General features: G+C 46.3%; 49 protein-coding genes (2 of these 49 cut by a window edge). 18 read left to right on the top strand and 31 right to left on the bottom strand.

The features are described 5' to 3' along the window. Together C1N53_RS10325 and C1N53_RS10320 are read left to right on the top strand one after the other, a co-directional pair. Positions 1-340, top strand: the 3' portion of a protein-coding gene (locus C1N53_RS10325) for a DEAD/DEAH box helicase (RefSeq protein WP_137759235.1). Its footprint begins 803 nt before the window's first position; only the last 340 of its 1,143 coding nucleotides appear in the window; the start codon falls outside the window, past its left edge; it ends in the stop codon at positions 338-340. Positions 341-395: 55 nt separating this feature from the next. Further along, the gene (locus C1N53_RS10320) at positions 396-1,223 is read left to right on the top strand and encodes an MBL fold metallo-hydrolase (protein WP_137759234.1); all 828 of its coding nucleotides are present in this window, start codon (positions 396-398) and stop codon (positions 1,221-1,223) included. A gap of 115 nt (positions 1,224-1,338) precedes the next feature. Here the strand turns inward: C1N53_RS10320 and C1N53_RS10315 are convergent, their stop codons facing one another. After that, positions 1,339-1,803 carry a VOC family protein gene (locus C1N53_RS10315; RefSeq protein ID WP_137759233.1) on the bottom strand — a complete coding sequence of 155 codons (465 nt, stop codon included), beginning with the start codon at positions 1,801-1,803 and terminating at the stop codon, positions 1,339-1,341. A 176-nt stretch (positions 1,804-1,979) separates the two neighbouring features. Here C1N53_RS10315 and C1N53_RS10310 point away from each other — a divergent pair, with 176 nt between their 5' ends. After that, a complete protein-coding gene (locus C1N53_RS10310; RefSeq protein WP_137759232.1) occupies positions 1,980-3,125 on the top strand; it encodes a glycoside hydrolase family 26 protein in 1,146 nt (381 codons plus the stop codon). A gap of 79 nt (positions 3,126-3,204) precedes the next feature. On the opposite strand, the gene C1N53_RS10305 is transcribed toward C1N53_RS10310, so the two are convergent. Next, entirely contained in the window at positions 3,205-4,227 is a 1,023-nt protein-coding gene (locus C1N53_RS10305) for an LLM class flavin-dependent oxidoreductase (protein WP_137759231.1), read from the bottom strand. Positions 4,228-4,593: 366 nt separating this feature from the next. Here C1N53_RS10305 and C1N53_RS10300 point away from each other — a divergent pair, with 366 nt between their 5' ends. Further along, positions 4,594-5,457, top strand: a complete 864-nt coding sequence (locus C1N53_RS10300) for an aldo/keto reductase (protein WP_137759230.1) — start codon at positions 4,594-4,596, stop codon at positions 5,455-5,457. Positions 5,458-5,604: 147 nt separating this feature from the next. Here C1N53_RS10300 and C1N53_RS10295 read toward each other — a convergent pair whose 3' ends face one another. From C1N53_RS10295 to C1N53_RS10275, 5 genes are all read right to left on the bottom strand, one after another. Continuing rightward, positions 5,605-5,883, bottom strand: a complete 279-nt coding sequence (locus tag C1N53_RS10295; protein ID WP_137759229.1) for a hypothetical protein — start codon at positions 5,881-5,883, stop codon at positions 5,605-5,607. Positions 5,884-6,145: 262 nt separating this feature from the next. Beyond that, positions 6,146-9,319: an efflux RND transporter permease subunit gene (locus tag C1N53_RS10290; protein WP_137759228.1), complete on the bottom strand. Its 3,174-nt coding sequence runs from the start codon at positions 9,317-9,319 to the stop codon at positions 6,146-6,148. Positions 9,320-9,362: 43 nt separating this feature from the next. After that, positions 9,363-10,415, bottom strand: coding sequence for an efflux RND transporter periplasmic adaptor subunit (locus C1N53_RS10285; protein ID WP_137759227.1), 1,053 nt, complete (start codon positions 10,413-10,415; stop codon positions 9,363-9,365). A gap of 24 nt (positions 10,416-10,439) precedes the next feature. Continuing rightward, positions 10,440-11,795: a TolC family protein gene (locus tag C1N53_RS10280; RefSeq protein WP_137759226.1), complete on the bottom strand. Its 1,356-nt coding sequence runs from the start codon at positions 11,793-11,795 to the stop codon at positions 10,440-10,442. Between the two features lie 73 nt (positions 11,796-11,868). Then, entirely contained in the window at positions 11,869-12,330 is a 462-nt protein-coding gene (locus tag C1N53_RS10275; RefSeq protein ID WP_137759225.1) for a GbsR/MarR family transcriptional regulator, read from the bottom strand. A 347-nt stretch (positions 12,331-12,677) separates the two neighbouring features. Here C1N53_RS10275 and hrpB point away from each other — a divergent pair, with 347 nt between their 5' ends. Continuing rightward, positions 12,678-15,221, top strand: a complete 2,544-nt coding sequence (gene hrpB / locus C1N53_RS10270) for an ATP-dependent helicase HrpB (protein ID WP_137759224.1) — start codon at positions 12,678-12,680, stop codon at positions 15,219-15,221. A gap of 220 nt (positions 15,222-15,441) precedes the next feature. Here hrpB and C1N53_RS10265 read toward each other — a convergent pair whose 3' ends face one another. Beyond that, positions 15,442-16,425 carry a pyruvate dehydrogenase complex E1 component subunit beta gene (locus C1N53_RS10265; RefSeq protein ID WP_137759223.1) on the bottom strand — a complete coding sequence of 328 codons (984 nt, stop codon included), beginning with the start codon at positions 16,423-16,425 and terminating at the stop codon, positions 15,442-15,444. Between the two features lie 368 nt (positions 16,426-16,793). Between C1N53_RS10265 and C1N53_RS10260 the strand changes: the two genes are divergently transcribed. Further along, complete coding sequence (locus C1N53_RS10260; protein ID WP_137759222.1) at positions 16,794-17,012, top strand: PspC domain-containing protein; 219 nt, start codon at positions 16,794-16,796, stop codon at positions 17,010-17,012. On the opposite strand, the gene C1N53_RS10255 is transcribed toward C1N53_RS10260, so the two are convergent. The 5 genes from C1N53_RS10255 to hisS all read right to left on the bottom strand — a co-directional run bounded on the left by C1N53_RS10255 (position 17,007) and on the right by hisS (position 23,475). Then, entirely contained in the window at positions 17,007-18,029 is a 1,023-nt protein-coding gene (locus tag C1N53_RS10255; RefSeq protein WP_137759221.1) for a glycosyltransferase family 2 protein, read from the bottom strand. The two genes, C1N53_RS10260 and C1N53_RS10255, sit on opposite strands and share 6 nt — an antisense overlap. Continuing rightward, positions 18,019-18,354: a YbaB/EbfC family nucleoid-associated protein gene (locus tag C1N53_RS10250; RefSeq protein WP_137759220.1), complete on the bottom strand. Its 336-nt coding sequence runs from the start codon at positions 18,352-18,354 to the stop codon at positions 18,019-18,021. The genes C1N53_RS10255 and C1N53_RS10250 overlap by 11 nt, the downstream gene beginning before the upstream one ends. A gap of 150 nt (positions 18,355-18,504) precedes the next feature. Then, a complete protein-coding gene (locus tag C1N53_RS10245; RefSeq protein ID WP_137759219.1) occupies positions 18,505-20,427 on the bottom strand; it encodes a gliding motility-associated C-terminal domain-containing protein in 1,923 nt (640 codons plus the stop codon). Between the two features lie 147 nt (positions 20,428-20,574). Beyond that, positions 20,575-22,068, bottom strand: coding sequence for a histidine ammonia-lyase (gene hutH / locus C1N53_RS10240; protein ID WP_137759218.1), 1,494 nt, complete (start codon positions 22,066-22,068; stop codon positions 20,575-20,577). Positions 22,069-22,077: 9 nt separating this feature from the next. Beyond that, a complete protein-coding gene (gene hisS, locus C1N53_RS10235; protein WP_137759217.1) occupies positions 22,078-23,475 on the bottom strand; it encodes a histidine--tRNA ligase in 1,398 nt (465 codons plus the stop codon). A 371-nt stretch (positions 23,476-23,846) separates the two neighbouring features. On the opposite strand from hisS, the gene C1N53_RS10230 reads away from it, so the two are divergent. From C1N53_RS10230 to C1N53_RS10215, 4 genes are all read left to right on the top strand, one after another. After that, positions 23,847-24,278 carry a hypothetical protein gene (locus C1N53_RS10230; protein WP_137759216.1) on the top strand — a complete coding sequence of 144 codons (432 nt, stop codon included), beginning with the start codon at positions 23,847-23,849 and terminating at the stop codon, positions 24,276-24,278. Between the two features lie 333 nt (positions 24,279-24,611). Then, entirely contained in the window at positions 24,612-25,694 is a 1,083-nt protein-coding gene (locus C1N53_RS10225) for an efflux RND transporter periplasmic adaptor subunit (protein ID WP_137759215.1), read from the top strand. A gap of 25 nt (positions 25,695-25,719) precedes the next feature. Beyond that, entirely contained in the window at positions 25,720-28,887 is a 3,168-nt protein-coding gene (locus C1N53_RS10220) for an efflux RND transporter permease subunit (RefSeq protein WP_137759214.1), read from the top strand. Continuing rightward, a complete protein-coding gene (locus C1N53_RS10215; protein WP_137759213.1) occupies positions 28,880-30,313 on the top strand; it encodes a TolC family protein in 1,434 nt (477 codons plus the stop codon). The genes C1N53_RS10220 and C1N53_RS10215 overlap by 8 nt, the downstream gene beginning before the upstream one ends. Positions 30,314-30,586: 273 nt before the next feature. On the opposite strand, the gene map is transcribed toward C1N53_RS10215, so the two are convergent. From map to C1N53_RS22780, 4 genes are all read right to left on the bottom strand, one after another. After that, complete coding sequence (gene map / locus C1N53_RS10210; protein ID WP_137759212.1) at positions 30,587-31,351, bottom strand: type I methionyl aminopeptidase; 765 nt, start codon at positions 31,349-31,351, stop codon at positions 30,587-30,589. Positions 31,352-31,514: 163 nt separating this feature from the next. Further along, positions 31,515-31,877, bottom strand: a complete 363-nt coding sequence (locus C1N53_RS10205) for an ester cyclase (RefSeq protein WP_137759211.1) — start codon at positions 31,875-31,877, stop codon at positions 31,515-31,517. A gap of 119 nt (positions 31,878-31,996) precedes the next feature. Next, the gene (locus C1N53_RS10200) at positions 31,997-32,749 is read right to left on the bottom strand and encodes a hypothetical protein (RefSeq protein ID WP_137759210.1); all 753 of its coding nucleotides are present in this window, start codon (positions 32,747-32,749) and stop codon (positions 31,997-31,999) included. A 182-nt stretch (positions 32,750-32,931) separates the two neighbouring features. Beyond that, positions 32,932-33,129 (bottom strand): hypothetical protein, encoded by a 198-nt coding sequence (locus C1N53_RS22780; RefSeq protein WP_137759209.1) that lies wholly within the window; start codon positions 33,127-33,129, stop codon positions 32,932-32,934. Positions 33,130-34,303: 1,174 nt separating this feature from the next. Between C1N53_RS22780 and ltrA the strand changes: the two genes are divergently transcribed. Then, positions 34,304-35,542 (top strand): group II intron reverse transcriptase/maturase, encoded by a 1,239-nt coding sequence (ltrA, locus tag C1N53_RS10190; RefSeq protein ID WP_137757598.1) that lies wholly within the window; start codon positions 34,304-34,306, stop codon positions 35,540-35,542. 150 nt (positions 35,543-35,692) lie between these two features. Here ltrA and C1N53_RS10185 read toward each other — a convergent pair whose 3' ends face one another. From C1N53_RS10185 to C1N53_RS10160, 7 genes are all read right to left on the bottom strand, one after another. Further along, positions 35,693-36,241 carry a hypothetical protein gene (locus C1N53_RS10185; protein WP_137759208.1) on the bottom strand — a complete coding sequence of 183 codons (549 nt, stop codon included), beginning with the start codon at positions 36,239-36,241 and terminating at the stop codon, positions 35,693-35,695. 94 nt (positions 36,242-36,335) lie between these two features. Beyond that, positions 36,336-36,506 carry a hypothetical protein gene (locus C1N53_RS22530; protein WP_168194008.1) on the bottom strand — a complete coding sequence of 57 codons (171 nt, stop codon included), beginning with the start codon at positions 36,504-36,506 and terminating at the stop codon, positions 36,336-36,338. Beyond that, entirely contained in the window at positions 36,499-37,074 is a 576-nt protein-coding gene (locus C1N53_RS10180) for a zeta toxin family protein (RefSeq protein WP_137759207.1), read from the bottom strand. Before C1N53_RS10180 ends, C1N53_RS22530 begins: the two co-directional genes overlap by 8 nt. Positions 37,075-37,516: 442 nt before the next feature. Continuing rightward, complete coding sequence (locus tag C1N53_RS10175; RefSeq protein ID WP_137759206.1) at positions 37,517-37,900, bottom strand: DUF3037 domain-containing protein; 384 nt, start codon at positions 37,898-37,900, stop codon at positions 37,517-37,519. Further along, on the bottom strand, positions 37,878-38,678 hold the full coding sequence (locus C1N53_RS10170; RefSeq protein ID WP_137759205.1) for a HipA family kinase: 801 nt from the start codon (positions 38,676-38,678) through the stop codon (positions 37,878-37,880). Before C1N53_RS10170 ends, C1N53_RS10175 begins: the two co-directional genes overlap by 23 nt. A 194-nt stretch (positions 38,679-38,872) precedes the next feature. Next, positions 38,873-40,531 carry a carboxylesterase/lipase family protein gene (locus C1N53_RS10165; protein WP_137759204.1) on the bottom strand — a complete coding sequence of 553 codons (1,659 nt, stop codon included), beginning with the start codon at positions 40,529-40,531 and terminating at the stop codon, positions 38,873-38,875. Between the two features lie 156 nt (positions 40,532-40,687). Beyond that, a complete protein-coding gene (locus C1N53_RS10160) occupies positions 40,688-41,317 on the bottom strand; it encodes an HAD family phosphatase (RefSeq protein ID WP_137759203.1) in 630 nt (209 codons plus the stop codon). 237 nt (positions 41,318-41,554) lie between these two features. Here C1N53_RS10160 and C1N53_RS10155 point away from each other — a divergent pair, with 237 nt between their 5' ends. Continuing rightward, positions 41,555-41,815 (top strand): hypothetical protein, encoded by a 261-nt coding sequence (locus tag C1N53_RS10155; protein WP_137759202.1) that lies wholly within the window; start codon positions 41,555-41,557, stop codon positions 41,813-41,815. 42 nt (positions 41,816-41,857) lie between these two features. Continuing rightward, positions 41,858-42,964 (top strand): MBL fold metallo-hydrolase, encoded by a 1,107-nt coding sequence (locus tag C1N53_RS10150; RefSeq protein ID WP_137759201.1) that lies wholly within the window; start codon positions 41,858-41,860, stop codon positions 42,962-42,964. Positions 42,965-43,018: 54 nt separating this feature from the next. Here C1N53_RS10150 and C1N53_RS10145 read toward each other — a convergent pair whose 3' ends face one another. Continuing rightward, the gene (locus C1N53_RS10145; RefSeq protein ID WP_137759200.1) at positions 43,019-44,563 is read right to left on the bottom strand and encodes a serine/threonine-protein kinase; all 1,545 of its coding nucleotides are present in this window, start codon (positions 44,561-44,563) and stop codon (positions 43,019-43,021) included. A 350-nt stretch (positions 44,564-44,913) separates the two neighbouring features. Between C1N53_RS10145 and C1N53_RS10140 the strand changes: the two genes are divergently transcribed. From C1N53_RS10140 to C1N53_RS10120, 5 genes are all read left to right on the top strand, one after another. Continuing rightward, positions 44,914-46,290 carry a DUF4270 family protein gene (locus C1N53_RS10140; RefSeq protein ID WP_137759199.1) on the top strand — a complete coding sequence of 459 codons (1,377 nt, stop codon included), beginning with the start codon at positions 44,914-44,916 and terminating at the stop codon, positions 46,288-46,290. Positions 46,291-46,313: 23 nt separating this feature from the next. Further along, positions 46,314-47,333: a kelch repeat-containing protein gene (locus tag C1N53_RS10135; RefSeq protein ID WP_137759198.1), complete on the top strand. Its 1,020-nt coding sequence runs from the start codon at positions 46,314-46,316 to the stop codon at positions 47,331-47,333. A 296-nt stretch (positions 47,334-47,629) separates the two neighbouring features. Further along, positions 47,630-48,733, top strand: a complete 1,104-nt coding sequence (locus C1N53_RS10130) for a sensor histidine kinase (RefSeq protein WP_137759197.1) — start codon at positions 47,630-47,632, stop codon at positions 48,731-48,733. Beyond that, positions 48,730-49,491, top strand: a complete 762-nt coding sequence (locus tag C1N53_RS10125) for a LytTR family DNA-binding domain-containing protein (RefSeq protein WP_137759196.1) — start codon at positions 48,730-48,732, stop codon at positions 49,489-49,491. Before C1N53_RS10130 ends, C1N53_RS10125 begins: the two co-directional genes overlap by 4 nt. Positions 49,492-49,676: 185 nt before the next feature. Beyond that, positions 49,677-52,502: a TonB-dependent receptor gene (locus tag C1N53_RS10120; protein ID WP_137759195.1), complete on the top strand. Its 2,826-nt coding sequence runs from the start codon at positions 49,677-49,679 to the stop codon at positions 52,500-52,502. Positions 52,503-52,531: 29 nt separating this feature from the next. On the opposite strand, the gene C1N53_RS10115 is transcribed toward C1N53_RS10120, so the two are convergent. Further along, a complete protein-coding gene (locus C1N53_RS10115; protein ID WP_137759194.1) occupies positions 52,532-53,863 on the bottom strand; it encodes a DUF58 domain-containing protein in 1,332 nt (443 codons plus the stop codon). Further along, positions 53,863-54,849, bottom strand: a complete 987-nt coding sequence (locus C1N53_RS10110) for a MoxR family ATPase (protein ID WP_137759193.1) — start codon at positions 54,847-54,849, stop codon at positions 53,863-53,865. The genes C1N53_RS10115 and C1N53_RS10110 overlap by 1 nt, the downstream gene beginning before the upstream one ends. Before the next feature lie 2 nt (positions 54,850-54,851). Beyond that, positions 54,852-56,054 carry a DUF4350 domain-containing protein gene (locus C1N53_RS10105; RefSeq protein WP_137759192.1) on the bottom strand — a complete coding sequence of 401 codons (1,203 nt, stop codon included), beginning with the start codon at positions 56,052-56,054 and terminating at the stop codon, positions 54,852-54,854. Continuing rightward, positions 56,051-56,800, bottom strand: coding sequence for a DUF4129 domain-containing protein (locus C1N53_RS10100; RefSeq protein ID WP_137759191.1), 750 nt, complete (start codon positions 56,798-56,800; stop codon positions 56,051-56,053). The genes C1N53_RS10105 and C1N53_RS10100 overlap by 4 nt, the downstream gene beginning before the upstream one ends. Beyond that, positions 56,784-57,671 carry a hypothetical protein gene (locus tag C1N53_RS10095; RefSeq protein WP_137759190.1) on the bottom strand — a complete coding sequence of 296 codons (888 nt, stop codon included), beginning with the start codon at positions 57,669-57,671 and terminating at the stop codon, positions 56,784-56,786. The genes C1N53_RS10100 and C1N53_RS10095 overlap by 17 nt, the downstream gene beginning before the upstream one ends. Next, positions 57,652-57,671, bottom strand: partial view of a stage II sporulation protein M gene (locus C1N53_RS10090; protein WP_137759189.1) — the 3' end only. 943 nt of this gene lie beyond the right edge of the window; 20 of the gene's 963 nt are visible here — the last part of the coding sequence; its start codon lies beyond the right edge, outside the window; its stop codon occupies positions 57,652-57,654. Before C1N53_RS10090 ends, C1N53_RS10095 begins: the two co-directional genes overlap by 20 nt.

Below are 57,671 nucleotides of genomic sequence, written 5' to 3'. Positions count from 1 at the left end.
TGTAGCAGCGGCGGCCTTTCATGGCGAGAAAAGCCAGGGAGGCAGAACCGAAGCTCTCAAGCAGTTCAAAGCAGGTAAAATAAGGGTATTGGTCGCAACTGACCTGGCCTCACGCGGTATAGATATTAAATTTCTGCCCTTCGTGATTAATTACGAGCTGCCGCGTTCGCCGAAAGACTATGTGCACCGGATTGGCAGAACAGGCAGAGCAGAAGCATCCGGGAAAGCAATCTCTTTGGTAACGCCGGAAGATGAACACCACTTCCGTATCATACAAAAGAAAATGGGCAAGCGTGTTCCCATGCTGCCTACCGACGATATTAATTTACAGGGTTACTAAAGAGGGGCTGCAGTGGGTTGATTAACAGCTGAAAAAGCTGTTTCTTTGTGGAAGTATGTCAGTAGCCATCACATCTTTAAATTCGGGAAGCAATGGGAATTGTTATTATATCGGAAACCAGCAGGAGGCCGTGCTGGTGGATGTAGGTATTTCCTGTCTTGAAACCGAGAAGCGTATGCGCCGGCTGGGCCTTTCGATGCATAAAGTAAAGGCTATTTTTGTATCGCATGAGCATTCAGATCATATTAAAGGAGTACCTGTGCTGGCCAGGAAATATAAAATTCCTGTTTATATAACAGCGGATACCCTAAACTATGCCAGGCTGTCGTTTGATAAAGTAGAATTACTCTCTTTCTGTGCCTATGCTCCTGTTCAGGTTGGCAGTTTCACTGTTACAGCCTTTCCTAAATTTCATGATGCTGCCGATCCGCACAGCTTTATCGTTTCGTGTGGCGATGTGACTATTGGCGTATTTACTGATATTGGTGCTCCCTGTGATCATGTAATTCAGCATTTCCAGACCTGCCACGCTGTATTTCTGGAAGCGAATTACGATGAGAAAATGCTGGAACAGGGCCGTTACCCGTATCACCTGAAGAAGCGGATCAGAGGCGGGCACGGACATTTATCAAACCGCCAGGCGCTGAACCTCTTTACAGGCTACAAGCCTGCTTTCATGAGCCATGTACTGCTATCACACTTATCTAAAGACAACAATTCGACTGATCTGGTTTATGAGCTGTTCAATAAGTATGCAGAAGGTACAGAAGTGGTAGTTGCCTCCCGTTTCGAAGAAACCCCCGTATATCATATTACCTGTACCGGAACCGCCTTACCACCCAAACTACAGCAAAAGCCAACCCAACTCAGCCTTTGGGGATAGAAATTTAGAATGATAAAGTGTTAGCTTTAGTAGACTAATTTTTTACAATGCCAAGTGTATAGTCGGCTTTGTAGGTCAAACCACTTTCAAACATTTTAACCTTTTTACTTTCAAACTACCTAAAGTCGTTGTTTATTTCTATCCAGTGGCCGTCGGGGTCCTGGAAATAGATCTGTTTTACACCGTCTACACGCACAGTGGGTTTCTGAGCTGTGCCGGGCCAATCTGTAAATTTTACCTTATGGTTCTGAAGGTTAGCTATAAAATCGTCAATAGAAGCCACACTGAAGCATAAATGGTCATTCTTGTTCCGTTCAACAGTACCATTTGCCCCTTTTATCAAATGAAGCTGTCCGGCTGCACCCATGCTAAACCAGGTATGCAAACCATCGTGGAAGGGCTCCGGTATTTCTTCCAATTGAAGTACATTTTTATAAAAAGAAGTACTCTTTTCCAGGTTCTGTACATATATAGCAATGTGGTTCAGGCGTATAGCTGGTCTGGCCGCTGATTGTGCCTGCGCAAACGAGAAGGAAAAAAATAGCAGGATAAAGGCTGTAAGCAGGTACTTTGTCTTCATATAAGTAGTTGTTTGTTCTCACTAAAGATATAGATAAATCCACAATATGCTATAGTGGCTAGTTGTAAGATTCAAAGTCAGAAATGGCGCTTTCTCCCGGGGGCCTTATCATTTTGTTTATCCCGACGCAGGATATACCTTGCAACCTCTTGCTTAGAATAAAGTTAAATCCCTTCATGAAGAGAAACCTTTTACTCACGCTAATATTCCTTATACTTACTGCTGGCTGTCTACATGCTCAGAAAGCTAAGCCAATCGATGCGAAGGCAACGGCAGAAACCAAAGCCTTGTTTAAGAATCTCCGGAAGCTTTCTCAAAATCATACCCTGTTCGGGCATCAGCACGCTACGGAGTACGGGCACGGCTGGAGAAATGAGCCAGGCCGTTCCGATGTAAAGTCTGTAACAGGTTCGCATCCTGCAGTTATTGGTGTTGACTTTAGCGGTTTTTCAGGCCGGGCACCGGAGGCAATTCAAAAAGCGAAAGAAGACCTGCGCAACAATGTTGTGGACACCTATAACAGGGGAGGCCTGACTACGGTAGCCTGGCACTTTTCAAACCCTGTTTCCCAGGGTGGTTTTTACTGGGCCGATTCTGTATCGGTTGCAGCAGTGCCTATGCTTATACCCGGTGGTGAAGCCCATGAGCAGTATAAGGAAATATTGAATGGTATCGGGGAATGGGCGCATAGTATCAAAGGAGCAGATGGAAACTTAGTGCCCGTAATTTTCAGGCCATATCATGAGTTTGACGGTGGCTGGTTCTGGTGGGGTGCTCCCCATACATCCCGCGAAGACTTTATTACGCTCTGGCGCTTTACTGTTTCTTACCTGCGCGACAGCCTGGGGGTGCATAACTTTATCTATGCGTTTTCGCCTGATAATAAATTTGAGTCAGAGGCAGATTTTCTGGAGCGTTACCCTGGGGATGAATGGGTAGATATGGTGGGAATGGACAATTACGCAGATATGGGGCGCGACAGGTATGACCTGGAAACTGCCTTTAGAAAACTGAAAATTGTATCAGACTATGCGATAAAAGCAGGCAAACTGGCTGCCTTTACCGAAACCGGACTGGAGTCGATTCCTAACCCAACCTGGTGGACGGAAACACTGCTGAAGGTGATGAAACGGGATGACCTGCGATTGGCTTATGTGCTGGTGTGGCGAAACGATATGCGTAGCCCAACCCACTACTATGCTCCTTATCCTGGTCATGAAAGTGTGCCTGACTTTATCAAATTTTACAGCGACCCTTATACGCTATTCGAAAAAGACTTAGATAACATTTATAAGCGGAAGAAATTTTTAGGCATCTTTTAGAAGCAGAACAAACGTATACAAAGTAAAAGGGCCCCACCTGCTATAGCAGGTGGGGCCCTTTTACTTTAAAATTACATACTTATTTTGCTACTGCCTTGGTAATCTCAGAAAGCAGTTTATAAGAATGTACCCTGGCAGCATGATCGTAGATATGAGAAGTAACCATAAGCTCATCTACCTGTGTCTCATCCAGGAAGCTTTGCAGGCCCTGCTCGATAGTAGCCGGTCCGCCTATAAAAGAATAGCGGAGCATCTGCTGCACGGCATAACGTTCGTTGGCATCCCAGTGCTCGTCGAGGCTCTCGACAGGCGGCGACATTTTATTCGGTGTGCCCCTGATCACATTCAGAAAAGACAGGTATAGAGTGGTTGCGAGGTGCTGGGCTTCTTCGTCGGTATCGGCTGCCACAACATTAACACAAGCCATGGCATAGGGCTCCTGTAGCTGCTCCGATGGCTGAAAGCTATCGCGGTATACCTTCAGGGCCGCATGCAGGCTGGTAGGTGCAAAGTGGCTGGCAAACGCGTATGGTAAACCGAGTATGCCTGCCAGTTGTGCGCCGAATGTGCTGGAGCCAAGTATCCAGACAGGTATGTCAGAACCTTCACCAGGCACTGCTCTTACCCGTGCTGTAGGATCGTGCGGACCCAGGTAATTGCGGAGCTCCTGCACATTCTCCGGAAAATCTTCGCCGGCGCCTCTTAAATCGCGGCGTAAAGCCATGGCTGTTAGCTGATCAGATCCCGGAGCGCGTCCCAAACCTAAATCTATTCTTCCGGGATACAAGGCTTCGAGGGTTCCGAACTGCTCTGCCACAACAAGCGGCGCATGGTTCGGAAGCATAATGCCTCCCGAACCTACCCGGATAGTGGAAGTTCCGCCGGCTATAAAGCCAATCAGAACGGATGTGGCAGAACTGGCGATACCGGCCATATTGTGGTGCTCGGCAAGCCAGTAACGCTTATAGCCGAACTGTTCTGCCTGCTGTGCCAGGTTAAGGCTGTTCGTAAACGAATCATGTATTGTTTTACCTGCCAAAACAGGTACCAGGTCGAGTACAGATAAAGCTGTATCGGCCAGTTGTTTTTTATTGCTACTCATGATATTGCGAATAAACTATTTATTTGTTATAACACTGAAATAGGTTTGCATTTCCCCTCTCCTGTAAAAAAGAGCAAACAATCACCCGTTTCAAGTGCAAAGATAATCAACAGTAGGTTTTACTAACGCAGGTATGCCCTTCAATGATACCAACAGGGGACGTTAGCCCGGTCGCCTGCTCTCTCACGAAACAAGGAAATAATGCTTCGGAAGCTAATTGCTAAAGCATTTAGAGCACATGTAATAGGGCGTCTGCTGTAAACAGGTACAGTTTTAATCTATAATTTGTGGCAAGCGTACTATTATTTGTAGTTGCTGCTGTATGGGTGGCAAATGATTTTCAATATTTATAAAAAGAAAATTTAAATGGCAGATCAAAAAACTCCGTCTTTCGAAAAGACTTTTACCATTGGGGGTGACTTTACCGTGAACCGGATGGGATTTGGAGCTATGCGTATCACCGGAGAAGGTATCTGGGGACCTCCCAAAGATAGAGACGAGGCAATACGGGTGTTACAGCGGGCAGTGGAACTGGGCATAGACTTTATTGACACGGCTGACAGTTATGGTCCTCATGTTTCAGAGGAACTGATTGCCGAAGCCTTACAGCCTTATCCTGAAGGCTTGGTAATAGCTACCAAAGGAGGCTTAACCCGTACCGGCCCCAACGTATGGCCTATCAATGCAGACCCTGATTATTTGCAGGGCGCGCTGGAGGGCAGCCTGAAGCGGCTGAAAGTAGACCAGATTGATTTATACCAGCTGCACCGCGTAGATCCGGAAGTGCCTTACGAGAAGACCCTGGAGTTTCTGCAGCGGGTACAGGAAGAGGGGCTGGTGAAACATATCGGCCTTTCCGAGGTAACCGTGGAGCAGATTAAAAAGGCCCAGGAGTTTGTAAAGGTGGTATCGGTGCAAAATAAGTACAGCGTCGATTTCAGGAAATGGGAGGCGGAGCTGGAGTATTGCGAAGAGCAGGGGATGGCTTTTATACCCTGGAACCCATTGAACGCTAACAACAAGCAAAGTATGGAGAAGCTTACCGAAATGGCCGAAAAGCACAGTGCTACCCCACACCAGATTGCGCTGAGCTGGCTGCTGCACCGTTCGCCCAACATTCTACTGATACCGGGTACCTCTAAAGTAAAACACTTGGAGGATAACTATAATGCTGTAAATATCTCGCTTTCAGAAGAAGATATGCAGCAGTTGGAAGAGATTGAAAGTTGAATCAGAGGATTTTGCTCTCTAAATCTTATAATCAACTGACCGGCTAGTCAGGCAAAAACAAAGCGGCCCCTCTTCTAATAGAAGAGGGGCCGCTTTGTTTTTGCCTGAGATCATTTATCGCAGGCTATATTAATTAACTTCAGAAAACTATTTGTCGTTTTCGTAGCCTGCTTCTTTTACTATTTTGTTGTACACACCTAAAAGCAAAAACGGTGCAGGCCATTGGCCGACAAACAAAGCTTCTTCATCTTTCTTCATGATCTTTAATGTAGCAGACACAGCCATTGAGCCTAATGCTGCCCATAAGAATACATCAGAAGGTAGCTTAGAAGTATATTTTTCAATTGCCGATGCTACTGGTCCTTCTTTGTGATCCGGATTAACGTTGTCTGCTTTATTTTTTAATTCTTTTGCTGAGGTTTCCATAGTTTAAATTTTGGTTAATGATTTTTTATTGTTCCTAATGAAAACGTATAGAGTAATTCTATTGTTTAGCTTCTTCGAATAAAAAAATGAAAAAGTCCTCTGAAATAGCACCATTAAAGCTATTTTCGCACATATAAGATTTTAACAGCAACACTTTTTTGCATTAGAACAATATGGCAGACCTGTACCACCGTTAGATACTGCATAAAAAAAGCCTTTGCCGGACGTATCAGCAAAGGCTTTTTTTATGTATGCCAGTCGGTTAAATAGCGTGAGAAAGCTTCTTCTCTTCCAGTTCTGCAGTTTCTTTTTCAAGTTCTTCTGCAGTCTTGTCAATTAGAACGATCTCTGTTTTCTTATCCAGTCCGAACTTCGCCATAATGCGGTCGAAGCCATAGTAGATGATTGGCACCACGATCAGGGTCAGGAACATAGATGAGCTCAGACCACCAATCAGCGCCCAGGCCAGGCCATTTTTAGTGGCAGCCACAGAACCTCCGGCCAACGCGATAGGCAACATACCTATTACCATCGCCAGCGTTGTCATCAGGATAGGGCGGAAACGGATTCGAACAGCTTCTATCAAGGCTTCTTTCACTGCCACGCCCTCGGCTTTCAGGTTGTTGGTAAAGTCAACCACCATAATCGCGTTCTTGGCAACCAGACCGATCATCATGATAATACCCAGGATAGAGAAGATACTCAGAGACTGGGCAGCCAGCGCCAGGGCCAGCAAGGCACCGATAATCGCCAGAGGTATAGAGAACAATACTACCAGCGGATAAATATAAGAATCGTACAGCGCCACCATGATCAGGTAAACGAAGATGATGGAGGCCAGCAAGGCAATACCCAATGTGCCAAAACCTTCGCTCTGGTTTTTCAGGTTACCGCCAAACTCGATGCTTACACCGGCAGGCATTTTAATCTCGGCTATTTTGGCTTGGATATCAGCACCTACCGAACCGGAAGGACGACCAATTACCTGTGAATTGACGGTGACAGAAGTTACACGGTTGTAACGCTCCAGCTGCGACGGACCAGTTGCCTGTTTAATATCTGCAAACTGCGCCAGGCGTACCAGCCTTCCCTGGCTGTTCACGAAGGACAGGTTGCCAATGTCGGTTACGCTACGGCGGTCAAACTCATCCAGGCGGATGTTGATGTCATAATCTTCTGTACCGGAACGGAACGTCACATCGGAGTTACCGCTGAAAGCCAGCTGCATGCTTGCACCTACGTTTTCCAGCGACAGACCGACACTCGCCATCTTGTCACGATCTACCACTACTTCAATCTCAGGGTTACCACCTTCCACCGACGTTTCCACGTCTACTGTACCGTCTACACTTTCAGTAATTGCCATTACTTTCTGAGAGAAAGACATTACGGAGTCCAGGTTGGAGCCAGAGATAATAAGCTGGATCGGAGCCTGTGAGTTACCAACCAGACCTACAGGTACAGGTGTTACTTCCACATCAGGTATCTGGCTTTCAATGTCTGCCTTGGCCTGGCGGCTAAACTGGTCGGTGCTGAAGTTACGTTCCTTCACATCTACCAGCGTTACCGATACGTCTGCCTTATAGGCTGTATTCTGGCCTTCCTGTGCCGAAGAAGTAGTACCTACTGTAGTAAATATTCTGCTTACTTCAGGAATAGCCTGCAAATACTGTTCAACTTGCTTGGTAGCAAAGTTTGTTTGCTCTACTGTGGCATTCTTCGGTAATTCCAGCTGAAGACTTACTTCGCCACGGTCGCCGGCAGGTATAAACTCTGAACCGATAAAGCCGAACGGAACCAGCATAAACGAAGCAACCAGCAGCAGGATTGTTACACCCAGCGTGATGAACTTATGGTTGAAGGCCCACTTCAGGGTATCTGTAAAGCCATCGATGATGCGGTCCAGCAGGCGCTCGAATGCAAGTATAAACCGGCCAAACATATTCTTGTCCGATACGTGCTCCAGTTTAGAGAAACGGCTGGCAAGCAGCGGAATCAGTGTAAAGGCTACGAACAGGGAGATCATGGTTGCCACGGCTACCACCACCGCAAACTGACGCAGAATGTCTGACACCAGGCCGCTTGAAAGGGCAATCGGAATAAACACAACCACAATTACCAGGGTAATAGAGGTTACAGTTGCCATAATCTCACGGATACCGTCATAGGCAGCCTGAGCCGGATTCTTACCCATCTCCATGTGGCGGTGAATGTTCTCAATTACCACAATGGCATCGTCCACCAGGATACCAACCACCAGCGAGAGTGCCAGCAACGACATCAGGTTAAGAGAGAAGCCGAGCAGGTACATGGCTATAAAGGTAGCCACGAGCGAGGCCGGAATCGAAATCATTACAATTACCGCGTTGCGCAGCGAGTGCAGGAATAAGAGCATCACCACAGCTACCAGTATAACCGCAATTACTAAGTCGTGCATTACCGAATCGGCTGCCTCCAGCGTAAAGTCCGAAGAGTCGCTGGCAATATTGAATTTCAGTCCTTCGGCAGTATAGGTCTGCTCCAGTCTGGCAAGCGCCTCTTTTGTCAGGCGGCTTACTTCCACGGCGTTGGCATCCGACTGCTTCTGTATAGTGATACCTACCGAAGCGTTCTGGTTTACGCGGGTTAATACTTCCGTATCTTTCTGCGTATCCTGTACTTCTGCCAGGTCAGCAAGGCGTACTATCCCGTTCTGGTCTTCCCGGATGATCAGGCTGCGCAGTTGGTCCAGCGACTCAAATTTACCAGCCAGACGAATCTGTGTCTGCCCGCTTTCCTGCTTGATTTTACCAGTAGGGAAGTCCAGGTTAGAGTTGCGGATCTTCTGTTGAACCTGCAGAATAGAAAGGCCATAGGCTTCCAGTTTGTTTGCATCTATGTTTACCTTGATCTCACGCTCCTGGCCACCTAAGATTTTAATGGCAGCCATACCTGGTACGCGCGACAGTTCAGGTTTTACCTTCTTGTCGATCAGGTCGTAGAATTCTGTTGCTGTCAGGTTTGCGGTAGCACCCATCTTAATGATAGGCAGGTCGTCGAAGTCGAATTTGTTTAGCGTCGGCGCATCAGCATCGTCCGGCAATCTAGCCAGGATGGTGTTGATCTTACGTTGTGCGTCCTGTAAGCTAAGGTCTACATCGGTACCCTGGTTCAGCTGAATCGTGATAATGGAAAAGCTTTCCAGTGAAGTACTTTTCATTTCTTTCACGTTCTCCAGCGAAGACAGCGCATCTTCGATTTCTTTCGTTACCGAGTTCTCTACCTCATTTGGCGAAGCACCCGGATATATGGTACTGATGGTAAGTACAGGCGGGCTGAACTTAGGCAGCAGCTCATAGTTAAGCGATTGGTAGCTGACAACACCCAGGAGTGTGAGGACTGTGAAGACCACCACCACAATGGTTGACCGCTGTATGGATAATTTGGTTATATTCATTTCTAAATTCCCTGATTGTTAAATAAAGGAGTTAACTTTAGTATTAGAGGGCTTTTACCTGTATGCCTTCGCGCAGGTTAATCTGGCCGCTTTGTACTACTTTTTCACCTGTCTGTACACCGTCCAGAATCTCAACTCTGTCTTGTGTTACAGTACCTACTCTTACTTTGCGAAGTGCTGCTTTCTGGTTTACCACCACATACACACTCGGATCCTGTATACTACCTACAATAGCCTGGCGAGGCAACAGCAGGGCATCACGCTGATCGGATATTTCAAAGAAAGCTGTGCCATACATACCAGCCCTCAGATTGTTGTTTGAAGCGTTTTTCACTTCAACTTCTACATCGTATTTTAAGGTCGGGTCGGATTGGGCGGCTACTGCTGTTACAGTACCTTCGTATTCCTCTCCGCCTCCGGCATTTGCTCTTACAGTTACTTTGCTGCCTCTTTCTACCAGCAATACCTCCGCTTCAGAAACCTTTACATTCAGTTTCAGGCGATCCACATTTACAAGGTCATAGAGTTTTGCACCCGGGTTTAGGTAAGAACCAACTTCCACATGGATCTCATTTATCTCACCACTGAAAGGTGCTGTAATGTTGGTTTTAGTAAGGCGCTGACGTGCAGCTACTAACTGAGCCTGTGTCGCGTTCACCTGCAGGCGGGCCTCTTCTAACTGGCGTTTGGTGATAGCATCACCTTCTGCCAGGTTCTCAAAACGGGCTAAATCTCTTTTAGCTTTCTCATAATTGGCCTGAGCAGTAGCCAGGTCGGCGTTCATGGTATTGCTTTCTACCTGCACCAGCAGTTCACCGGCTTTTACCCTGTCACCTTTGCGTTTTAACACGCGCAGTACCTGTCCTTGTGTTTCAGAAGTTAATGTCAGGCTTTGGTATGGCCTGAAGTTACCCTGCGCTATAAAGGACTTATCCAGTTTTTCTACTTTTGGTTCTGTAATGGCAACCGGAATAGCTTCACTTCTGATCTCAGCTACGGCAGCTTTTTCTGTCATTTCCTGTTTGTTCTTGTTGAGAGTAAAGGCAACAGCGCCTATCAGGATCACAACAACGAGGATATAAATCAGTTTTTTCATTTTATTGTATGTACAGAATTGATGTTATTTAATTAGGTTATTCAGTTCACCTCTGGCTTTCATATAATCCAGCTGTGCGATTTTATATTTTAGTCTTTCGTTGTTCAGGTTAGTCTGTGCTTCTCTTAAGCTTACTTCTGCATCCAGTAAATCCGTAAGAGGAGAAAGACCTTCTTTGTACAGATCGTTGGTGGTATCATATACCTCCTGGGCCAGGCTTACATTTCGTTCCTGGTTTTGAATAGTCAACTGGCTGGTTGCAATTTGCTTCAAAGCATTATCCAGACTCAGTTGTGTGCCAAGTGTCAGGTTTGTAATATCCAGATCAGTTTTCTGCATTTCAATCTGGGCCTGCTTTAACTGGTTCTTTCTCTGAAAGCCATCAAAAACCGGTATATTTAATCTAACGCCTAACACAAAGGTGTTAAACCAAGGCTGATTAGTATCAAAGAAGTTAAATTCCTTGCGCTGCGCCTGGTATGAGTACTGGCCAAATCCTGCTAATGTAGGAAAAGCTTTTCCCCTGATGTTTTCAATGTTCAGGCCATACAGTTTTTTCTGGGCTTGCAGTAACTGGTAATCTACACGTTGTGTCAGCACATCAGCAGCATTGGTATTAACAGGTAATGCTACATTGTCCAGCGTGGCATTGTTTTCTATTTCAATTTGCTGATCCAGGGGCATGCCTATGAAAAACTTCAGCGCATTCTTCTGTTGCTCATAAGCTGTTGCCAATGCCTGGCGCTGATTTTCCAGGTTCGTTTTGTTAACGGTAATGCGGTTAACGTCTACTTTCTTGGCAAAATCATTCTTGTACTGCAGTGTAAGTATTTTCTCCAGTTGCACCAGGCGATTGAAGTTGGCTTCCACCGAGTTAAACTGCTCTTTCGTCTGAAGTGCTAGTAAATAGGCCGAGCTAACATTGTATATCACATCCTCCTGGCTCATTCTGGTGCGAAGCTCATACAGGTCACGCGTAGTTTGAGCAGCTTCTAAACCTACAAAGTATGATTTGCTAAAGATGAGTTGAGATAGCTCAAAACCCGCATTGGCATTATACTTTGTGCCAAATTGTACTGGAACATAAGTTCCTGGCTTTCCAACAATTTCACCTGGTAGCAACTGAGTAGGAATAGACGGATAAATACTTAATTGTCCTGTACCATTAATCTGTGGCAAACCAGAGCCTTTGGTTTCCTTTATCATGTATTCAGCACCTTTTTCATCCAGTAGTGCTTTCTGAATCCCTATGTTATTGCTGGTGGCGTACTGCAGTGCCTCCTGTAATGTCAGTACATTGCCTCCTGACTGGTTTTGTGCATAACTAAACCTCACGCCAAGCAAAAGGAGGAGACTTAGTAGTAAATGCTTCTTGATCACGGTTTATAAATTATTAGTTGGTTTATATAATTATGTTTGGTTCAGAAATAAAAGAACTAAAATGATAAAAAAATTAGCTGTTTTGTTCTTCCCACTTTTTAAGAAGGTTAGGCAGTTCCTGCTGAACAAACTCTAAAAAGCTGCTCAGCTCTTTTATATTCTGGTTATATGCTGTTGTTTCTTTGGTTCTTACTTCCAGCACCTGTGTTAACAGATCTTTGAATTTTGTTAAGCCCTGGATCTTATCAGCAAAGTTCTCACGCCAGTTTGAAACTTTCAACCTGAAGTATCTTTTTCTGTCACCGGTGAAGGTGATATATTCCAGCTGGCCTGTTTGCAAAAGCAGGTTAACAGCATTGCTGGTAGCGCTTTTGCTGATGCATAAGGCAGAGGTAATTTCATCAAATGTTAGTTCAGGACTATCAGAAAGCCAAAGCAGTCCCATCACACGTGCTGCAGCAGGCTGCAAACCTACGTTTTCGTAGAAGATACCAATCTTCTCTACAAGGGCCTTTTTATTTTCTGTTAATTCCATTAATTTCGTTGTTATCATACCTACTCAACAGCACAAAGGTAGTGTATTGTTCCGTTAGTTCATAATTTAAAGAACTAAATTTTTTATATTTTTATTTCCTTCTTTTTGGCACTCCATATAGCCTCTGAAAAGCTTTAAATGGGTGGCCGTTATAAAATTTCACTTCTTAGTCATCATTTAAGCCCCGTCTGCAGCCCGCACAAAAGATATTACTGCAGATCCTGATTAGAACAAACGGGCATCCTTGTTGAGTTTAGCTTTTACAAACTTTTTCTTTCCTGCTCCGGCTGGTTGCCTTGGTGGCAAAAGAAGCAGAATTAAAAAACATTCCCGAACTTTACGGGACTATGCCGACATCAGAATTTCTTTTTTCCCTGCCTGATCTTCCCGTTAAAGATGCCCTCCCGGACCTGCTGCACACCCTCGAAAAGCATACGCGGGTGGTGTTGGAAGCACCTCCCGGTGCCGGTAAAACGACACTGGTGCCTCTGGCGCTCTTAAATGCTGCCTGGAGAAATAAAGGAAAGATCCTGTTGCTGGAGCCTCGCCGCCTGGCAACACGTGCCGCCGCAGAGCGAATGTCTGCCCTGCTGGGAGAGCTTATCGGCCATACGGTGGGCTACTGGGTGCGGATGGAGCATGTGGTTTCCGGTGAAACAAAAATTGAGGTCGTGACAGAAGGCATTTTGACACGCCTGTTGCAGGAAGACCCGGCTCTGGAAGGTGTAGCAGCTATAATTTTTGATGAGTTTCATGAGCGGAACCTGCAGGCCGATCTCGGATTAGCCCTTGCGCTTGATGCACAGGCTGTCCTGCGCCCGGACCTGCGCTTGCTGGTAATGAGTGCTACACTGGATGCTGTTGCAGTTGGCGCGTGGCTGGAAGCCCCGGTGGTGCGCAGCGAAGGCCGCCAGTTTCCCGTGGAAACACATTATTTAGCACCTGTAGAGGTGGCTGCTGCAGGAACCCGCCCGGCAGAGCGGCTTTCTCATTTAGTACCTAAGCATATCCGGCTTGCCCTGGAAAAGCATGAGGAGGGAGATATACTGGTATTTTTGCCTGGCATGGGCGAAATGAAGCGTGTTGCCCGGCAGTTGGAGGAGCGACTGCCGGTTACTACAGACCTGCATATTCTGCACGGCGACCTGGCCCTTTCCAAACAACTAGCTGCTATTCAGCCTGCACCGAAAGGCCGCAGAAAAGTGGTGCTTGCCACCAGTATAGCCGAAACCAGCTTAACAATTGAAGGTGTAAAAATAGTGATTGACGGAGGCTTTGCACGGGTTCCCAAGTTTATCCCCCGCACTGGCTTAACAACGCTGGCTACCATACCTGTTTCGCAGGCAGCCGCCGATCAGCGAAGAGGCCGGGCAGGCCGTTTAGGGCCTGGCAGTTGTTATAGGTTATGGTCAACGGCCGATCAACTGCAGTTGCCACCCCGCCAGGAACCTGAAATAAGAGAGGCCGATCTGGCTGGTCTTGCTCTGGAACTGGCAATCTGGGGTACAAAAGATGTAACAGCTCTCAAATGGCTGGATGTTCCCCCGGCTGCGGCGCTTGCACTGGCCCGGGATCTTCTGCTAAGGCTTGAGGCAATTGATGTGGCTGGCAACCCGACCAGCCATGGAAAAGCGTTGGCATCTCTAGGGCTGCCCCCGAGACTGGGGCACCTAGTTATGCGGGGCTATGAACTGGGATTTGGAGCTACTGCCTGTGCATTGGCAGCATTACTTTCAGAAAAAGATATTCTGAAGCCCATGCAGGCAGGGCAGGGCGAGGTGCTGCCCGATTTGCACCTGCGGCTGGAGCTATTAGAAGGTAAAAGGCCGCAAATACCGGGTTTTGTGACAGACGAAAATGCTTTGAGAAGGGTGAAGGAGCAAGCCCGGAATCTGCGCCAGCGTCTGCGTATTACGGAGCATAGATTAAACCTGGATGCAACAGGTTTACTGACAGCACTGGCTTATCCTGATCGATTAGCTCAGTTGGAAAGTTCAGGCCGGGTGAGACTGGTAACAGGACAGAGAGCATCGCTGGCAACAGAGCTGTTTTCAGAAGCAGCTTTTTATGGTGTAGCACATTTGGAAACAGGAAAGGCAGCACGGGTTTTATTGGCTGCCCCCGTTTTAAAAGCTGAGATTCTGGCACATTTTGCTGAACAGGTAGAAGTGCTGCAGGAAGTAAAATGGGATGTAACGGCTGAAAAAGTGGTGGCCCGGGAGCTCAAGCGTTTAGGAGCCTTGGTGCTGGAAGAGGCTAACCTGGCAAAACCTGATCCTGATGTAGTGGCCAGTGCCTTGCTAGAAGCTCTGCAGGAGAGGGGAGTGGAGCGGCTGCCCTGGTCGGACGAAGCAAAAAAGACAAGGCAAAGACTTGCGTTTCTGCAAGAGCTGAACCCCGCAGGCTGGCCTGATGTATCAGATACTGCCCTGGCATCTACAATGGAGCGCTGGCTGTTGCCACACCTGGCAGGGCTGAGGTCGCTGGACCAGGTATCCAGGTTAGATTTTAATGAATTACTGCTGACTGAGCTAAGTTGGGAGCAACGGCAGGAAATGGACAGATTAGCACCTTCACATCTGCAGGTGCCGAGTGGCTCACGTATTGCCCTGGATTATACAGATGTTGCCAGTCCTGTACTGGCTGTGCGCTTACAGGAAGTATTCGGCATGCTCGATACACCAAGAATTGCTGGTGGTAAGGTGCCTGTATTAATGCATCTGCTCTCACCTGCATCCAGGCCCGTACAGGTTACCAAAGATCTGCGCAGTTTCTGGAATAGCGGTTATTTCGAGGTCAGGAAAGATTTGCGTGGACGTTATCCGAAGCACCATTGGCCTGAGGACCCGCTTTCGGCTGTCCCTACACGAGGCACTAAGAAAAGGCATTAATGCTTTGCCAAATTAAGAATTAATAATCGGCGACACCACATAATGAAGGTGACATATAAATTTGGTGAAAGGCGTGCACTGATTCGAAGTTAAGTGGTGCAGTAAATCAGCTTTTGCTCTTCATAAAAAAGCCACAGGCAAAACCTATAAGAAGCTTCGCCTGTGGCTTTTATCTAATTTCTGATATTTAAGTTTAATATCTAATCTCTAGCGTCTAAAACTAAGCTTTAGCATACATTACCTGCTTTACTGCTTCGATGGTGCGCTCTACATTTGGCAGAGAGGCTTCAATAAGCGTAGGAGCATAAGGAAGAGGTACATCGCGGCAAGTAACACGCTTCACCGGTGCATCCATATAATCGAATGCGTTGCTCTGGATATGATAAGCTAACTCAGCAGAAATAGAAGCCAAAGGCCATGCCTCTTCTACCACTACCATGCGGTTAGTCTTCTTCACAGATTCAATCAGTGTTTTATAGTCGATCGGGCGTACAGAACGAAGGTCAATTACTTCGGCATTCACACCGTCTTTTGCCAGTTCTTCAGCAGCAGCCAAGGCTACTTTCATCATCTTGCCGAAAGAAACGATGGTTACATCTGTACCTTCACGTTTGATATCAGCAACACCGATCGGAATCAGGTATTCTTCTTCCGGAACTTCGCCTTTATCACCGTACATCTGCTCAGACTCCATGAAAATAACAGGGTCGTTATCACGAATGGCAGACTTCAACAAACCTTTGGCATCGTATGGGTTAGAAGGAACCACCACTTTCAGGCCTGGGGTGTTAGCATACCAGTTTTCAAAGTTCTGGGAGTGCTGCGAAGACAACATACCAGCGCTACCAGTTGGTCCGCGGAAAACAATAGGGCAAGAATACTGGCCACCAGACATAGACATCATTTTGGCAGCAGAGTTGATAACCTGGTCGATGGCTACCAATGAGAAGTTGAAAGTCATGAACTCAATGATAGGGCGCAGGCCATTCATAGAGGCTCCAACACCTATACCAGCAAAACCAAGCTCAGCAATAGGAGTGTCTATTATACGCTCAGGTCCGAATTCGTCCAGCATACCCTGGCTCACTTTGTAAGCACCATTATATTCTGCTACTTCTTCACCCATCAGAAACACGCTTTGGTCGCGGCGCATTTCCTCTGACATAGCCTCGCGCAGGGCTTCTCTAAACTGTATAGTTCGCATATGATAAGTTAAATCTCGGTTCAGTTGGTAAAATTAAAAGAAGTCTTTCAAAATACAATGTAAACCTGACGCTTTTATGCAGGAGGATGGCCGGAGGTGTATGAGTTGTATATACATTGCCAACTCCGCAGATGGCTTTTACAGCTAATCCAAATAGGGCGGTACAATAGAGACAAACAGAAAAAGTTTAATAATCAGATCGGTAGATGAAATTAACTTGGCTGCCAAGGCTGCAGGAGATGATCGGAAAATTACATTTTACGTAAAAAGGAATTACTTAAATTATTGCCAGTTACAGAACAATTATCAGGATAAAATTTTGTAGGCAAACCAGAATATTATATTTTTATAGTTTAAAATTAAATAAAATGAAACGTCTCCAGTACTTTATCGAGAGTCAAGCCTTTGGCGTGTGCACGATGCTGGGTGAAAAACTCGGCATTGCCAGTAGCAGCATTCGCCTGTCTTTCATATATGTTTCTTTCTTAACCATGGGTTCGCCTGTGCTTATTTACCTGATGCTTGCGTTTTGGCTGAATGTTCAGAAAAGCCTTCGCCGTGAGCGCAGCACTGTCTGGGATCTATAGTTCCTGCACGGTTCTTTTCTGCCTGATAAAATACTCCCAGACAATACTTCCTCTGTATACTCCCGTCATCCGGGGAAATTTTGCTTTTGGCTGTTGTGCCTTTCGCTGCCTGCGCCAGTAACTGCTGTTGCGCAGCAGATCGGCATGGGCATCCAGCACGGCTTTAGCGTCGGCACCCTGGCCGGCAACTACCATTCTTACGGCTGCAACCCAATCCAATATAATCCGGAAACTTACGGTAGCGATTAGTTCTGATGCAGGCAGGTTTTTGTAAAGCAGCGCCAGTCCGTTTCTGAAGTTCAGAAATGTTTTTCTGGGGTTGGATTTGTGCAGCGTGCCGCCACCAACATGAAAAATCTGGCAATGGCCGTTATACATTACTTTATAGCCCGCACTTTTAGCCCGCCAGCAAAAGTCAATTTCCTCCATGTGCGCAAAAAAGGCAGGTTCCAGGCCGCCCAGCTCATGAAAAACCGATGCCCGTACAAACATACAGGCGCCTGTTGCCCAGAAAATTTCCTGTACATCGTTATACTGGCCCAGGTCCTCCTCCAGCGACTCAAACAGCCGGCCACGGCAGTAAGGGTAACCCAACGAGTCCAGCAGTCCTCCGCCTGCACCGGCATATTCAAAAAAATCGGGGTGCTTCTGCGAATTGATCTTGGGCTGGCATACAGCAATGGCAGCATCTGCATCCATCAGGGAAATAATCGGGTCTATCCATTGGGGAGGTACCGCTACATCGGAATTGAGCAACACATAGTAGTCTGCTTCAATTTGACGGAGAGCGTGGTTATACCCTTCGCAGAAGCCCAGATTACTATTATGTTCTATGATACCAACTTCAGGATAGCTTGCTCTTAAAAAAGCAATAGAACCATCGGTAGAGGCATTGTCTGCTACTATAACCCGGCAGCCTGTGCTGTTTGCTATAACCGATGGCAGGAACTCCTGCAGGTAATGCAGGCCGTTCCAGTTTAAAATAACAATTGCCGTTTGGCAGGTATTATAGTCCAAAATTTCCGAGGTCTAAACCAGGTATGTTTGGGAGGAGTCCTTCCGTTTGCTTCTTCATTTCTTCCTGTGCTCTTTCGCCTGCGGTTAGCATCGCGTTGTTTACAGCTGCTACCACCAGATCGTTTACCATTTCACGGTCGTTGGCATTCAGGATAGATTCGTCGATTTCAATTTTAAGCAGCTTGCGCTGCCCGTTTACAGTTGCTTTTACAAGTCCAGCCCCGGATTCCGCTGTAACCGTAATATGTTGTAAGTTATCTTGAGCTTCTTTCATTTTAGCCTGGACATCTTTCAGTTTGCCCATCATGCCGAACATATCAAACATAGTTTTCTTCTTTAGATAGTTAGATAAAGCCAGGCGCATCCTGGCTTGTAGGCTTACGCAAATATACAAGCTAAATATCAGAATTTAGAGTTGATATTCGTAAGCTTGCTGTTTATGAAGTTAATTTCCTTTCCTCTATCCCTTGCAATATCAGCGTAAAATAGTCACAGTGCCTCTCCTGTTTTTCTGCATTCCGTTTCTAAGCGTAACATTTACCTCATATACATAAGCACCGGCTGGCATTGGCTTGCCCTGGTGCGTTCCGTCCCAACTTTGCTGCTGGTCTGAAGAGCTAAAGAGCAGATTCCCGCTCCGGTGGTAGATCTGTATAGTAAATGCTGTAAATGTTTCTCCCTTTACTTCGAACAGATCATTTAAACCATCGCCGTTAGGTGTGAAGGCAGACGGTATATAGAGCCGCAGCTTTTGTTCTATCGCTATACTGTTCGAATAGGAAACTCTATCGTTGTTGGAGGTAACTCTGATGCGGTAGCGTAAGGTTTGTAATTCTTCGTTTAGATTGTTCTCGGTATAGGTATTACCTGTAACCGGAATGGTGGCTATTACCTGTAGATTATCATCCAGCAGCTCCAAAGTATATGATCTGATACCTTCTGCAAAACCTATAAATCCAGACCAGGCAAAAGAAGCAGAAACATCGTTTGGCTGTGCCGCACGCAGTATAACAGGGCAGGTGGTAGAGCTTTCGCTGGAGCTTTGTCCACAGGAGTTGGCATAGTATGCTTTGTAGCAAACCGGGTTCAGGTCGGCATTTGCATCGGTAAACTGTAGTTGCGGAACTGTTGCTATGGCTGCGTAAGGCGCACCTAGCCTGCTTTTATGGTAACTAACACGTGTTGCCTCCTGCCCCTGCGGCACCTCCAGCACCAGTTCTACCTGATTGGCTGTATTAAAAGTAGAATAAAGGGTGCCTGCCGGCGGAACGGAAGTGTTGGAAATAGTAAAGCATTTTTCAGCAGAAACGGATGATGTGCCATTGGTTTCTCTCAGCCGGATGGTATAGCAGTAAGTCTGGTTACAGCTAAAGTCGGAGTCGGTATAGCTGGTTACATCCGGTGCAAGTGTCTGCAGTAAAACGCCATTTCTGTATACCTCATATTGCTGGGGAAACTGTGAAATATCACTCCAGTTTAGCTGTACTTCGTTATTTACCTGTTCTGCCTCCAGAATAAGAGAACTTGTGGGCAGGGTAAAGTCTATCGGATTTTCACAGGCATCCACTGTAAGTACCCGGTATCTTTCAGGAGTGAGGGTATTCACATTTTCAATCCTGACGCTGTTGTTCCCCAGGGCATTTGGTACGATGGAGGCAAGTTCTTCAAAAGGAACAGGACCACCGGTGAAGCGCTCGATGGTATAACTGTAGCCGGCCTGGAGGTTGTTAAGCGCAAGTTCCAGTACCCCACTATTTGGATCTTCCTCAACTACCCTGATTTCAGTGATAGTAGGAGCGGGAGGATTTACAAATGGTGTATAGTTGAAGGTAGCAGTAGCGGAGCAGGAACTGTTTTCGTAGCTGCCCTCCACCGTAATTATATGAGCCTGGTTATCCAGGTAAAAGTGCGGTACCTGGTCTCCCTGATTAACCGTGTAAACAGTACCATCACCAAAATCTATCGTAAAAGTATCGTAGTTCTGATCCGTTATAAGTATCTGTACTTGGTTGTTGCCGCAAGTTATGGTTGTAAAGGCGGGAGGGAGAGCTTCTCTAACTTTATATTCTTTTTCAAATATTTCAGTTATTACCTCTCCATTTGCGTCAACTTTTCCAGTGTTTATGATCTGAGTTATTTTGTAAGTACCGGGATTCTGAAAAGTAACATTTTCTTGAGCTTTAATCAGCTCCTCTTGTTCAAATTGTTGAGGATTGAAGGCTTCAGGACCTGTATAATAGAAGATAGTAGCGCTTTGGTTTGAGCAGTTCGAGAAAGATACTGGGATGCCCGTACAGATATTTTCTACTATAATACCATTCTGCATAGCCTCAAAGCACCTTTGGGCAAAAGAGAAGTTGCATAAGAAGAGGAGCAGTATGGTAAATAGATATCTCAAGTGTAAAACCTGTTTATTCTAATGTACTACTTTTATCTGTTTAAAAGCAGCAATAAGCAAAAAGAAATACTTGTCAGCTAGCAGATAACGCAACAAATTTTCTTAGGTTTTGAATACTCGGCTATCTATTTACCACAGAACTGCATTTTACGTTTTCTGCCATCTGCTAACGAATGCAATGCTTTTTTCTATATAATCGTGCAACACCACATCGGAACCGACAAAAGGTACCTGCTCTCTGTATTGTGCCACTAATTGCTCCAGTGCAGGAGAGCTTTGCAAGGGCCGTCTGAACTCCAGGGCCTGGGCAGCGTTCAGCAGTTCTATTGCCAGTATCCGTTCCACGTTATGCACTACTGTATAAAGTTTGGTAGCAGCATTTGCTCCCATGCTTACGTGGTCTTCCTGTCCGTTGGATGAGGGGATAGAATCTATAGAGGCGGGAGTACAGTATTGCTTGTTCTGGCTAGCGATAGAAGCTGCAGTATACTGGCTGATCATAAAGCCGGAATTTAACCCGGGTTCTGCAACCAGGAATTCAGGTAATCCGCGCGAACCGGATATAAGCTGGTATGTTCTCCGCTCTGAAATATTTCCCAGTTCAGCCAAGGCAATGGCCAGAAAATCCAGCGCCAGCGCCAGAGGCTGTCCATGAAAATTCCCGCCTGATAAGATCACATCTTCGTCCGGGAAAATATTAGGGTTATCTGTTACAGCATTTATCTCTGTCAGGATAATCTCTTCGGCATAGCGCAGGGTGTCTTTAGAGGCTCCATGTACTTGTGGTATACAGCGGAAGGAATACGGGTCCTGCACGTGCAGCTTTTTCTGCTGGATCAGCTGGCTGCCATGGAGCAATTGCCTGAAGTTTGCGGCTGTTTCCTGCTGGCCCTTATGCGGGCGTATACGGTGAATGAGTTCGTGAAAGGGCTCCGGCCGACCATTAAACGCATCCAGCGATAGTGCTCCGATAGTATCGGCTGCATGAGAAAGGTTGCCGGCTTTTAATAATGAATAAACACCATAGGCACTCATAAACTGTGTTCCGTTCAGCAGGGCCAGCCCTTCCTTTGCTTTTAACGTGATGGGTTCCCAGCTGAACAGCTCCAGGACATGCTTCGTTTCGAGTCGGTAGCCCTGGTAGTAAACTTCACCTAAGCCGATCAGGGGCAGGCAAAGGTGGGCCAGGGGAGCCAGGTCGCCACTTGCGCCAAGCGAGCCTTGCTGATACACAATTGGGTAAATGTCTCGGTTGTAGAAATCGATCAGGCGCTTTACTGTTTGCAATTGCACACCGCTATGTCCGTAAGCCAGCGACTGCACTTTCAGGAGCAGCATGAGTTTAACTACCTGTGCGGGTACTTCAGGCCCGGTACCACAGGCGTGAGACATCATCAGGTTGCGTTGCAGTTGTTCCAGGTCTGCCGGGGAAACTTTGTTTTTGTACAAGGCCCCGAACCCTGTGTTGATGCCGTAGATACTCTGATCTGTTGCCTTGATTTTCTCCTGCAAATAAGCATGACATTTCAGAATGTTTGCTTCAGCCTCTTCTGATAAAGCAAGGCTGTAGTTCTGCTCCAGTATAAGGGCTAACTGCTCCAGTGTTAGTTGCTCACCAGAGATATAGTGTACTTTACTCATAGCAGGTATCTAGGCGTTCAGGTGGCTGATCACCTCTTTGATGGTAAGGCTTTGCTGCTGCCCTGTTTGCATGTTGCGAAGCTGTAACTGGCCCGACGCTATTTCTTCTGAACCGATCAGGAGCACATAAGGTATGTTTTTCTGGTCGGCATAGCTCATCTGCTTTTTCAGTTTTACCGCCTCCGGGTAAAGCTCAGATGCAATGCCTGCATCGCGGAGCTGCTGCAGCAAAGGCAGTGCATAGGCTTCCGATGCTTTATCGAACTGGATCAGCAGGACCTGAGTGCTCAGCTGCGCACTTTCCGGGAAGAGCTGCAGTTCTTCCAGTACATCATAAATCCGGTCTACGCCAAAAGAAAAACCTACACCCGATACACCTGGCAGCCCGAACATGCCTGTCAGGTTATCATAGCGGCCACCGCCGCTAATGCTGCCCATGCTCACGTTGTTTACTTTCACCTCGAAAATACAGCCGGTGTAGTAGGAGAGGCCCCTGGCTAAAGTAACATCGAGCATCAGGCGTGGATTGCTGGACGGATTTTGAGCAGAGAGCGCCTGGCTGCCTAATCCGGATAAGTATTGCCATACCTCTTTCAGGTCTGCCAGTCCTCTGCTTCCTTCAGCCGTATGGCCAATAATAGCATCTAACTGTTGCAGAACCTCTTCGTTGCTACCCGAAAGGCTGAAAAGAGGCTCCAGTTTATCCACAGCTGCTTCGGCTATACCACGTTCCAGCAGCTCTTTGCGTACTCCCTCCTGGCCGATCTTGTCCAGTTTATCAATGGCCACACATATTTCGCCTTCACGCCCTTTTTCACCGATTGCCTCTGCTATGCCAGCCAAAGCTCCCCGGTGGTTTATTTTAATGGTAAAGTCGGTAAGGCCCAAGGTGGTAAGTACCTCGTTGATCATCTGTACAATTTCAGCTTCACAAAGAAGAGAGTTTGTACCTACCACATCGGCATCGCATTGGTAAAACTCTCTGTAACGGCCTTTCTGAGGTCTGTCGGCACGCCATACAGGCTGTATCTGGTAGCGCTTAAACGGAAACGAGATGTCGTTTCTGTTCATGACCACATAGCGGGCAAAAGGCACTGTTAAATCGTAACGGAGTGCTTTCTCCGAAATTTTGCGGGTCAGGTGTCTGGCACCCTGTTCTATATCTGAGGCTGTTGTTTTAGATAAAAAGTCGCCCGAATTCAAAATCTTAAATATAAGCTGATCGCCCTCCTCGCCATACTTGCCGGTTAGGACCGACAGTTGTTCCATGGCCGGGGTTTCCAGGGGCAGATAGCCAAACTTTTCGAAAGTACGCCTGATAATGTTGAAAACATAATTGCGCTTTACAACAATATTAGGTCCGAAATCACGTGTTCCTTTTGGTATAGATGGTTTTTCTTTGCTCATGCCTTCGTATTTGAAGGCGAAGTTACTAAAAACTAAAATATGAGGCAGTTTTTACTGGCTTTTGCTCTTAAAGCCGTTGCCTCCAAGCAGGTGAAACAAACGTATCTATGCATCAAATTTTATTTTTCTGATGTTTTTGCTGGTAATAACGACTTGTAATACTATATTGACAGCTAATAAGATAGCGCCTGCATAATCTTTATGTTCTATGAAGTGCCCTGCATGTAGAGCTGCACATAACGAATTATAAGTTTTATTTCAGAGCTAGTAAGAAAAGCCGAAGAAGGTTAAAGTTTCCGCTAATTAATGTTACAACATTTAATAAATAAATCCTTGTCTTGATTATCAACTTTATGTAAGTTTGCGCCCGAATGAAGAAGTTGCTATTTAGTTTTTTTCTAACGCTAGGTATTCTCCTGTTGAGTGGGTACAGTCAACTGTATGCCCATGCGTTAGAATACTTTAGCCCGAAGGCTTCTTCTCAAAATCTGGCGGCATCCGGGTTTTCCAGCTTCGGCACAGACCACTATAGCCAGGCTTTAGTCCTCCTGAAGCACCTCTCTTCTGTTTCTGAAAAAGAAATTCACACTAAAATAGATGTTGCAGAGATTGAGGAGAAAGACGATGAACTTACTTTTTTCAAAGAGCTTTTAGAGAGCGGCAATTACTTTACGGCTCTCGTTTATACCCTCACACTCGCTTATTTCTTTTGCTTCATTAAAACGAGCTTACTGTTCTGTAAGCAATTTTCTTATACCTTATCTAAAAGACGGTATCTCATATTCCAGGTATTCAGAATATGATGTAATGCCCGGCAGTTTCACCTGCCTTCATCATCTTAGTGCCTTATAGCCTGGCCCAGGCATTGTTGCAACTGATTTGTTTTGTTTGCCTCCCATTCTTAAGAGGAAAGAAAACGGTAGTTCAGCGGAACATTACGATGATGCTTATCACCACCTGTTTGCATCGCCACAAGTGGCAATGCACCCTAATTAAATAAACCTGTTTCTATTACTAATAATTGCCAGTCATCCAAAGGCAATATACCAGATGTACTGAGCCCGTGTATCATGCATACACCATCCAAAATCATCAACCAAACCTTACCATTTTAAAAGCAAATCATCATGAATATCATGAAGAATTTTCTCATGCTTATGGCATTATGTGTCTTATTATGCCATACAGGCTGTGAATCAAAAAAAGAAGAAAAGGAACATGAAACCGAGTTTTTGGTCACAAGTCCGATTAAAATGGATACTACCATTACGGAGGATTATGTGTGCCAGATCAGTTCCATCAGCCACATCGAATTAAGAGCTCAGGAAAGAGGCTACCTGCAAAAGATCTATGTAGACGAAGGCCAGTTTGTAAAAAAAGGACAGCTGTTGTTTCAGATCATGCCGACGCTCTATGAGGCAGAACTTCAGAAAGCACAGGCCGAAGCCAACTTTGCTCAGATCGAGTATCAGAACACCAAAAGGCTGGCAGACAGCAATATAGTTGCTCCCAATGAACTGGCCATGGACAAAGCCAAATACGACAAGGCCAAAGCTGAGTTGGCACTGGCACGTGTTCACCTGCAGTTTACCGAAATCAGGGCACCCTTCGATGGCATCATCGACCGCTTTCGTGTAAGGCTGGGAAGCCTGGTGGATGAGGGAGAACTGCTTACTGAGCTATCTGACAACAGTAAAATGTGGGTTTACTATAATGTTCCGGAAGCAGAATACCTGGAGTATCAGGCTAAGGAACATACGGGCAGCAAAGCCAATGTAAACCTGTTAATGGCTAACAATAAGCAGTTTGAGTATCCGGGCGTGGTAGAAACTATAGAAGCCAACTTTAACAACGAAACCGGAAACATTGCTTTCAGGGCTACATTCCCGAATCCGAAAGGACTGTTAAGGCATGGCGAAACCGGTAACGTGCTTATGAGTGTGCCAATGAAAGATGCGCTGCTTATCCCGCAGAAAGCCACTTTTGAAGTACTGGACAAGAAATATGTATATGTAATTGATAAAGACGATGTGCTAAAGTCGAGGGAGATAACCATAGCCGCTGAAATGCCACACATTTATGTTGTGCAGAATGGCTTGGCCGAAGGAGATAAGTTCCTGCTGGAAGGCCTTCGTCTGGTACGTGAAAATGAAAAAATACACTACAAGTTTATGAAGCCTGATGCTGTTATCTCGCAGCTGGATTTATATGCAGAATAATCAGGTATCCTAAAAAGCAGAAATAATGTTTAGTAAATTTATAAAGCGACCTGTATTTGCGATTGTAATATCGGTCATGATTGTGTTTGTAGGCACCCTGGCTGTAAAGCAGATGCCTATTTCTCAATTCCCGGAAATTGCACCTACCACTGTAAATATTTTTATTGCCTATCCCGGAGCCAGTGCCGATGTGCTGGTGAAATCCACACTGATTACCTTAGAACAGGCCATTAACGGTGTTCAGGATATGCGCTATATAGCTACGGATGCAACCAGTGCCGGCGAGGCTACCCTGAGGGTAATTTTTGAACCAGGCACCGATCCCAATGATGCCGTTATACGGGTGAAAACGAGGGTAGACCAGGTAATGCCACTCTTGCCGGAACTCGTCCAGCGCGAAGGTGTGGTGATTACCCCTATCCAGCCGAGTATGTTGATGTACGTTAACCTCTACTCGAAGAGTGAGAGTATGGACGAGAAGTTCCTGTTCAACTATGCTACCGTTAAAATGATTCCTGAAATACAGCGGACCAAAGGGGTGGCGCGGGCACAAATTCTCGGTAGCCGCAGATATGCGATGCGCATCTGGCTGAACCCTGATCGTATGCGGGCTTACAATATTTCGGTAGATGAAGTAATGAAGGCACTGGGGGAGCAGAGCATTATTGGCCGCCCGGGCAGGTTAGGCCAAAGCTCCGGTATAGCAGCGCAGTCGCTGGAATATGTGCTCACCTACAAAGGCAGGTATAGCGAACCGGAAGAGTATGAGAATATCATTATCCGGGCCAATGCCCAAGGTGAAAGCATACACCTGAAAGACATCGCCACGGCTGAACTGGGTAGCGAATTCTTTGATATTTATTCTAACCTGGACGGCCACCCTTCAGCAGCCATCGTGCTAAAGCAGAACTACGGCAGTAATGCCAGCGAAGTAATTGAAGAGGTAAAAGCCAAGCTTGAGGAAATGAGACCTTATTTCCCTCCCGGGATGGATTACAAGATCAGCTATGACGTATCACAGTTCCTGGATGCTTCCATTGAGCAGGTAATTCATACCCTCCGGGATGCCTTTATACTGGTTGCCATTGTGGTATTCATCTTCCTGGGCGACTGGCGCTCTACCCTGATCCCGATCCTGGCGGTGCCGGTGTCGCTGGTAGGGGCATTCTTCGTGATTCAGTTTTTCGGGCTTTCCATTAACCTGGTAACACTATTTGCGCTTGTGCTGGCGATAGGTATTGTGGTGGATGATGCCATTGTGGTGGTAGAGGCCGTCCATGCAAAAATGGAGGAAAAGCCGTATCTATCGCCTTACAGAGCTGTGCAGGAAGTGCTTGGCGAAATTAGTGGGGCTATTATCGCCATTACCATGGTAATGGTATCGGTGTTCCTGCCTATTTCATTTATGTCGGGCCCGGTAGGTACTTTTTATCGCCAGTTCTCCATTACCATGGCCAGTTCCATCGTTATTTCGGCCCTGATCGCTCTGACGCTAACCCCGGTACTTTGCGCCATGCTGTTGAAGAACCATCATGGTAAGGCTAAGAAGAAAAACCTGCTTACCAGGTCGCTCGACAGTTTTAACAGGGGGTTTGAAAAACTTACCGGAAGATATGTAGGCCTGCTAAGGTCGATTGTGAGCAGAAGGTGGCTTACTTTCGGTATACTACTGGCATTTGGTGCGGGTATTTTCTACGAAAACCAAGTTCTGCCGGCAGGCTTTATACCGAACGAAGATCAGGGTACCATCTATGCTATTATCCAGACGCCTCCGGGCTCTACCCTGGAAAAAACAAACCAGGTATCTCAAAAGCTGCAGAAAATTTGTGAGGAGATAGAAGGAGTAGAATCTGTATCTTCTTTGGCTGGTTATGAGATTATGACTGAAGGACGCGGATCTAATGCGGGTACGTGTCTTATTAACCTGAAAGCCTGGTCGCAACGGGAGCATACCGTAAAAGAAATTATGGAAGAGTTAGAGGAGGAGACCAAAGGACTGGGCGCTGTGATTGAGTTCTTTGAACCACCGGCCATTCCGGGCTTTGGCTCTTCAGGCGGTTTTTCTATGCGTTTGCTGGATAAAAATACCGATACCGACTACCACGAGTTTGATAAAATAAACCAGGAGTTCCTTGAAAATTTACGCAAGCGCAAAGAGCTGACAGGTCTGTTTACCTTTTTCGCTGCCAATTATCCGCAGTACGAGCTGGAGATAGACAATAGCCTGGCAATGCAGAAAGGAGTTTCTATTGATAATGCGATGGAAAACCTGAATATTTTAATTGGTAGTACCTATGAGCAGGGCTTTATCAAGTTTGGCCAGTTCTTTAAAGTATACGTGCAGTCTGATCCTAAATTCAGAAGGCTTCCATCTGATCTTTTAAAGCTTTTCGTTAAAAACGATCAGGGTGAAATGGTGCCTTACTCATCGTTTATGAAGCTTAAAAAAGGGCAGGGACCCAATGAAATTACTCGTTTCAACATGTACAATTCAGCAGCCATTCAGGGGCTTCCGGCTAAGGGGTATACTACTGCAGATGCCATTCAGGCCATACAGGAAGTAGCCAGCCAAACCTTACCAAAAGGCTACGACATCGCCTGGGAAGGCTTGTCTTACGACGAAGCTAGCAGAGGAAACGAGGCGCTTTATGTGTTCCTGGTGGTGCTGATGTTCGTGTACTTTGTGCTGGCGGCACAGTATGAGAGCTTTATTATTCCGCTGGCGGTGGTGTTCTCTCTGCCTGTTGGGGTGTTCGGTTCCTTTATGTTGCTGAAACTAATGGGGCTGGAGAATAACATCTATGCGCAGATAGGTCTTATCATGCTGATTGGTCTGCTAGGTAAAAATGCCGTGCTGATTGTTGAGTTTGCCGTTCAGAAACGGCAGGAAGGGGCTTCTATATTCGAAGCTGCTATAGAAGGAGCCAGAGTTCGTTTCCGTCCGATCCTGATGACTTCATTTGCCTTTATTGCTGGGTTAATTCCGTTGATAATTGCAACTGGTGCAGGAGCCATTGGTAACCAGACCATCGGTGCTTCTGCCCTTGGAGGTATGTTGTTCGGAACAATTTTCGGCGTCATCATCGTGCCAGGCTTGTACTACATATTCGGCCACCTGGCAGATGGCCGTCACATGATTAAAGACGAAGAAGAAACTCCTTTAACCGAAGATTATGTTCACCACAATGTTTAAAAGAATCATATATAAATGTGTAGGAGTAGCTTGCCTGTCTTTAGCTTTTACGGCTTGCATAACTCCATCAGTAGTAGAAAGAACAGCGAATACGGCTGTACCTGCGAGTTTTAACAACTCGCAGGATACAACTAATATAGCAAAGATGCGGTGGAAAGATTATTTCACCGATCCTTATCTGACAGCCTTAATTGATACGGCGCTGCAGCACAACCAGGAACTGAACATCACGTTGCAGGAGATTGCTATTTCCAGAAACGAAGTAAGGGTTAGAAAAGGGGAGTACTTGCCCTTTGTAGGCCTGCAGGGTTCAGCCGGCGTTGACAAAGTGCCTAGATACACTAACATAGGGGCAATGGAGGCTACCACCGAAATTAAGCCGGAAAAAGAAATGCCAGAGCCTTTGCCAGACTTTTTAGTCGGAGCCTATGCTACCTGGGAAGTAGATATCTGGAATAAGCTGCACAATGCTAAAAAGGCGGCAGTGAGCAGGTATTTGTCTTCGGTTGAAGGTCGAAACTTTATGGTTACTAACCTTATTGCTGAAATAGCTGATTCTTATTTTGAATTGCTGGCCCTTGATAACCAGTTAGCCATTGTAAAGCAGAACATCGATATTCAAAGCAATGCCCTGCGAATTGTGAAGCTACAGAAAGAAGCTACCAGGGTAAACGAACTGGCTGTCCGCAGATTTGAGGCGCAGGTATTCAGTACCCAAAGCCTGCAGTACGACATTCAGCAGCGGATTACCGAAACGGAGAACAGGATAAATTTTCTGCTGGGCCGGTACCCGCAGACAATTCCTAGAAACGCCGAGTCTTTTAACACTTTAGTCCCAGCTACCATTCATGCCGGACTGCCGTCGCAGTTGTTAGCCAACCGCCCTGATATTAAGCAGGCGGAGCTGGAGTTGGCAGCATCCAAGCTGGATGTTAAGGTGGCCAAAGCACAGTTTTATCCTTCGCTGGGTATATCTGCAGCTATTGGTTACAGGGCCTTTAATCCGGCATACTTGTTAAAAACACCGGAGTCGTTGCTGTATACTTTGGCAGGAGATATAGTGGCACCCTTAATTAACAGGAATGCCATTAAGGCAACCTATAGTAGTGCCAGCGCCAAGCAGCTACAGGCAGTGTACAACTACGAGCGTACTATCCTGAATGCGTATCTGGAGGTGGCTAATCAGTTGGCTAAAATCGATAACCTGGAAAGAAGTTATGATCTGAAATCGAAGCAGGTACAGGCACTAACGCAGTCCATCGATATTTCTAACGATCTGTTCAGATCAGCAAGGGCAGATTACATGGAAGTACTCATGACGCAACGCGATGCCCTGGAGTCGAGGTTTGAACTGGTTGAAACCAAAAAGCAACAGATGAGCGCCCTGGTAAATATTTACCAGGCATTAGGTGGCGGATGGAATTAAAATCAATGCTGTAACAGCAATACCATTCAAAAAGCAGGAGCCCTCATTTTACAGATTTGTAAGATGAGGGCTCCTGCTTTTTGAATAGTATTCTTACTGGTTCAAGGTTTGCGGAGCGGTACTATGTTAATGCAGGCGCTGTCAAAGTGTTGTCTCTAAACACACAAAACAGCAATCAATTTGCAGAAGAAAATATTTTAACGATGGCAACAGGTTATAAAATTGATGCCTTCTTACTTCTTTTTACAGTTGACGGGTGTTTATACTTAGTGCCTAATTAAAAATTTCATTCTTTTCTGTTAGTATAATCGGGGCACCATCTGTCACCATAATTGTGTGCTCGTGTTGTGCCATGAAACCACCCTTATTTCCAACCAGGGTCCAGCCGTCCTTTAAAGTTTCAGCATAAGTAGATGTTGTTGTTATAAAAGTTTCAATGGCAACAACAGCGTTCTTCTTAAACCTGTTAAAGTTGGATTTGTCCTTGAAATTAGCTATTTCAGATGGTTCTTCATGAAGGCTTCTACCGATTCCGTGTCCTGTTAAATTCTTAATAACCTTAAAGCCACGTCTTTTTGCTTCAGTCTCAATTAAGTAACCAATTTCAGAAATACGAACACCCCCTTTAATATGATTTATTGTTTTTTGCAGGATTTGTTTGGAAGCGTCAACGAGTTTTTGGTGACCGTTTAAATCTTCTCCAAGAATAAATGAAGCGCCATTGTCTGACCAAAAACCATTAAGTTCTGCCGAAACATCTATATTTATTAAGTCGCCTTCTTTTAAAACTTTTTTGCTGGAGGGGATGCCGTGACAAAATTCATTGTTCACGCTTATGCAAGTCCACCCCGGAAATTTATAGGTCTGGTAAGGGGCAGATTTTGCTCCAAAGTCAGAAAGGATTTTACCGCCAAAATCGTCTAATTCTTTTGTGGTCATTCCTGGCTTGGCAAAATGAATCATTTCTTTTAAAGTATAAGCAACTACGTCGCTTACTGCTTTCATCCCTGTTAATTCTGATTCTTTTGTTATAGACATGTCTTTTTATGTTTTGTTGTCACTTATACCTGACTCCCCATGGTTCCGAGTATCAAACCTACGGCAGATCGGGTTTACCGAACTATAAAGGTAACACTAACGGCATTATAAGTTTATATTACGTGTGGTGGTAGCTTCTTTTATTTAACATACTTCATTCTTTCTAAAAAAGCCCATTTTCATTAGGAGAATCTTTTGCTATGGGTTGGCCTAAATCCCATAGTTCAATTATTTTATCACTTCTGAATCTGAAAATATGAACTACGGCTATTTCCATGTCTTGCTTAACAACAAGGGAATGGGTAATTACAGTATCTGCATCCTGATAACTGTGTTTAACTTCTATAGACTTATTTGGGCTTGTTTGGTGGTCGTCTTCCATTGCTTTTTGCAAAGCTTCCCGGCTGCCCTGAAAATACTGGTTGTGATGGATAAAGTCTGGGGTAGTGAATTTATCAAATGCTTCTTTAACCTGACCGGTACCTGCTAATTTTAGAAATGTTACTGCGGTTTCTTTTTTGCTCATAACTGTACGTGTTAAATTTTAGCTAATTTAGTTTTATGTTTTAACGCTGAGCTCTGGTTAAAGTAGAACAGGCTGCGAGGCGCTAGCTGAAACTCAGACTTATACTTTATCAGCCAAATTTATTTTATTTTTAGTCGGTGGTAGATAAAATCTTCCTGTTTGGGCTCACCTTTCAGCATCTCGTATTCCTTCATCGCGATTATTTTAATAATTATTGAGCGGGGTGATTCCCATTGCATTTCAAATGCTTCCCATTCCTGTTGGTTGATCTCAAAATATTTTTCAATTGCTGTTGTGGTACCGTTCTTTGTCACCTTCCATACCTGTATTCCATTTGGTGTTAGGTCCATGGTCGTGGCTAATGATACATTAGCCAGAAAACTCAAATCAGGTGATACAGCAGGCTCCGACCATGTTGTTGCGGCTATTTCACCTGTAATCTTGTCTATGAGATAATTTTCATGATGCTCGTAAAAGCGCCCTGCAACCAAGTATTTATTTAACTCCTTGTTTTGCCCCAGATATGTATAGGCTGCCATCTCCGTGTCATCGGTATTAAAAAGCGTATCTTTTAACGTTTCTATAAGTTTCCACTCACCATTGATTTTAAGGGAAATAGTACCGTTAACCTTGCGGGCATCATCTCTACCCATCATGAAACTGACAGTATAGTTAGTTGCTGCTTTATCAAATTCTGCTTCCGTTGCAGGCTCTAAAGAATAAAGGGCTGCTATATCTTTCTCCTTTCCGTTGTGCTCGGCTTCAGCCCTGCCTTCAATTGCTGGAGCATCACCAACTGAAGGTCTTTCTTCAACCGGACTACAGCAGCTTAGTGCAGTTAACATAAGCACCGGAAAACATATTCTTTTCATAAGCTGCTAATCCTGAGTAGCTCTTAAACTTTTTAATGTTCCTGACCTTTATAAATCCACATTGGCTCGGTATGGCCAGCACGTTCAAAGCCTTGTCTTTCATAAAAACCATTTGCTTCTCCGTCTGCTGTTAGCATTTACATATGAAAGCTTCCATATATCAATTGCATTGCCAAGACCTACTAATTTTTCGCTGTCCCAGGCTGTAATGAGTGAGAATTCTGAAATACTTTGTACAATTCATCAGGCTTGTCTGCCGAACTCCATTTATTAGCTTGGTACAGAGCAACAATATCATGAATATTTATCTCTCTTGTTTCAGAAAGTGTTAAGTTCATTTGTTTTTGCATTTGCATAACGTACTTGGCTAAAGCACGCATAATGTGTTTTAGCTCTTGTGTGCGCCCAGTATGGCGCGAGTATATTTTGTTATGAAATATACTCAGATTATCCAGAGGGTGCAAATCCCTTATCGGCATTTGGTGAAGCCGATTAGCAAGCCGCAAGCTGGCTGGCCGTGAGGCGTGCAGTGAAGAAAGCGGGACTGCAAAAACCTGAACTGACGAATACTCTTGAGCACGAGAGTGCGAAGAGAGCGCACGCAGTGCTGCATAAGAGGCAGGAAGTCGTGGGTAAGCAAGCACATCTTTGCAAAGCCCCTGGCCAACAAACGACTCTCGAGTAGATGCAGCAGGATTAGGTGGAAGGAGGGCAGCGCACGCGAGTGCGTTGAGCCGGTCATGTGTGGAGGCTTACCTGGGGAGGTCTCGTCCTGTCGTGTACAGGAGGAGAAGTCAGCAGCGGTCATCTGGAAACGAGCCGTAAGCGCTACGGAGGCCTCACAGGGTGATGAAGGACCAAACGTTAAGTTGCCCGAAATCCGATAAGGAGGTTCAAACATCATAGTTTGCTAGCCTTATCCCAAACTAGGGCAAGGGCACAGCTGGTGTAAAGAGCGGCTGTGTTATCCTTAACGAACCGCCCTGTACGAGAACCGTACGCAGGGTGGTGGTGTGTCACGAACGAAGGACGCTTTTAGTGTCCTTTGGTGCTGTGCAAATGATGAGGGCAGGCCCCTCGGAGCCGGTAGTCAGGTGCAGGCTCCAAACCGCCTTGTGCGGCTTTGCTTAAAAGGCATGGTCGTGAGCGACAAGGAAAAGTTACCGGAAAGGTAGCAGGTAGGTGTTAAGGAGACGAACGCAAGTGAACTGCTGAAGAAGTGTCGTTAGCGAATAAGTGATGTCAAAACCGGGAGTCACCACTGTCCCGGGATAAGCATGAGGGCAACCTGGCTACTGCTCATGCGGCATCCGGCATTAAGGCAGCGTGACCTTAACACAGGCATTTGCACGGAACGTGAGAACGTGTCGTCCTGATGAGAAGGGAGAAGCTCAAGTGGCAGACCCACAAGAGTAAGAGTACCGAGGCAGGGCACGCGGGCGGAACATCCCGTAGTAGCGTGGAAGTCCCTGTAATGGGGATGGAGCCAAGGGGATGTATTATCCGGTTTTTATCACAAAGAAAACTGCAGGTAAGCCTGCAGGAGGTACTGACATGATTAAGACAAAACCATTTACCATCTCAAAGCACATCGTGCACCAGGCTTACCTGCGTGTAAAACAAAACGGAGGTAGCGCAGGTGTGGATGGGCTAAACCTCGAGGAGTTCGACCAGGACAGCAGAAATCACCTTTACCGGTTATGGAACCGAATGAGCTCGGGAAGCTATATGCCCGCACCCGTCTTACTGGTGGAAATTCCCAAGAGCGGCGGGGGCACCCGTCCACTAGGAATACCCACTGTTACGGATCGTATTGCCCAGATGGTAGTCACCATGACATTGGCACCAGTACTGGAGCCTGTGTTCCATGACGACTCCTATGGGTACAGGCCGGGCAAAAGCGCACTGGAAGCGGTGGGCAAAGCCAGGCAGCGGTGCTGGCGGCAGGACTGGGTTCTGGACCTGGACATCAAAGGCTTCTTCGACAGCATCCCGCACGAGTTGCTCCTAAAAGCAGTGCGCAGGCACACAGACTGCAAATGGGTGCTGCTCTACATCGAGCGGTGGCTCAAAACACCTGTGCAGCAAAGAAACGGCATAACCACAGAAAGGACAAAGGGCACTCCGCAGGGAGCAGTCATCAGTCCGCTGCTGGCCAACCTGTTTCTGCACTACTGCATGGACGAGTGGCTGCGGATAAAGTATCCCGGTTGCCCGTTCGAGCGCTACGCAGACGACTGTGTGATACACTGCAGCACCGAGCAGCAGGCGATAGCGCTTAAAGAAGCACTGGCAGAAAGGCTAAAGGCATGTGGCTTGGAGATGCACCCGGAGAAGACCAAAATTGTTTACTGCAGGGACGAGGACCGACGCAAAAGTTACCCGAACATGTCTTTTGAATTTCTGGGCTATACATTCAGAAGCAGGAAGTCACGGAATAAGCAGGGTAAATATTTTATCGGATTCTTACCGGCAGTTGGCGATAAAGCCAGGAAGGCAATCCGGGAAAGGATAAGGGCATGGAAGTTGACCAGCAGAAGCGGCAGCAGCCTGACAAGGCTGGCCGAGGAAATCAACCCAGTTCTGAAAGGCTGGATTAACTACTACGGACACTTCTACAAATCGGAACTCTATGAGGTATTGAGATATTTGAACCTTGTACTCAAGAGCTGGGCCAGGCAGAAGTATAAGAAACTGCAGGGCCATAAAATCAGAGCAAGCGATTGGCTGGGGAAGGTGGCTAAGGCCATTCCGAACCTGTTTGCGCACTGGCAGCTGGGAGTAAGGCCGTGAAGGTTGGATAATAGGAGCCGTGTAAGGCGAGAGTCTTACGCACGGTTCTGTGAGGGCGTAAGGGGGAGGTTCCCTTGCGCTACTCGACTGAGAGCCTCACCGTGAGTAATTTTGCTCACGGCGGGCTACTCGATTGGCGGACGTTATTTTTTAGCAGCAATTGTGGTACATAACTACCTTCTTTGCCTTTTTTGAATAAGCAATCCAGCGCATATCTTCCTCGCCGATTTTGTAAAAGAATCCTACGGCTGTTCTATCAGCTTTTATATCTTTCCAGATACTTTTTTCTGCATAATCCTCTTCATATTTCTCATCGGTCGCTATGGCAGGAGAGCTGAAGTTATCCTCTATGAAAAATTCTCTTATTCTCCTCTTGACAACTTCCTCCTCCTGTTCCTTCGTCGGGCTTTCTTCAACTATTTCATACCCAATCAGGTCACGGGCGGGAAAGCTTTCCTTGTAGATTGTTTTTCCACTTGAAGTTTTAATGGAGAAGGTAACTACACCTTCTAAGATTTCTTCTCCTTTTAATATGATGGTAAAGTTGTCAAGGCTTTGGGTGGAAGAAAATCGTAAATCTTTTGAATTATTGAGCAGAATCCTCTCTTCTGGCTCTGTCCGTTTTTTATCTGTCCCGAATGCCTTCACAAGGCAAAATAGTAAGGCAAAGCATAAAGTAAATTTTGCTAATCCTTTCATTCAATATTTTATTAATGACCGCCAACGGTTTTGTGCAGCCGAAGCCTGAAGCGGAGCAAAGGTTAAAGCTGCACGGGGTTGTGGGAAGGGTTTTTTACTCCGCAGCTAAATCTTTCGCTTTCACTCTCACTACTTCTCCATTCCTTGAGAAAACAAGTTCTCCGTCTTCTTTTTGTTTCCTGCGGATAAGCTTCTCAACTGCAAGATCTAATCCCTTTAGAATCTTGTTCCTTAAATCAACTGTATCTATCTTATTCTTATTCATGGCTCAACGCTTCTAGCTTTTCCCAAACTGATTGATTCTGTACTTTTAACTCCTGATCTTCCTGCCCTTCTGCCACTATGTTGTATGGTGCCTGTGAATTATCAATGATAATCCAATAGTCGCAAATAGGGATGAATAACTGAAAAAGATTTTTAACTCCCTTTTTATATCTTCTACGAATTATTTCTTCTGTAATATGATGGCCACCTTCTGCAACTCTGTTCTTCACTCGTTGAATGGCTAACTCAGGAGATGCTAACCAGAAGTAAACGAGGGTAACATTATACCCAATTTCTCTGGCTCTCTTGATTGTCTGCGCGTAACTTCTTGTTGAAAGTGTGGTTTCAAGGGCAAAATCACCCTTCTTTTTTAGTAGCTCGTCAATTCTTTGAAGCATGATTCTTCCCGCTTCTACGGCTACCTTTTCTGGTTGGAAAGGAGAGAGTCCGCGGGCAATCTCGTCTGCGTTAACAAATTCACGGCAACCTAGCATTTCGGGGAGAACTGTGAAAGAAGCAGTTGTCTTTCCAGCACCGTTACAACCCGAAATAATGTATAAATTTGGCATTTGTTTTTCCTTTACCAAATATACACCACTTTGTCATATTTGTTGGCAATTCATCTTTTGCCTTACCCACAACTACTGTGTAGCAGGAGTACTACTCCTACTATCCGCACTATGTGTGGAGTAGTATTGGCTTGTTTTGGTTTTCAATTTTAAACATAGCGGGCTTATATCCACATTAAACATACCGAAGAACTAATATAACACTAATCTGCAGATTATCAAGCAGCGTCGAAATTTTATGCAAGTCATGGCAGGTTCAATAGCAGTACAACAGGGAAAGTGCATATCGCTAATCTGTAGCTGACAGAGTGCCAGCTGTGTATAAAGAATATACACAGCCGGAGAAACAAAATGCTGTTCTTGTAACAGAGGTATACTGATCGGACTATCGGACGCAGTAATTAAGCAGTAATTAATATAATAGGGGAGAGCTAACTTTTTCTTATAAGACCAGCTGCGTATAAAGCCTTTGAAGCATCTCCTGTGGATCGTGGCATAACCCGGGGTGCACAGGAGATGTTTGTACTATGGTACTACGGGTAGCCGTGAGCCAGCGAAAGCGGGAGGCAACAGGAAGCTGACCAATGGTTCCACCCTCTGAACGGCCTTTGCAGATGCGTTCAAAAGCACGTAACCGTTCCTGCAGTTCTTCCAGGTCCAGGTCAGCCGAAAAAGCTTTCAGCCTTTCTTCCCGCAACGTATAAAGGGTTTGTAAAAAGCCCTTGGAGGAACAGTAAAGTATAACCCCTACATTCAGAAATTCTTCACGTTCGACACGGGGTACAACCCGGATAACGGCATACTCAAATAAGTGCTTCTCTTGCATGCTGCGCTTGTTTGATGAATATTTCTGAATGGGAAACTCTGGTTTCCAGGAACTGGTAATAAGCCTGGCGGTGCTCTTCGGCAGTCTCAAATGGCGAATCTGCACTTAAAAGCCATTCGTCCGGAATCAGGGAAACAATTGCTCGTATACGTTCCGGTGTCAGGATAGCGCGAAAAGCAGTGTCGGTAGCCTCTAATGCTGTGGCACGAGGAAGCAACACATGGTCCTTTATCTGTGCAAAAGGCCGCTTTGCCTGTTCTTCCCAGTTTTGCCAGGAGTGGTGGAAATAGAGGGAGGCGCCGTGGTCTATCAGCCATAGTTCTTTGTGCCACATGAGCATATTAGTATTACGGGGCGTGCGATCAACATTTGTGATCAGGCAATCCAGCCACACCACCTGAGAGGCCAGTGTTGCATCCACAGTTGTAACCAGGGCATCAAATGTAATAGATCCGGAAAGGTAATGCAGCGCCAGGTTTAATCCTTCGCTGGCACGGAGCAGGTCCTGTATCTCCTCATCAGGCTCTGTCCGCCCAAAGGCTTCATCCAGCGTCATGAAAACAATTTCAGGAACCTTAAAGCCAAGAGCCCGGGCTATTTCACCGCCGATCAGCTCTGCAATCAGGGCTTTGACACCTTGTCCGGCTCCTCTGAATTTTATAACATACAGAAAGTCATCATCAGCCTCTACAAGTGCTGGCAAAGAGCCTCCTTCGCGCAGGGGCGTTACATAACGTACTACCTGCACCGTTCTGATCTCTGGTGGGCTATATTTCATTTTATTGGTTTTCACGATGGGAGTATACGCTACCTGCCGCTAAAGAACTGTAAACCGGCGAAACAGGCATCGTACGGGGCAAAAATAGAAAATTCAGGTGCGCTTAAAAAATAAAAGAGCCAACCACAGGCAACAGTACTGCTGCAGGGTTGGCTCCGGCTTTAAGGTGAGATAATAGGTGTTTGCGGGGAAGCTTATTTTGTATGCAATTTGTCGAGTACCTGGTAGCGTGACTTTGTTTTATCAGGCTGCGCTCCGGTTTTAACATCGATGTGCATTACCTGCGCATTGGTACCCTTGCCCAGTGCCGGCCATTCCGGTAGGCCTTTACTATTGGGGTTGCCTGTTTTTATAAAGTTGGCAAAGTAGTTTTGCATTACCTCCGATACCTTATGGTCGTCTGGTGTCCAGGCGTATACGTTGTTATACCTTAAGTTGCCCATAGCATACTCGATTTCTGCAGCATGTACGGCACCACGGGCAGGAGGCATTTTAAAGGCATTCGGATCTTCCTCTTTTACAACGCCACCGGCAAGTCCGGCTGTGGCATTGCCCATTTCAGGTGTCATAGGCGGGCGCGGGCGCGAAAACAAGTATCTGTATACCGGCTCACCCGAAGTTTTATGGTGCAGGTCTAACCACTTCCAGGTGCTGTAGGCAATAAAACGGTCGCCCGCCAGGTCGGTAGCTGCCTGTACCACATCTGCATCTGTAGCTGCAGGGTAAGCCTTTAAAATCTCTTCGGCATTGTTCGGGTACAATCTCCTGACGGCATTCTGAAAATTCTGTACGGTAGGTTGCTCTCTACCCAGCACAACCATATAATTCATCTCTTCGGAATTCCAGCCAGCCAGAAGCGGCACTTTAACCTGTTCTCCTGCAGCAAAAATATCTACGGGAGCTTTCGGGAAAAAATAACCATCTATCGTAGAGGTAAAATGACCTATCCCCAGTTTTCCGGCTGCCTCAAGCAGTTCCTGGGCCGGCATATCCCGCAGTTCTTTAAGTGAGTTTTTCTCTATACTGGTCGCAAATTTTACTCCGTTTTCTTCGGCCTTTGCAAGTGGTACAGGATCGAGGCTGGAATTAAGCAATGCACCACTTTCGCCGATAGCACCAGCTATCAGGCCTTTAGAAAGCGGGGTAGCCATCTGGGCGCTAACAGATATAGAGCCAGCCGATTCACCGACAATGGTTACTTTAGCCGGATCGCCCCCAAACGCGGCAATGTTTTTCTTTACCCACTGCAGCGCTGCATTCTGGTCCATGTACCCATAGTTGCCAGACGATTTATGAGGCGACTCCTGCGTTAGTTCCGGGTGAGCAAAAAAGCCGAAGGCACCCAGCCTGTAGTTTACTGTAATGGCAACTATACCCTTCTGTGCCATACTTTCGCCATCGTAACGGCCCTCTGAACCGTCACCGGCTACAAACCCGCCGCCATAAAAGTATACCAGCACCGGTAATTTTTCTTTATCAGATTTAGCCGGAGTCCATACATTCAGATACAGGCAATCTTCGTTCATGCCGTCGGAACGGAAACCCATGTCGCCGAACACCTGCAATTGCATGGCACGCGGACCAAACATTTTGGCGCTTCGCACGCCTTGCCAGTTCTGAACGGGCTGCGGCTCGCGCCAGCGAAGTTCGCCTACAGGAGGCGCAGCAAACGGAACACCTTTAAACAAACGGATGCCGCTTGCCTCTAAAGTACCTTCTACAATACCATTAACAGTTTTAGCCTGGTTAGCTGCTAAAGTACCCGATGCCTTGCTTTTGGTTTGGGCATCTGCCATTGGAGCCAAGAGCATGGCCAACAGCAACAGAAAACTAAATCTTTTTAAGTAGTGCATACATTGTGCTATTGAAAAGGTGAACGAACAGAACCAGTAAGAAAAGCAGTCTTTAACGATAGAGTAATGATAGAAATTATTTTCATTATGTCAAAATTACATAATGAAAATTTAAATTCATTTCAGATTATTTTGTTACCCTTCTAGCAGAAGTTTTTATGCCTGATCCTGCTGGTAAGGCTTAAGCTCTCCATTCTCTACCAGATAGGCTTTTTCTGCTTTGTCAAGAATAGATTCCCTGCTATCGGAATATGCTTCTACTATTGTGTAGGGTTTGCCTTCCAGAAACTTTTCGAGGCGCTCAAGTTTTTCCTCTGCTTTACAGGCTTTTCCCTGTACAAGATAAGTTTTGTTATGGTACGCTACTCTGGTGCCGGCATAGCCATCTACCTTATACATTTCGAAAAGAGGCTTTATGTAAAGTTCTAATCCGCCAGTGGCACAGTACGTTACAACTCCTTCCTGCTTCAGTGCATCCAGCCGGTTCTTTATTTTCTTGTTAAAATGAGCGGGATACTCCTGCTGCCAGAATTCAGTGGCATAGGCCTCTACCTGCTCCGGTGTCAGATCATCCAGATAATTAAAAAAGTTCTCTTTAAATTCTGTATGGTTCATCTGGTGCATCTGCTTCAGAAGCTTATAGTAAAGCATCTCGAAATAGTACTTTATTCGCTTTGGTCGTTTTTTACAGATGAAAGCATAAAACTCATCTTTCGAACTTTTGTTGTAAAAGGTGCCATTCAAATCGAAAGCTACTACACGTACATTTTCCTGCGCCTGCTCCATATGGTTGTTGTTTTAAACTTTCTTTCTGTGGCTTTTGATAACTGTAGCTACTGATACGGAAAAAATAAATCTAAGGCACGTTTATCAGTTGATACTCGTTTTAGCTTTACCTTGTATAGAACTTGTTCCTATACGAAAATTTACTGGCTGGCAGCAGGAGTATGGGCAGGCAACAACTAAATAATTGCCTAAAGAAATAGTGCTGTTGTTGGCTTTACAAAGTCAGAAGAAGTAGGTATGTTAGAGTTTTCTATGTTTAAGCGGCTTCCGTTGTGGAGCCAGGCAGAGGTTTTAATGAAGGAGGGCACCATGGTGGCCCAGCGACAACACCTGGAGTGGGAAATTACTTTGTATCAGCTCAACAATCATTTTGTAGAGTTATGGTCAGGTAAGGGGCTGCGAGTGGTGGGTTCTTTTCACCAGGAGGCACCGGCACTGCAGGTTCTCGATCCTTATACCGATGCCATTGATGTACAGCATTTATTAATTGATAACTAAACGTGAAGCAGCGGTTTTAGCTGCACAATAAAAGAGGCACACATGAAAAGACGAAGGTTTTTGAGCAGTATTACTGTAGGAGGACTTGCAGTAGCTGTTCCGAGCTTTCTTTTCGCTTATGATAAAGCAACCAGTTATACACCCGTGGCAAACAGCTATACGCACAACCCTCAACTAAAGAATCTGCTGAGTGACTACAACTGGCCGGGTACTCCACTCGATCAGAAAGGTCTTTTCATGAACCACGAGTTCCCATTCTGGCCACGTTTTGGCGATGTGCTGAAATGGCAGACAGAAAGGAATTTTTACAAAGCCACCAAGAAGACCGATAGCAGCCGGCTGGCTGTGGTAAAGCAGCAGTCGCTGCAAAAAATAGGCGATAACACCATAGTGTGGCTGGGGCACGCCTGTTTTCTGATACACCTGAACGGGTTGAAAATCCTGATTGATCCTGTGCTGGATTCGCCTTCGTTTACCATGAAGCGGTATTCAGAGCTGCCTTTGGAGAAGAGCCAGCTCATCGGGCTGGATTATATCCTGATCTCCCACGACCACCGCGACCATTGCGATGAAAGCAGCATTAAGCTACTGGCAAAGCAGAACCCGGAAGCAACCTGGCTGTGCGGCCTGCAGCTTGACACGCTGATCCGTAAATGGACCGCTTCTGAAAAGGTGCAGGCGGCAGGTTGGTACCAGCAGTATAAAACAGATGAAGAGAAGGTGAAAATCAGCTTTTTGCCTACCAGGCACTGGGCACGGAGAGGCCTTAGCGATACGAACACAACATTGTGGGGAGCCTTTATGCTCGAAGCCGGGGGGAAAAAGATATACTTTGGAGGCGACAGCGGTTACGGAAGCCATGTAAAACAGGTGCGCGAAGTATTTGGCCAGGTAGATTATTATATTGCCGGTATCGGAGCCTTTGCTCCCCGCTGGTTTATGGGGCCGTCGCACATGCACCCCGAAGAGGCAGCCCAGGCGTGTGAAGACCTGAAACCAGCTTACCTGCTGCCGATGCACTTTGGTACCTTCGACTTGTCAGACGAACCTTTGATGGAACCGGAAAGGCTGATCCGGCAATTGAAAGCTGATGGGGCGTTTGCAAGCGAACTGCTATTACCGGCAGTAGGAGAGGTGCTTCAGCTCTGATACATAATGGTCTATAAAGCAGAAGCGCCGCTTTAAAAAGCGGCGCTTCTGCTTTTACTGTACATGCATGCTAATTTCTTCTACCTTTCCCGATTCATCAGTTCGGGTGTTGCCTATCCGGTAGGTGCTGGTACTGTCAGAGCTTAGCAGGATGTCCACCAGTTCGGCAGGGCTGAGAATACCCGCCAGCCTGTTGTTTACCATATAGTTAACAGCTGCCTGAGGGGCAAAATACTGCAGGGCATTGGATTTCCATCGCTCTCTTACCTCAATTGGAATAGCACCGTTCTGCAGCTGTGCCAGGTAATTTTCCAGCGAAGTTGGTGTCGGGTACGATACTTTTGGCGACGGCCTTTCCTTTTTTCGGGCAGGCCGGGCAACAGGTGTTGAAGCCTTTTTTGCATTAGATTTTGGGCTTGCTCTTTTTTCCGGGGCAGGATTTGCCGCCGCGGAGGTGCCGGCTCTTTCAGTGCTGGCCGTACGACGAGTCGTTGCTTTGGCAACTGGCGCGGGGGCACTTGTTTCTTCGGGTACTTTATCCGTTACATGGCCGGTATTTACAGCCTCCAGGGAAGCATCGCCCGACATAGTGGTTGTATCGGCTAAGGAGTTATCTTCTATGGCTTTAAAATGGTTGTCATATACAAAGAAACCAATAGCCAGCAGCACCAGTACAGCAGCTGCTGCTACTATAGCCCTTTTTAGCGGATTGGCTTTTTTATATTCGACGGCTGTAACTTTTACTATACCAAAGCGCCCGTAGCTTTTCCAGCTGTTGTTCTGCAGAAAGTATTCTCCTTCTGCGGCTATCTCTGCCGCTGATGGTCTTTTGTCCCATTCCGGGTGCATACAGGATCTGATAATATTGGTCAGTGTAGCTGCATAGGTATCGGATGGGTAAGGTACCGAGGCACCTTGTTGCAGGGCAAGTCCTCCGCTGCCTGCCCATGGTGTTTCGCCGGAGCATAGCTCATACAGGGTTACTCCAAATGCAAACAGATCGCCTGCTTCGTTGGCCGTAGGTTTGGCTGTAAAAAGTTCGGGAGGTGTATAGGCATTGGTAAGTGAGCCTGTCTGGCCAATCGCTTTATAAAGCGAGCTGCGGGTTCGGTTTCGCAGGCCGTAATCAGCCAATACATAATCTCCGTTTTCTGTCAACAGTATGTTATCTGGGTGAATTTGACGGTGTAGCAGCGGAGGCTGCTGTTTGTGCAGGTAATCCAATGCACTTCCGATCTGCAAAATTACCCGGGCCATTTCCTGTTCCGGTAGCGTTCCCTCAGCCAGAAGCTTTTGGCTGAGAGAGCCGTTGGCCATATAAGGCATCACCAGGTAAGCTGTGTTATCATGCACCGCAAACTGGTGAAATCCGAGGAGGTGAGGGTGATGGATGTCCCGGATTTGCAGGTAATCTTCTCTTAGCTGTTCCAGGGTGTTATTGTCCATTCTTCCACGGGGAACAAAGATTTTAAGGGCTGCAACAGCGTTGTTTTCCTGTAAGTCTGCTGCTATCCAGACTTCAGAAATACCACGTGTTCCAATTAATTCCTTTAAGAGATAACGCTCTGCAAAAACGTCGTTTTTTTGTAATGTAAGCATAATTATTATTCCTAAAAGATCGTGTGAGCATCTGCCTGTGCAAGGCTAGCTGTACTCTTATACGGTAGAACTGGATTTTTAAAGTATTAAATTCCTTGTTATCTAAGTACACTTGCGGAAAGAATGAGGCAGGTTACTAACAAAACCCTGAATCAGCATTTACAGCCACCCTCTGCTGCCTGTATACCCTGTCTGCTTTACAGCGCATTTTGTCCGCTTCACCTCTCTTTTTATTTGAACCGGCTGCGCTTCAGGCAAAATTTGTGCAGTTGCAAAGGCAATACAGCCTTTGCAACTGCTGCAGTACATACACAATGGCTGCAGCTACATCATACGCTGATAAAAGTTAAATGAAAAGAATCCTTTGTTGTGGTTTTCCCCGGAGATCAGGCATAAGCCTGTTGCTCTGTTTAATCGTGCTGCTTTCGGCATGCGATAGTCCTGAAGAAATAGGATTGAATCTCTTGGAAGAAGATTTATCTTCTATGTATACAGATACGGTAACAGTAGAGGTTTCCACCGTTTTGCTGGATTCTGTTGTTTCCTCCGGTACGGGCAGTGTGCTGGTAGGAGGCTACCAGGATGCCTGGTTAGGAAAAGCAGAAGCCAATGCAGTTTTTAAGCTTGGTTTAGGGGGCGGTATTTCTCTGAGCAATACCGTAGCGTATAAGTCGCTGGAGCTGCTCTTGCCCTATAGTGGCTATTACTACGGCGATTCCACCGAATACATTACCCTGCAGGTACACAGGCTAAGTGAGAATATCACGGAAAGAAGCTTGTCGCCGGCCGTGGGAACCGAAACCTCCGACTCCTATTTTTATACCAGCTCCGGGCTTTACAATACCAGCAAGACAGGCTATACTGCACAGCCGCTTGCCACCTATATTTTCAAGCCGAGGCCGAATAGCAGCGATACCCTTCATATTCCATTGCCCGATGTGCTGGGGCAGGAATGGATGAACCTGATAATGGCCGGCAGCAGTACTTTCCTGGTAGAGGAGGAGTTTCAGAACTATTTCAAGGGCCTGCAACTCCGGACAAACGCAGGGGCCGCTGTTGTTGGTTTTAATGCTGCGAGTGCTGCCATCAGGATCAACTACTATGAGGAAGGAGAAGAAACCACCAGTGCCTACTACGATTTCCCGGTTACAACCGGAAGCTCCCAGTATAACCAAATGGTAAATGACTTCAGTTCGTCTTACCTGCGAAACATAGTGCGGGGCGGGGAACCGCTTTCCAGCGACCTTACAGGTAATATGGGCTTTACACAAGCCGGAACCGGTGTAATGGTAAAACTAACATTTCCTTACCTGGCTGATCTCAAAGCCATTCTGAACCCTTACCTGATTAATGGAGCCGTGCTGGAAATCCAGCCCGTGGCAGGCACATATGCTTCCCCATACATACTGCCAACGTCGCTAACCTTATACGAAGCTGACCAAAGCAATACACCTGTCTCACAACTGCTGGCTAATTACTCGTCATCGGAAGTGCAGCTGGCTACTGTAACAGAGGATAAAGAATATAATGTTAAATCGAAGTACCAGTTTAACATAACGCAGTACCTGGTTGGCAAGCTAACCGAAACCCAGTACTCCGGAAAAGGACTTTTACTGGCTGAGCCACCATCCAGCTTTACAAAAACGATGAGCCGCCTGGTAATCGGAGGCAAAGGGCACGAAAGCAATCGTGTAAAGCTGAAAATATACTATACTAAACTTCAATAATACTTCCAATTTTAATCTGACACATGAAAAGTAATTTAATTTTACGTAACAGGTCGCTTTACCTGCTCCTGCTTGTTTTATCTGTTTTTGTAACCACCTCCTGCTCCGATGATGAGGACGATAGTACCACGATTGGCTACTGGACAAAAGATTCTGATTTTGCCGGAGTAGCACGTAAAAGTGCTGTTTCCTTTACCATAGGTGACAAAGTATATGTAACCACCGGCTACGATGGAAAGTCCCGGTTAACCGACCTCTGGGAATTTGATCCGGCTAAAAGCTCCTGGACAAGAAAAGCAGATTTCCCGGGCAAAGCCAGAAGCGGAGCGGTTGGTTTCGCTGCAAATGGCAAAGGGTATGTGGGCACTGGTTATGATGCCAGCGAATCGTTTAAGGATTTCTGGGAATATAATCCTGAAACCAATACCTGGACACAGGTAGCAGATTTTCCGGGTACCGCCCGCTATGGAGCTGTAGCGCTGGCAATTGCCGACAAAGGGTATGTTGGAGCCGGGTACGATGGCAATCACCTGAAAGACTTCTGGATGTTTGACCCTGCTACCGGCCAGTGGCAGGAAAAGGTTGGCCTGATAGGAGCCAAAAGATTGTATGCCTTTGCCTTTACGCTAAACGGAAAAGGATACATTGGCGGAGGCAGGAACAATGGCATTTACGAGGCAGACTTCCTGGAGTATACTCCCGAAACAGATACCTGGAGAAAAATGAAAAGCCTGAACAGCACCGACAGAGATACCGATGTAGAGTCTTTCCCAAGCCCGAGAGCTTCTGCTGCTACATTCGAGATCGGAGGCAGAGGATACCTGGTGGGAGGAACAACCGGTTCGATCATGGGTGATGTGTGGGAGTATGAACCATCAACCGATATCTGGACACAGCGAACATCTTTGTCGGGTACCGCTAGAGAATCTGCCGTTGCTTTTGCCATTGGCAACTATGGCTATGTGGTAACAGGCGCTTACAGTACTTATAACTTCGACGATATGTGGAAGTACAATCCGAGCCTGAACAGCGACGGTGAGTAAATAAAATAAAGTAAAGGTTGACTGATAGCCTGGCCAGGGGATGATTCGTTCATGTTCTTGGTCAGGCTTCCTTTTTAAATTCGGGATTGGTTATTACAGAAGCATTTTTGCCTGCCTCACCCTGAGAATGCCGTTTATCGGCTTTGGAACATTTACTTTTGTATAAGGCGTATTTCCTCTATCTTCAGGCAGCTCTGCAAGGTTAATTGCTCCGCATTGCGGTAAAGGGCTGCTTTACCCTACACAGACTGCTTTATCTGGTGCAGGAAAATGGTTGTGATTACAAGTTCCGGAATATGACAAAACAACAAAATAACTACATTAAGGATTTACTTATTGTAGCCATTATCACTTCGCTGTTCTTCGGGGTGTTTAGTGTTATTCATTTGCTCATTACTTCGCAGTTCTCTTTTATGGAGCGGCCGCATCTTCCGCCGCCTGGTGATATGCCGCCCGGCTTCCGGCCACGCCTACCAGACCAGCGTGTTCATATGTCTTTGGGCTTTAATATACTGGTGAACACGCTTATGATGCTCACGTTCTGGGTAATGAACATCTGGCTTTATACACGTTTTCAAAAACTGAAGCTACAGGAAAAGACCCGGCACATCATTCGCTATGCCGTCAGTTATGTATGCATGTTTATCCTGATTATACTGTATTTCACCATACTGGGGCAGGTTTCGCTGGATCCGAGGTATGGGAGGGCCCTGTTTTTCCCTTTTATTGCAGGTATCACCAACAACACAATTGTCCTCATTATCCTGGACCTCGTAATTCTGAACCGCAACAAGTCGCAGATAGAACTGGAGAATACGCAACTAAAAATGAATAGTATACAGGCGCAGCACCAGCATTTAAAGCACCAGCTGCAGCCCCATTTCCTCTTCAATTCTCTGAACACGTTAAAATCGCTTATAAGAAGAGATGCCCGGGAAGCGGAAGATTACCTGCTGCGTTTATCAGAGTTCCTGAGAGCCTCTCTTACCAGCGACAGCCAAGATACTGTACCGCTGCGGGATGAACTGAAACTATGCATCGATTACCTGGAGATGCAGAAAGTCCGCTTTAAAGATGCTTTCAAGTACCGGATTGATGTTCCGAAAGAACAGATGGAATCAGCTTACCTGCCCGTGTTTGCGCTGCAGCTTTTAGTTGAAAATGCTATTAAACACAATGGTTTTACAGAAGAGGAGCCACTTACAATCTGCATCCGCTATGTAAAGGACGATTGCCTGGTAGTTACAAACAATAAAAAGACAAAGCCGGTGCATGAGCCCTTTTCAGGCATAGGACTTAGAAACCTGTCAGAGCGTTACAACGTGCTTTTTGGAAAGGGCATCAACATTTTAGAAACGGAAGAAAGTTTTATAGTTCAGTTACCCATTTTACACAAATGAAAGTAGTTATTATTGAGGATGAATCTTTGATGGCCGAAGACCTGGCGTATACGCTACAGCAGGTAGATAAGCATATAGAGGTGCAGGCCATTTTGCCTTCGGTAAAAAAAGCTATCGCCTATTTCAGCAAAAACAGTTTCCCGGATCTGATCTTCTCGGATATACAACTGGGTGACGGGCTGAGCTTCGAAATTTTTAATGCTGTACACACAACTACGCCTGTTGTTTTCTGTACGGCTTTTGATGCCTACGCACTGGATGCCTTTAAAGCCAATGGTATTGATTATGTGCTAAAGCCTTTCACGACAGAAACCATCCGGGCTACCATTCATAAGTATAAGCAGCTGCAGGAAAAATTCTCGGGCACGGGAGAGCCTTTCTCTAAACTCCTGCAGTTGTTCGAGCATACAAGCTCCAAAAAAAGAAACTCGATACTGGTATACCAGCGAGACAAGATCATACCGCTTTCTATTGGCGAAATTGCCCTGGCTTACCTCGATAACCAGTTAACCAGAGTGCTGTGCTTCGACCAGAAAAGCTTTGTTGTGAACTATACCATGGACGAACTGGAGCAGATGCTGGGAGAGCAGTTCTTCCGGGCTAACCGGCAGTTTCTGGTAAACCATCAGGCAGTAAGAGAAGCGTCGCAGTACTTTGGCAGAAAACTGCATGTAGCCCTGAAAGTGCCGCTCCAGGAAGACGTGATCGTCAGCAAAGCGAAAAGCCCTATGTTCCTGAACTGGCTCGCAGGCCAGTAATATGCCGGAGAGCCAGCAGCGGCTAAGGACGTTCAACCCTCTTGTTTGTCCGTTTCGGCTACCTTTCCATTGAAGAGCCTTCTTCTATCATCGATCTTTGTTTCGTTAGTTTTTGCTGAATACTTAATAATTGTAACCGGTAAGAACTACACTTTCAACAGGATTTACAGAAAGATTAAGAAGCAATGAAGAAGATAGCTGTTCTGATAATAGCCATGCTGGCTTTTTGGCAGGCGCAGGCGCAGGGCCTGTATATAGCCGGCACCGTAAAAAGCGCTATAGCAAAGGAAGCACTACCGGGTGCAAATGTTACACTCACACGCATAACCTTTGATCAGAAAACAGGTACCGCCACCGACCACCTCGGAAACTTCAGGTTTGCCAATGTAGCGCCCGGGGTATATGCCCTCGAAGTAAACTATCTTGGATTTAAACCTTTCACTAAAAACATCACCATCAAAGACGATGGTATACCGCTGGGCATTATTTACCTGGAAGAAGCTAGTACGGTAACCGAAGAAGTGGTGATAATGGGGCGCGTGCCACTGGGAGAGCAGAAAGGAGATACCACCCAGTTTAATGCAGGCGCCTTTAAAACAGCTCCGGATGGCAGTGCCGAAGACCTGGTGCAGAAGCTGCCTGGCATTACCATGCAGAATGGCAGCCTGCAGGCGCAGGGGCAGGACGTAAAGCAGGTGCTGGTAGACGGAAAGCGCTTCTTTGGTGATGACCCTGCCGCGGCACTGCGTAACCTGCCGGCCGATGTAATTGCTTCGATACAGATATTCGATAAAAAAAGCGACCAGGCGGAGCTGACAGGAGTAGATGATGGCAATGAGCAGAAAACCATCAATATTGTGACAAAAGCAGACCGGCGAAACGGTGTTTTCGGCAAAGCATCTGCCGGATACGGAACAGATGACCGCTACATGATCGGGGCCAGCATCAATACCTTTAAAGGCGACAGGCGATTGACATTTACTGGGCTGACAAACAACATGAACCTGCTCGATTTTTCGGTAGGGGAGACACCAGGAGGCGGTATGAGGGGCAGAAGACCACCTTCGGGAGGAGGCACTACAACAGGCTTGATATCGACAAATACTTTAGGCCTTAACTTTAGCGATAGCTGGGGAAGTAAGATAGAAGTGAGCGGCAATTATAACTATACAGAAAGAAGTATACAGAACAACCAGTTTCTTTCGCAGCTTTATACACTCCCCGCCGATTCAGGTCAGGTGTATACCGAAGACCAGCTGAATGCCACCACCACCCGGAACCAGCAATTGAATTTTAGGTTAGACTACAAGATAAATGACAATAACAGGCTGCTTATAACACCCTCGCTTACATGGCAGCACAATGCTGCTTCAGCCGAAACAACAGGTAAAACAACTAACATAAATGGTAATCTGAGCGAAACCGAAAACACCAGCGCTTCCGATAACACCAGCTATACGTTTAAAAACGATATCTACTTCAGCCACAAATTCGGCAAACCTGGTCGTACAATTTCATCTAACTTCACAACCAGCTTCAGCCAAAGCAATAGCGACAGATCGTTGCTGGCAAATTCCATTTTCTTCAGAGAAGCGGATGCCAGCCAATCCGTGCTGAACCAGTTGCGCAATTCCGAAGCAAGTAGTTTGAACTGGCAGGGAAACCTGACCTATACCGAACCCCAGGGGCAGTATGGGCAATGGCAATGGCAGTATAGCATCGGAAACCAACACAGAAATTCTGATACGAAAACCTACGACTATGCAGAGCAGGAGGCAGCTTACAGCGACTTAAACAATACACTGAGCAATGCCTTCACAAGCGACTACTTTACACAAAGGGCAGGAGCAGGTTACCAGTACAGTAACAACAAGCTTCGGCTACGGGCAGGACTGCAGTATCAGACGTCTGAACTGCAGAATAGGCGTCAGTTTCCGGTAGCAGGCGATGCGTTTACAAAGTCTTTTATTAATGTCTTGCCTGCCGCCGAAGTAGATTACAAAATCTCCCAGACCAAGAACTTTGATTTTAACTACTCCACCAGTACAGTGGCACCTGGGGTAGAACAGCTGCAGGACGTAGTTGATAACTCTAATCCTTTAATGCTTTCACAGGGCAACCCGGAACTGGTGCAGAGTTACCAGCATAACTTCAGAATGGGCCTGCGCAACTTCGACCTGGAAACAAACAGGGTCTTTTTTGTAGGTTTCTTTGGTTCTGTTGTGCAGGATTATATTACCAGCCGTATCACCAGGGCTACCACAGCGGATATTGTGCTTGAAAACGGGCAGATTTTGGAGAGAGGGCAGCAGCTAAGCCAGCCTGTAAACCTGTATGGCTACCTGAACCTGCGTAGCTTTTTCCACTACGGGCAGCCTCTGCCTCTTATCAGCTCTAACCTGGGGCTGCATGGTAGCATTGGTTATACCCGTACCCCTGGCTACACAACCGCTTTAAACTTCGCCAATACGCCCAATGTAGGAGTAGGCATTAACCTGAGCAGCAATATAAGCGAGAAAATAGATTTTACCGTATCTACCAACTCTACTTATAGTATGGTGCATAATACCCTGCAACCCGAACTGAATAACAATTACTTTAGCCAGAACACCAGCCTTAAGTATAACTGGAATTTCTGGAAAGGAATAGTATACAGAACAGAGCTTAATCATGTACTCAACACAGGCTTATCGGAAGGATATAACCAGAACTATCTGCTATGGAACATGAGTATCAGTAAAAAGATACTGCGCAACCAGCAGGCGGAAATCAGCCTGAGTGTAAACGACCTGCTGAAGCAGAATGTAAGCATACAGCGTACAGTTGCAGCTCAGTATATTTCGGATGTACAATCGAGTGTATTGCAGCGGTTCTTTATGCTCACCTTTACCTATAACCTGCGGAACTTTGGAGGAGCAGCAACTCCGACAGAAGACAACAACCGCTTTCCGGGACCACCACCGGGAGGGTTTCCGGGCGGCACACCTCCTCCGCCTCCGGGCAACGGGTAAAATGCCCGCAGGAGAACCAAGTAGTCTTTCTATGCCATTCCCCTGGATTTAAACTCGAGGTACTTGTTGATGGTATTTACAGTGAGGTGCCGGGGCGATGTGAGGATAGACTGAATGCCATGCTGCCGGAGCTCTTTCACGATCTGCTTTTTCTCATAATCAAATTTCTCGGCGATGGCTTTTACATAAACCTCTTCTGTGCTGTCTGTCGATTGCTGTAGCAGTGCCTGCAGCTCGGTGTTCTCAAAAAAGACCACGAGCAGCAGGTGGTGCTTGGCAATTTTGCGTAGGTAAGGCAGTTGCCTTTTAGCACCATTCAGCGTTTCGAAATTAGTAAAGAGCAGCAGCAGGCTTCGCTGCTTTACTTTGTTGCGAAGGGCTGCGTACAAAAGCTCATAATCAGATTCTAGAAATCTTGTTTTCTGGTTGTAAAGCACCTCCATAATGCGGTTTAGCTGTGTTGCCTTGCGCTCAGCCGGCACAATGTTGCTGATCATTTCGGAAAAAGTAAGTATACCGGCTTTATCTTGCTTGCGAAGGGCAATGTTGGAAAGCACCAGCGAGGCATTAATGGCATAATCAAGAAGCGTAAGCCCTTCGAAAGGCATCTGCATTACGCGGCCTTTATCGATCATGCAATAAACCTGCTGCGACTTTTCATCCTGAAAACTGTTAACCATCAGTTCCGATTTTCGTGCAGACGCTTTCCAGTTAATCGTGCGCTGGTCGTCGCCTGCTACATAAGGGCGTATCTGCTCAAATTCAGCACTATGGCCAATCCGGCGGATTTTCTTTACACCCATTTCATGCAGGCGGTTAGTAATCGCCAGCAGCTCATACTGCTGCATCTGTAAGAAGGACGGATATACCGGCACCTCCTGGTCCTGCGCAAAGCGGTAACGTTTCTTAACAAGCTTTAACGGCCCGTTTACAAACACATTGATAGCGCCAAACCGATAGCTGCCTCGCTTGGTGGGCCGGAGCGTATAATGTATAACCTGGGTATAACCTGATTCAACACGGGCTTTAAAGAGATTATCGCGCTTCTGAAACTGGAAAGGCAGCTCATCTATTATTTCTGCCTGTATCGGAAAGGCATATTTGTTTTCCAGGTAAATAAGTATATCGTTGTAACTGCCGTTCGAGAGCTTCTCTGCCATGCTGCGACGGGCAAACACGCCTTTGCTCTGGCTGAACAGAGCCAGCATGTCCAGTAAGGCCAATACTACAAATACACCGAAGGCTACTTTTACCAGTAAGAGCAATGCCGGAAAAACAAAGGCAAGCAAAAAAAGCCCTACCGCCGTTGTCAGGCCGTAGAACAGGTATTGGGTAAAGTATAAGCTGCGGATGAACTGCACTAGCGCGGTACTTCTGTTTTCTGAATAATTTGCTTGATCACCTCATCAGTCGTGATGCCTTCCATTTCCTTTTCCGGTGTGAGCAGGATCCGGTGGCGCAATACTGCCGGGGCAAGTTCCTGTATATCTTCCGGCGTTACAAATCCTCTGCCCCTTATGGCTGCCAGCGCTTTGGAGCTGTTCAGCAAAGCTATAGAGGCACGGGGCGATGCACCGAGGTACAACGACTTATTGGCCCGTGTTTGCCCGACCAATTGCACCATATACTCCAGCAGGTTGGCTTCTACGTGAACACCTTTTACCTGTACTCTGAGCGATGCAACCTGTTCTGCCGTTAAAACGGCTTTCACATTTTCGAGCTCTTCCTTCCTGTTTTTTTCGGTGTGATGAATTGTAAGGATGGCCAGTTCCTGCTCCAGCGTAGGGTATTCAACCAGTATCTTAAACATAAAGCGGTCGAGCTGTGCTTCCGGCAGCCGATAGGTGCCTTCCTGCTCAATGGGATTTTGTGTGGCCAGTACCATAAACGGAGAGCTCATCGGGTACAATACACCGTCGTGGGTGATGTGCTGCTCTTCCATAACCTCAAACAGCGAAGCCTGTGTTTTGGCAGGGGCACGGTTTATCTCGTCTATCAGCACCAGGTTCGAAAAGATCGGACCTTTTTTATACTCAAAGGAGGCGGAGCCTGGGTGGAAAACAGAAGTACCCAGTACATCGGAAGGCATCAGGTCGGGAGTGAACTGAATACGGTTAAAATCTACATCTACGGTGCGGGCCAGCATTTTAGCCGTAAGTGTTTTAGCAATGCCAGGCAGCCCCTCTATCAGCACGTGTCCGTCGGAGAGCAGGGCCACCAGGAGCAGGTCTATAAATTGCTGCTGCCCTACAATTACTTTCCTGAGTTCTGTTTGTATTCCTTCAACTGCTTCATGTAAAGCCGAAAAATCAGTTTGTGTTTCAAGTCCTTCTAGTGCTTCTTCCATATTTAATGTGAGCGGGTCGCCATTGGCTTCACGCTGGTTTGGTTGTAGAATTCTTCTAACTGCTTGTTCAGGTCCAGCAACCGGTGTTCTGTAATGGTATCGCTGGTTCTGATATGGTGTATTTTCTCAAAGATTGCCTGCACCAGGCTTATGTCAGCTCCGGATTTGGAAGCTATCCTTTCCTGTAACTCTTCATCTTGCTGATGAGCATTTTCATAGTAGTGGCTGCGGAGATGCTCCAGGAAGAAGTTAATCTTTTTTTCGGCAATGGTTTTATGGTTCTTATGGTTAAAATATAAATTTCCGATTACCTGCACAAATTCCAGCGTAGTGTTTTGGGGTGGCTCCTGCACCGGAATAATGCGTTGCGTGCGTTTGCTTTCGAAAAGAACATACAGTACTATCGCAAACAGGGCTATATAGTATGCCCAACCAAGCGCTTCGTGGCTTACCAGCACCCTGATAACAGAAGTATTGTCGAAACTGCCTATTTTCTGGTACTCATCCCAGAGCACAGGCTGAACAGGTAAATGAGAGAAGGCAATGGCGGCATAGGCGGTCTGGCTTTTGTCGAGCAAATATAAGTTCGTGAAGGCCAGAGGCACAGAGCTGAGGTAAAAAGCACCCCGGCCAAAAGGGATCTTGATAAAGTTAAGTTCGCCTGAAGACATTTTCCCGAGTGCGAGCTGGTTTTGGAGGCTGTCAATCACAAAATAGCTTTCCAGGGCATCGTTGGGAAATTTAAAAGCGGGAGCCTTTAAGCTGGCATTTGTAAACTGCACATGCAGTGTATCCGAAGCTTTGTTGTACTCCAGGTAGTCCGTTGAGAAGCCGAGGGTGTCTTCCAGGTTTTCGGAAAAGTACTCTGCTGCTATAAATACCTGATTTCCTTGCTGCACAAAATCCAGCATGGCATTCAGATTTAAACTATCAGCTTCGAACGAATGGTTAATAAAAATATAGCTGCCCTTAAAGTCAGGGTTTAACTCCAACTGGTTGAGGACAGGCAATCGGCTGGCTGAAACCGACTGGCCTTTAAATATGTCCTGCAGCAGGTGGTACGTAATGTATGTGCCGTACGGAATTTTATCTTTGCTGGCAAAGGTGTGGCTCCAGTCAACTGGTTTCGGCCTGAAATATTCTACAGCCACGAAAGCGGCAAACAACAGCCCCAGCATAAACAGGTATTTTTTATAGCCTTTCATGATGTGTGCTGCCGGATAAGGTGATGGAAATCTGCAAAAGTCTGGCGCGAATGCTCAAAGTGCTGGTTTGTGATGGCAGATCCGCCATACCACACATACTCGAAGAGGTTTGTTACTTTGCCAAACTCTTTCTGAACCTGTCTGTTCTCTATCTCCGCTAAATAGCTACGGTTTGTTTTGCCAGGTGTCCAGTGTATAAAAGTGCTGTCGGTAAGGGTTTTAAGGCTTTGCAGGTAGTATAACCGGATGGCCCTTCTATAGTCCTGCTGCTGGATAGCCTCAGCCAGCATTCCCTCAAAATCCATTTCGTGTATATTTTCCTGGTATGCTTCGTAAGGCACCTGCATCGGATTTCCGCTTTTGCCAAACAGCCCCGTAAAATCTACTTTTAACAGTTTCAGCACGACAAAAACCGTAATGCCAAGTGCAAAGGCATATCCCAGGTATTTCCAGTAAGGGCCCATTTTCTCATTTCCAAACAAGCGCCTCAAAAAATGGTTGATCCTGGCTTTAATCTTATCCCAGAACGAAACCGGGGGGGGCTGCAGCACTTTGTACTGAAAGTCGCTATCGTTCCTGAACGCTTGAAGCTTTTCTGCTGCGGGATAGCGAACTTCTATGGGAGAATTATCAGAGGGGATTTCTTTTGCCTGCACAGCGGCATACGCATGCCCGCATGCTCCGAACAGGAGATGCAGCATCAGTATCAGGGCAAAGAAACCGGGCCTGCTAATAATCGCCTTCATTCGCTTCGAATCTGGTTGTGCTCTGGCCTATCAGGGCTACCTGCTCCATCAGGCCAATACCGTCTCTTACTTCTACCAAATGGAAATACTGAAAGGCAGCTGCAATTATGGAAATGCTATAGATAAATATACCCAGTACTGAGCTGATGGAAACCAGTATAATAGAAATCAAAGTATTTGTGCTGCCGGGCAGTTCCAAGGCGCCCAAAAATGGCAGAATAAAAGCCGGGATCGCAGGCACTACATTGATGATGCCCTGAATTAAGCCTATCACAAAAAGCAGGAAAAAAGTAGACCACCAGTTGCCTTTGATCAGGTAAAGGCAACGTTCCAGCCCTTCTATAAACCCTATTTCTTCGCGCAGCAGCACCATCATAAAAACAGAAAGCGTAACGGCTGCATAAATACCCGGTATGACCAGGAGCAGTAGCCCGATCGTAGTTATAATAACGGCCCCGATGGTAGCGTACAAAAGCGGAATAGCATTGGCTTTAAACCGGGCCCATACACCTTCTGTTGTTGCTTCCCCCTCGTTATCCATGTACTCCAGCATGTAACAGTACACTGCCAGCCCCATCATCACAAAACTTACCACTGAGAAGAAAATTGATACCAGGTAATTAAGGGAAGTTACCTGGTTAAAGAAGGTATACTCGCCATAGGTGCTGTACGGCCGGTCATCGCCTAATACCTGGTATAGCCTTGACTGATACAAGCCGTTGAAAATACCGGAAAGCAAAGCAAAGGGAGCTGCAAAGAACAAAATGCATTTACACAGTAATTTGAAATTCTGCCTGATAAAGCTAAAAGTCGCGTTGATGTTCTGGCCAAGTTCTCTTTCTTCCCTGAAATTAATGATCTGTTTCCGCAT

Source organism: Pontibacter sp. SGAir0037 (assembly GCF_005491705.1).
Taxonomy (GTDB): Bacteria; Bacteroidota; Bacteroidia; order Cytophagales; family Hymenobacteraceae; genus Pontibacter.
The sequence above is the reverse complement of the archived record's forward strand: the minus strand, read 5'-3'. Positions and strand labels throughout refer to the sequence as shown.

Excerpts from the sequence above, each read along its gene's own strand:
- C1N53_RS10320 (WP_137759234.1), top strand. The coding sequence starts at position 396 with ATGTCAGTAGCCATCACATCTTTAAATTCGGGAAGCAATGGGAATTGT.
- C1N53_RS10315 (WP_137759233.1), bottom strand. The coding sequence starts at position 1,803 with ATGAAGACAAAGTACCTGCTTACAGCCTTTATCCTGCTATTTTTTTCC.
- C1N53_RS10310 (WP_137759232.1), top strand. The coding sequence starts at position 1,980 with ATGAAGAGAAACCTTTTACTCACGCTAATATTCCTTATACTTACTGCT.
- C1N53_RS10305 (WP_137759231.1), bottom strand. The coding sequence starts at position 4,227 with ATGAGTAGCAATAAAAAACAACTGGCCGATACAGCTTTATCTGTACTC.
- C1N53_RS10300 (WP_137759230.1), top strand. The coding sequence starts at position 4,594 with ATGGCAGATCAAAAAACTCCGTCTTTCGAAAAGACTTTTACCATTGGG.
- C1N53_RS10295 (WP_137759229.1), bottom strand. The coding sequence starts at position 5,883 with ATGGAAACCTCAGCAAAAGAATTAAAAAATAAAGCAGACAACGTTAAT.
- C1N53_RS10290 (WP_137759228.1), bottom strand. The coding sequence starts at position 9,319 with ATGAATATAACCAAATTATCCATACAGCGGTCAACCATTGTGGTGGTG.
- C1N53_RS10285 (WP_137759227.1), bottom strand. The coding sequence starts at position 10,415 with ATGAAAAAACTGATTTATATCCTCGTTGTTGTGATCCTGATAGGCGCT.
- C1N53_RS10275 (WP_137759225.1), bottom strand. The coding sequence starts at position 12,330 with ATGGAATTAACAGAAAATAAAAAGGCCCTTGTAGAGAAGATTGGTATC.
- hrpB (WP_137759224.1), top strand. The coding sequence starts at position 12,678 with ATGCCGACATCAGAATTTCTTTTTTCCCTGCCTGATCTTCCCGTTAAA.
- C1N53_RS10265 (WP_137759223.1), bottom strand. The coding sequence starts at position 16,425 with ATGCGAACTATACAGTTTAGAGAAGCCCTGCGCGAGGCTATGTCAGAG.
- C1N53_RS10260 (WP_137759222.1), top strand. The coding sequence starts at position 16,794 with ATGAAACGTCTCCAGTACTTTATCGAGAGTCAAGCCTTTGGCGTGTGC.
- C1N53_RS10250 (WP_137759220.1), bottom strand. The coding sequence starts at position 18,354 with ATGTTTGATATGTTCGGCATGATGGGCAAACTGAAAGATGTCCAGGCT.
- hutH (WP_137759218.1), bottom strand. The coding sequence starts at position 22,068 with ATGAGTAAAGTACACTATATCTCTGGTGAGCAACTAACACTGGAGCAG.
- hisS (WP_137759217.1), bottom strand. The coding sequence starts at position 23,475 with ATGAGCAAAGAAAAACCATCTATACCAAAAGGAACACGTGATTTCGGA.
- C1N53_RS10230 (WP_137759216.1), top strand. The coding sequence starts at position 23,847 with ATGAAGAAGTTGCTATTTAGTTTTTTTCTAACGCTAGGTATTCTCCTG.
- C1N53_RS10225 (WP_137759215.1), top strand. The coding sequence starts at position 24,612 with ATGAAGAATTTTCTCATGCTTATGGCATTATGTGTCTTATTATGCCAT.
- C1N53_RS10220 (WP_137759214.1), top strand. The coding sequence starts at position 25,720 with ATGTTTAGTAAATTTATAAAGCGACCTGTATTTGCGATTGTAATATCG.
- C1N53_RS10215 (WP_137759213.1), top strand. The coding sequence starts at position 28,880 with ATGTTTAAAAGAATCATATATAAATGTGTAGGAGTAGCTTGCCTGTCT.
- map (WP_137759212.1), bottom strand. The coding sequence starts at position 31,351 with ATGTCTATAACAAAAGAATCAGAATTAACAGGGATGAAAGCAGTAAGC.
- C1N53_RS10205 (WP_137759211.1), bottom strand. The coding sequence starts at position 31,877 with ATGAGCAAAAAAGAAACCGCAGTAACATTTCTAAAATTAGCAGGTACC.
- C1N53_RS10200 (WP_137759210.1), bottom strand. The coding sequence starts at position 32,749 with ATGAAAAGAATATGTTTTCCGGTGCTTATGTTAACTGCACTAAGCTGC.
- C1N53_RS22780 (WP_137759209.1), bottom strand. The coding sequence starts at position 33,129 with ATGCGTGCTTTAGCCAAGTACGTTATGCAAATGCAAAAACAAATGAAC.
- ltrA (WP_137757598.1), top strand. The coding sequence starts at position 34,304 with ATGATTAAGACAAAACCATTTACCATCTCAAAGCACATCGTGCACCAG.
- C1N53_RS10185 (WP_137759208.1), bottom strand. The coding sequence starts at position 36,241 with ATGAAAGGATTAGCAAAATTTACTTTATGCTTTGCCTTACTATTTTGC.
- C1N53_RS22530 (WP_168194008.1), bottom strand. The coding sequence starts at position 36,506 with ATGAATAAGAATAAGATAGATACAGTTGATTTAAGGAACAAGATTCTA.
- C1N53_RS10180 (WP_137759207.1), bottom strand. The coding sequence starts at position 37,074 with ATGCCAAATTTATACATTATTTCGGGTTGTAACGGTGCTGGAAAGACA.
- C1N53_RS10175 (WP_137759206.1), bottom strand. The coding sequence starts at position 37,900 with ATGCAAGAGAAGCACTTATTTGAGTATGCCGTTATCCGGGTTGTACCC.
- C1N53_RS10170 (WP_137759205.1), bottom strand. The coding sequence starts at position 38,678 with ATGAAATATAGCCCACCAGAGATCAGAACGGTGCAGGTAGTACGTTAT.
- C1N53_RS10165 (WP_137759204.1), bottom strand. The coding sequence starts at position 40,531 with ATGCACTACTTAAAAAGATTTAGTTTTCTGTTGCTGTTGGCCATGCTC.
- C1N53_RS10160 (WP_137759203.1), bottom strand. The coding sequence starts at position 41,317 with ATGGAGCAGGCGCAGGAAAATGTACGTGTAGTAGCTTTCGATTTGAAT.
- C1N53_RS10155 (WP_137759202.1), top strand. The coding sequence starts at position 41,555 with ATGTTAGAGTTTTCTATGTTTAAGCGGCTTCCGTTGTGGAGCCAGGCA.
- C1N53_RS10150 (WP_137759201.1), top strand. The coding sequence starts at position 41,858 with ATGAAAAGACGAAGGTTTTTGAGCAGTATTACTGTAGGAGGACTTGCA.
- C1N53_RS10145 (WP_137759200.1), bottom strand. The coding sequence starts at position 44,563 with ATGCTTACATTACAAAAAAACGACGTTTTTGCAGAGCGTTATCTCTTA.
- C1N53_RS10140 (WP_137759199.1), top strand. The coding sequence starts at position 44,914 with ATGAAAAGAATCCTTTGTTGTGGTTTTCCCCGGAGATCAGGCATAAGC.
- C1N53_RS10135 (WP_137759198.1), top strand. The coding sequence starts at position 46,314 with ATGAAAAGTAATTTAATTTTACGTAACAGGTCGCTTTACCTGCTCCTG.
- C1N53_RS10130 (WP_137759197.1), top strand. The coding sequence starts at position 47,630 with ATGACAAAACAACAAAATAACTACATTAAGGATTTACTTATTGTAGCC.
- C1N53_RS10125 (WP_137759196.1), top strand. The coding sequence starts at position 48,730 with ATGAAAGTAGTTATTATTGAGGATGAATCTTTGATGGCCGAAGACCTG.
- C1N53_RS10120 (WP_137759195.1), top strand. The coding sequence starts at position 49,677 with ATGAAGAAGATAGCTGTTCTGATAATAGCCATGCTGGCTTTTTGGCAG.
- C1N53_RS10110 (WP_137759193.1), bottom strand. The coding sequence starts at position 54,849 with ATGGAAGAAGCACTAGAAGGACTTGAAACACAAACTGATTTTTCGGCT.
- C1N53_RS10105 (WP_137759192.1), bottom strand. The coding sequence starts at position 56,054 with ATGAAAGGCTATAAAAAATACCTGTTTATGCTGGGGCTGTTGTTTGCC.
- C1N53_RS10100 (WP_137759191.1), bottom strand. The coding sequence starts at position 56,800 with ATGAAGGCGATTATTAGCAGGCCCGGTTTCTTTGCCCTGATACTGATG.
- C1N53_RS10095 (WP_137759190.1), bottom strand. The coding sequence starts at position 57,671 with ATGCGGAAACAGATCATTAATTTCAGGGAAGAAAGAGAACTTGGCCAG.